The sequence below is a fragment of the Hydrotalea flava genome (genome assembly GCF_001623405.1).
Classification (GTDB): domain Bacteria; phylum Bacteroidota; class Bacteroidia; order Chitinophagales; family Chitinophagaceae; genus Hydrotalea; species Hydrotalea flava.
This window is the reverse complement of the sequence record NZ_LUHG01000078.1, coordinates 1-51,009: the sequence shown is the minus strand read 5'-3', so window position 1 is coordinate 51,009 and position 51,009 is coordinate 1. Positions and strand designations below refer to the sequence as shown.

The following is a 51,009-nucleotide window of genomic DNA, read 5'->3' as shown; positions in this document are numbered from 1 at the left end:
CACCACATACACCTTACTAACGCAAAGGGGGGATGCTGCGGCTTACGGAGCAGGCTTTCCGTTTACCAACCGCAGCCTCCTCCATCATCATACTGAGCCGTGTTGCATGATACCTTACAAACTATTTCAAATAAATTGTTGTTTGGGCAGATAGGGCGGGAAAGCAAATAAAAATACTATGCGCATATAACACTGCCCATCAGCAACATCCTCCGGCTGCCATCACAAAAATACCGGCCCAATGGCATTGCCTTCTCCCCCCCAAAAAAAATTTGGAATCACTTTTTCCATACCGTATATTCGTGTTGGCGGTATCGGGCCAAATTTCCCATTTTTTATTGTTGAACATCGGTGTTACGGTTGCAGGTTGCAACAGATGATGCCCATTTGTTCCAAATATTCATTAAAACCATCAGGTGAAGTGCTGCTTTGCCTATAAAACCCCTTATTTTTGCGCCCGTTAGCGGGCAGTAGGAAATTGCGGCAGATGGTACACATCATTCAAACTATTGAAGCATCCGGATATGAAAAAAGCATTGATTACCGGTATTACCGGACAGGATGGCGCCTATTTGGCGGAGTTATTACTGAAAAAAGGGTATGAAGTGCATGGTATTAAGCGGCGCAGCTCGCTGTTCAATACCGGGCGGATTGATCGGTTTTATGAAGACCCGCATGTACCACACCGGCATTTGATATTGCATTATGGTGATTTAACCGATAGCACCAATTTAATCCGCATTATTCAGGAAGTGCAGCCGGATGAGATATACAATCTGGCAGCCATGAGCCATGTGCATGTGAGTTTTGAAACGCCGGAATATACGGCCAATGCTGATGGACTGGGTACTTTGCGGATACTGGAAGCCGTTCGGTTATTGGGATTGATACAAAAAACAAAAATATACCAGGCTTCCACCTCTGAATTGTATGGATTAGTGCAGGCGGTTCCGCAAAGTGAAACCACCCCCTTCTATCCCCGTTCGCCTTATGCAGTGGCAAAATTGTATGCCTACTGGATAACGGTAAACTACCGGGAAGCCTACAATATGTTTGCCTGCAATGGAATATTATTCAACCATGAGTCGCCCTTGCGTGGTGAAACCTTTGTAACCCGGAAGATAACCCGTGCAGTGGCGAAGATTGCATTGGGCTTGCAGGATACCTTGTTTTTGGGTAACCTGGATGCGCAGCGCGACTGGGGCCATGCGAAGGATTATGTAGAAGGCATGTGGCGCATGTTGCAACAGGAAAAACCGGACGATTTTGTGCTGGCTACTGGCATAACAACCCCTATCCGCGATTTTGTGCAGATGGCATTTGCCGAACTGGGCATTCACATTGGCTTTAGAGGCACCGGAGTGACAGAGGAAGGGTATATTACTGAAAACCATGGCGGTTATGCAGTACCGGAAGGGAAGGTGGTGGTGAAAGTAGATGCCCGTTATTACCGGCCAACGGAGGTGGATTTGCTGATTGGAGATGCCACCAAAGCAAAAGAAAAATTAGGATGGACACCTACCTATACACTGGCAGAAATGGTAACTGAAATGGTAGCCGCAGATGTAGAATTGTTTAAACGCGAACAATTGTTAAAAGAACAGGGCTTTAGGGTGAATAATGAATTTGAATAGGGGGTTGGGTGTTGGTCTTTAGCAATCGTACTACTTGGTTGCGTGTCCTCACCAACCGGAATGGGGAATGGGGTGTTGGTCTTTGGCAGGTTGCAAGGCGTTCATGGCCTGTACGAATGATGGACTGATTTGTGGATGATGCTGAGATTTACCACCCACTCTGTGCCCTTTGCGTAACACTCAGCGCTCTTTGCGGTTATATTTTGGCAAGTTGGTCTTTGGCGTGTTGGGATTTGGCATATTAGATAGAGAATACAAAAAATAGCGGATGATATCCTGCTAAACAAATCACCGTAACGAAACATATTTATTCAAAACGAATGCAATTATAATATGCATAGTACATCAAAAATTTATGTGGCAGGTCATCGGGGAATGGTAGGTAGTGCCATTGTTCGGGCATTACAGGCGGGCGGGTACAACAACATCATTACCCGTACCTCAATGGAACTGGATTTGCGAAATCAGCAGGCGGTATTTAATTTTTTTGCGCAGGAAAAACCGGAATATGTTTTTCTGGCTGCAGCAAAAGTAGGCGGCATTGTAGCCAACAATACCTACCGCGCCCAATTTGTGTATGAGAATTTGATGATAGAAACCAATATTATTCATGCGGCTTATTTATATGGGGTAACCAAGTTGTTGTTTCTGGGTTCTTCCTGCATTTATCCCAAAATGGCACCACAGCCTTTGAAGGAGGAATATTTATTATCGGGGTATTTAGAGCCTACCAATCAGCCTTATGCCATTGCAAAAATTGCAGGAATAGAAATGTGCGATGCATACCGGGCGCAATATGGCTGCAACTTTATTTCAGCCATGCCCACCAATTTATACGGGCCGAATGATAATTATGATTTAAACACCTCGCATGTATTGCCGGCATTGCTACGCAAATTCATTACCGCTACCCGTCAAGGGCAGCATGAAGTGGTATTATGGGGAACCGGCACACCCAAAAGAGAATTTTTGCATGTAGATGATTTGGCCGATGCCTGTTTGTTTTTAATGCAGCATTACAATGAACCGGGATTGGTGAATGTGGGTTGGGGGAAAGACATCAGTATTGCCGAACTGGCGCATCATATTCAACATATTACGGGTTTTCATGGAGCCATTCGTTTTGATACATCTAAACCTGATGGCACACCACGCAAACTGATGGATGTATCTAAATTAAACCGATTAGGATGGCAGGCACATATTCCCTTAGAAGAAGGGTTAAAAATGGTATATGAACAGGTGAAAAATGAACCCTGGAATGACTAAGACAATGATTGTATAATTGAACAGCCAACAAAAGATAGACAGGTATGTATACGAAAAATATCATGATTACGGGTGGAGCTGGATTTATCGGCTCGCATGTGGTGCGCTTATTTGTAACCAAATATCCGCAGTACCGCATCATTAATGCCGATGCGTTGACGTATGCCGGTAATTTAGCCAATCTGAAAGATATTGAGCACTACGCCAATTATCAGTTTGAAAAAGTAGATATACTCAATGCAACTGCTTTAGAGGCATTGTTCGCACAATGGAATATTACCGATGTGATACATCTGGCGGCTGAATCGCATGTAGACCGCTCTATACTTTCACCCATGGATTTTGTGTATACCAATGTAGTGGGTACGGTTAATTTATTGAATACGGCCAAAAAGCACTGGGCGGCTCAATGGGATAATCATTTGTTTTACCATGTTTCAACCGATGAGGTATTTGGTGCGCTGGGCGAAACCGGGTTGTTCTCTGAAACTACACCTTATCATCCCAATTCGCCGTATTCGGCCAGTAAAGCCGCTTCCGATCATTTTGTAAGGGCCTATGCCGAAACCTATGGTTTAAATACCATTATTTCCAATTGCTCTAACAACTATGGGCCATATCATTTCCCAGAAAAACTGATTCCATTATTCATTCATAACATTATTCAACGCAAACCCCTTCCCGTTTATGGAGATGGACTGTATACCCGCGACTGGTTGTATGTAAAAGACCATGCACTCGCTATTGACTTGTTATTCCATAAAGGAAAAATCAATGATACCTATACCATTGGCGGATTTAATGAATGGAAGAATATTGATTTGGTAAAACTACTTTGTAGCCTGATGGATGAAAAGCTGCAACGTACTCCTGGTGAAAGTGAACAACTGATTACATATATCAAAGACCGTCCCGGGCACGATAGGCGGTATGCCATTGACGCTACTAAAATTAATAAGGAACTAGGCTGGAAGCCTACCGTAACTTTTGAGGAAGGACTGAATGAAACCATTGACTGGTACCTGAACAATGGCGAATGGTTACAACAGGTAACCAGTGGTGCTTATCAGCAGTATTATGAAACCATGTACACTAAACGACACCAATATTAATACATTGATGTATGAAAACAACGCCTACCCCTTTGCGGGATTGCTATTTGATAGAAGACACTGTGTTTAAAGATGAGCGAGGTTATTTTTTTGAAAGTTTTAATCAGCAAACTTTTTTTAAACAAACCGGTTTAAATATTTGCTTTGTGCAAGACAATCAGTCGGCCTCCTTAAAAGGTGTTTTGCGGGGCCTGCATTTCCAGAAAGGGCCGCAGGCACAGGCCAAATTGGTGCGGGTTTTGGAAGGTGCCGTATTGGATGTAGCGGTAGACCTGCGCAAAGATTCGCCCAGCTTCGGGCAGTATTTTGCCGTGGAGTTATCGGCCGCTAATCATTTGCAGTTGTTTGTGCCCCGTGGCTTTGCCCATGGATTTGTAGTATTGAGTGAACGGGCGGTATTTTTTTATAAATGTGATAATTATTACAACAAAGCGGCAGAAGGGGGTATTAGATACAATGATGCGCAATTGCAGATTAACTGGCAGATACCTGCTGACGCATTGATTATTTCAGAAAAAGACAGGATTTTGCCTATGTGGGAGGATGCGATAGCTACTTGTGGATTTTGAGCAAAGGAATAGTTGCAAACGCCGGATTGTTGTTTCGGTCGTTTAAACAGATGGCAGCAGCCGAAATGCAGTAACCATATTCTAAAACCGGAACCATTCTTTACAATAAAACTGTTACAATATGAAAGGTATTGTTTTGGCAGGCGGCAGCGGTACCCGTTTGTACCCCATTACCAAAGGCATTAGCAAACAACTGATGCCTGTGTATGATAAGCCCATGATTTATTATCCGCTTTCTGTTTTAATGCTGGCGGGTATTCGCGAAATTTTAATTATTACTACGCCGGAAGACAGTTCGCAGTTCCAGCGTTTACTCAGCGATGGTAAAGAAATTGGCTGTACTTTTTCGTATGCCGTGCAGGAAGTGCCCAACGGGTTGGCACAGGCTTTTGTAATTGGTGCCGATTTTATTGGGCAGGATAAAGTAGCACTGGTATTGGGCGATAACATTTTTTACGGATCGGGATTTAGCAAGCTGCTGCAATCGTTCAATGATGTTGAAGGTGCCGCAGTATTTGCTTATGAGGTGCAGGATCCGGAAAGGTATGGTGTAGTGGCCTTTGATGCGCAGCAAAAGGCCTTATCAATAGAGGAAAAGCCACAACATCCCAAGTCTAATTACGCCGTCCCCGGCTTATATTTTTATGATAATGAAGTAGTGCACATTGCCAAAAACATTGCTCCTTCGCCCCGTGGTGAATATGAAATTACCGATGTAAACCGGGTGTATTTGGAAAAAGGTAAATTACAGGTAGGCATTATGAACAGAGGTACTGCCTGGTTAGATACCGGCACTTTTGATTCGTATAGCGATGCCTGTGAGTTTGTTCGGGTAATTGAAAAAAGACAAAGTAAAAAAATTGGCTGTATAGAAGAAGTAGCCTTTCGGATGGGCTTTATTACAGAAGCGCAGTTGGTAGCCCTGGCAGCCCAATATGCTAAGAGCGGGTATGGAGCCTATTTATTGCAGGTTGCCCGTTCAGCCCGGTAAAAGAAAATCCCGGCCGGAATACTGTTTAATATTTATCTTTAAAAAAGTAAACAATTTTTTTTCGGTCTTGTTGTACATACTATGAATGCGTTTACTATAAAAGATTTAGAGAACCTGTCGGGTATTAAAGCGCATACTATCCGTATTTGGGAGCAGCGCTATAATTTTTTAAAGCCGCAGCGCACTGAAACCAATATACGATTGTACAGCAATGAGGAACTGCGCACCTTGCTCAACATTGCTTTGTTAAATAAGTACGGTTTTAAAATATCGCATATTGACCGTATGAAACCCGCTGAAATCAACGATAAAATATTGTCGCTGGCACATATTCAGGCACAGCAGGAACGGATAGTGAATGAACTCATTGGTCACATGATTTATCTGAATTTAGAAGAATTTGAGGTGGTATTAGACAATTACATCATGACCAAGGGTATTGAAAAATCCATTACCCAGATTATTTTTCCCTTTTTGGAACGGATTGGTATTCTTTGGTTAACCAATCATATTAATCCTGCTCAGGAGCATTTGGTTACTAATATTATTCGCCAAAAATTAATTGTGGGTATTGAAAGCACCCATAGCCACCTACCACTCAATAAAACAGCCTTATTGTTTTTGCCGGAAGGCGAGCACCATGAGTTGGGACTGTTGTTTATGTATTATTTAATGAAAAGTAGGGGTGTTAAAATTTATTATTTAGGTGCTAATGTGCCTATGAAAGACGTGGCTTATGTTGCAGAGGCAAAGCAGCCTGATATTATGTACACACATTTAACTTCGGTTACCCATCATTTTAATCTGGAGAAAATGCTGTATCAAATGCATGTGGCAATGCCCAAAATACCGGTAGTAATATCCGGTCAATTGGTGCAGCAGTATAAGAAGAAAGTACCTGACAATATATGTTTTAAAAAATCGTTAACGGAAGTAATGGAATACATTGCTACCATTGGAAAAACCGAGTAATCCTGTTTTCTATAGCACTGAAGGCCATTACCATCGTAGTGGCTTTTTTATTGCCTGCAACAGCCAAAACAATGCATCTATTATAATGCTGCTGCACTGGCAAACGGTATGGGTTCATTGGCTCTTATTGAAGCGCATACTCATCCAGACAGATATGCAGCACGTATCTATAATCGAAAACATTGAGTGTACTGTGCTTGCAGGGTAGCCGGCCATCCAAAAACCGGCATCATGTTGATTTAACAAAACCTTCAAATGGTGCAGCCGTGTTTAAAACGGGTGAACACAATGTATAACCCGCTCATTCTGTTACACTTAAAAAACTACTGGAATGGTACACAGTTTTGTTTTATCTTTTATAAAAAATATTAAACAAAAGATTTGGCAGTACGAAAAATATTTGTTTAACTTTACAATATCATAATTTAAACAATCAGGTTATGTCAATAGTAGAATTCAACCAAATGCTGGTGAACAATGCAGAGTTTTTAAAACCCTTTGCCATTACGTTAACCAAAGACAATGAGCAGGCCAAAGATCTGTTTCAGGAAACCCTGTATCGCGCTCTGGCCAATCAGGATAAGTACCATGTGGGTACCAATATCAAAGCCTGGTTGTATACCATTATGCGCAATATTTTCATCAATAATTACCGGAGAAAAGCCAAGCAGCAAACCATATTCGACAGCACACCCAATGAATTTTTATTGAACATCAATCAGGGTGCAGTGAGCAATGATGCACTTTCCAAAATCAATATGAAAGAAGTACAGGTCGCTATTCATCACTTGCCCGAAATCTTTCGCAATCCCTTTATGTTGTATTATGATGGATTTAAATACCACGAAATAGCTGATATATTGCATGAACCGCTGGGTACCATTAAAAGCAGAATACATTTTGCCCGAAAATTATTGAAAGAGCAAATTGAAAGGCATTAATTCGATGTTATCTTAGTATCCTCTCATGAAGAAAAAAGCAATTGTTATAGGAGCCGGCTTTGCAGGCATGTCGGCCGCCAGTTTTATGGCGCGTGCAGGATGGGAAGTAACCTTATTGGAAAAGCACAGTGGTCCGGGTGGCAGGGCGCGACAAATGCACTGCGAAGGTTTTGTGTTTGATATGGGCCCCAGTTGGTATTGGATGCCCGATGTGTTTGAGCGATATTTTGCTCAGTTTGGTAAAAAGGTAAGCGATTACTATCACTTAGAACGATTAGACCCCTCGTACAGGGTAGTTTGGAAAGATGGCCCGATGGATATTCCTGCCAGCTATCCGGCTTTTCAGGCATTGCTTGAAAGTTTAGAGCTCGGCAGTGCGGCACATTTGGAGGTTTTTTTAGAAGAAGCTGCTTATAAATACAAAGTGGGCATTCAAAAATTAGTACACAAACCGGGGCGCTCGGTGGGTGAGTTTTTAGATAAAGATTTGATAACAGGGCTGTTTAAATTAGATGTTTTTACCAATATGAAACAACATGTTGGCCGTTATTTTAAACATTCCAAAATACGGGAACTGATGGAATTTCCGGTATTGTTTCTGGGAGCACTTCCTGAAAATACTCCGGCCTTGTACAGTTTAATGAATTATGCCGATATAATAGGTGGCACTTGGTATCCGCAGCAGGGCGGTATGTTTCGCATTGTGCAGGCCATGTATCAGTTGGCCGAATCATTGGGTGTGCAGTTTCATTTTAACGCTGAAGTAAAAGAGATAGTCATTGAAAACGGCAATGCACGCCGCATTATTACAGATGCCGGAATTTATGAAGCCGATGTGGTGATAGCAGGTGCTGACTATCATCATGTAGAAACCCAATTATTACCCAAGCCCTATAGAACCTATACTCCCGAATATTGGGAGAAACGCATCATGGCGCCGAGTGCCCTATTGTATTATGTTGGCCTCAATAAAAAAATTAAAGGGATAACGCACCACACTTTGTTTTTCGACACCTCGTTTAAAGTGCATGGACGTGAAATATACACCATCAAAAAATGGCCGGAAGATCCGCTGTTTTATGTTTGTGCTCCTTCTGTTACCGATAGTACTGTTGCGCCGGAAGGATATGAAAATTTATTTATACTCATACCTGTTGCTACGGGTTTAGAAGGCGATACTTTAGCCCTGCGGGAAATGTATTTTAATAAGGTAATAGAACGAATGGAAAAACACTATTGCCAGTCTTTAAAAGATGCCATTTTGTTTAAAGAAACATTTGCACAATCGGATTTTGTTGAACAATACCATGCTTTTAAAGGAAATGCCTATGGTTTAGCGAACACTTTGTTACAAACAGCTGTTTTAAAACCATCGTGCCATAGCAAAAAAGTAGCGAATTTATTTTTCACCGGACAATTAACCGTGCCCGGACCCGGTGTGCCACCCAGTTTAATCAGTGGCGAAGTGGTGGCAAAAGAAGTGGTAAAAAAATTTGGTTAAATGTTGTTGTGATAAAACCTGAAATTATTATATTACAAAAAATGTTTGTTTATGATGCAACTGTTTCACTCGGTAAGTCAGGAATGCAGCCGCATTACTACACAGCAGTACAGCACTTCTTTCTCCAGTGCCATTAACCTGCTGCACAAAGATTTACGGGCACCCATTCATAATATATATGGATTTGTAAGATTTGCCGATGAAATTGTAGATACTTTTCATGACTTTGATAAAGCAACCCTGCTGGCAGAATTTAAACTGCAAACCTATGATGCATTGGAAAGAGGGATCAGTCTGAACCCGATATTACACAGTTTTCAGTTAACCGTTCATCAATACCATATTGAACGTGATTTAATTGATGCTTTTTTACACAGCATGGAAATGGATTTAACCCGGCAATGTTACGACCGTGCCGGTTATGAAAAATACATTTATGGAAGTGCCGAAGTAGTGGGTTTAATGTGTTTGCATGTATTTTGTGATGGAAACAAAACATTGTATGCGCAATTGAAACCGGCAGCCAGGAAATTAGGGGCTGCTTTTCAAAAGGTAAATTTTCTGCGCGATGTAAAGGCCGATTATGAAGGGTTAGACCGGATTTATTTTCCGGGCTGTGATTTTCGCAATTTTAGTGCAACACAGAAAGCAGCTATAGAGACTGATATTCAGGATGATTTTGATGAGGCCTATCAGGGTATTCTGCAACTGCCCATGAAAGCCCGTTTTGGGGTATATGTAGCATACAAATATTACCTCTCCCTGTTCAAAAAAATTAAGCAAACTGCACCACATAGAATTATGCAGGAACGCATTCGCATACCCGATTATGGCAAAATGGTTATTTTAGCAAAGGCCGGAATACGCGGTCAGTTGAACCTGTTATAATATTCGATATAACTGTATACAATTTGCGATGTTTTTGTATACAAATCGATATCATTCATGCTAAAAATGTAATAGTGCTCCTATGGAATCTGTAATATTGGTCAATACAAAAGATGAAGCCATTGGGATGATGGAAAAAATGGAAGCCCACCAAAAAGGTTTGCTGCACCGTGCGTTCAGTGTATTTATTTTTAATACAAAAGGAGAATTATTATTGCAGCAAAGAGCATTGCAGAAATACCATAGTGCGGGTTTGTGGACCAATACCTGTTGCAGCCATCCCCGACCCGGTGAAAGCATTATTGATGCAGCAGAAAGAAGGTTGCATGAAGAGATGGGATTTACCACGCCTTTACATAAAATATTTGATTTTGTATATCGTGCTCCTTTTGAAAATGGATTAACCGAACATGAATTTGATCATGTACTGGTGGGTTATTATGATGCAGCAATAGAACCCTGCAATACCGAAGTGCACCATTTTCGTTATGCTGCTATGGGTGCCATTCAGCATGCGTTAACCACCAATGCTCAGCTGTATACCACCTGGTTTAAGATTGCTTTTCCCAAAGTGTATGCGTGGTGGCAAATGCAACCGGCATTTTCCTTTTAAATTTGTTACATGCAGCAACAGTCTTCCGTAATTATTATCGGTGCCGGAGTAGCAGGTTTAGCGGCTGCCATTCGATTGGCTGTGGCCGGTTATCCGGTACAGGTATTTGAACAAAACAGTTATCCCGGTGGCAAGCTGAGTTATTTTGAACTGAATGGCTATCATTTTGATGCAGGCCCCAGTTTGTTTACCCAACCTGCCAATATTGAAGCTTTATTCGAATTGGCCGGTGAACCCATCCGTGACTATTTTCAATACCGTAGTATGCCGGTGGCCTGTCGTTATTTTTATGAAGATGGCACTAAAGTAGTGGCTTATACCAATATCAGCCGGTTTGCCGTAGAAGCAGAGCAAATGCTTGGTGAGCCTTCAGCCAATATTGTACATTATTTAAAGGATGCTTCCAACTTGTACAACAAGGTGGGTACGGTATTTTTAAATTATTCGTTACATCAACCGGCTGTTTTTTTTCAAAAAAAAATCATTACTGCTTTAGCAGCCATTCGTTTCAAACATCTTTTTAAAAGTTTACACCAACTGAACAAACAATATTTCCGGCAGGAGAAAACGGTACAGTTATTTAACCGATATGCTACCTATAATGGCAGTAACCCATACCGGGCACCGGGTATGCTAAGTGTAATACCACATTTAGAAATGAATGAAGGCACTTTTTATCCGGAAGGAGGGATGATTGCCATTACCCATGCATTGCATCGCCTTGCTTTGAAGAAAGGTGTGCAGTTTTATTTTAATGCCCCTGTAGAAAGCATTATCCACAAAAATGGACGGATAAAAGGTATTTACAGCAAGGGGGTACCGTATATGGCTAATCTGGTAGTGAGCAATGTTGATACTTATTTCACCTATCGCTATTTATTAAAAGATGAAAAAACAGCCGCCAAAATAAACCGGCAGGAGCGCAGCAGCAGTGCGCTGATATTTTATTGGGGGATAGCCAAAACCTTTCCTGAGCTGGATTTGCATAATATTTTTTTCAGCCATGATTATGCAGCAGAATTTTCAGCCATTTTTCAGGAAAAAAAATTGTATACCGATCCTACCGTGTACATCAACATTACTGCTAAGTGTGAGCCAGGCATTCAGGCACCTGCCGGTAAGGAAAACTGGTTTGTAATGGTGAATGTACCGGCAGCAACGGGTACCGACATGGTAGCCCTGCAGCAGCAGGCAAAAGCCGCTATTTTAAACAAGTTAAGCCGAATGTTGCAAACTGATATTGCCTCATTAATAGAAGCCGAAGCCATACTTGACCCGGTGCAAATTGAAACCAAAACCGGTTCCTATAAAGGCGCCTTGTATGGTACCAGCAGCAACAGTATATGGTCTGCTTTTTTACGGCATCCCAATTTCAGTAAAACCATCAAAGGATTATACTTTGTGGGGGGCAGTGTACACCCGGGTGGAGGTATACCCTTATGTTTGCAAAGTGCTAAAATTATGAGTGGATTAGCCATTCCTTATTTAAAAAAAATCAGCACCCGGGATGACAAATAAACAAATCGAAAACACTTCTGTTTTTATTGCACTATTGGTGCATATAAGCGGGGTGGTGGGTATATTGTTTACCGGTTACAAACATTGGTTTGTGGCATTCACCCCACTCAATTTGTTGTTGATGTTGTTTTTGTTAATCGCCAATCAGCGCAAACGCAATAAGGCTTTTTGGATGTACGCTACCCTGTGCTTTGCAATTGGAATGGTGACAGAAATGATTGGTGTACATACCGGCTGGTTATTTGGTGATTATGCGTATGGCAAAGTAATGGGCATTCAATTAGCCGGTGTGCCTTTGCTAATTGGGGTATATTGGTTTGTAGTAGTGTTTTGCAGTGGTGTTATCATGCGATTGTTGGTAGAACGCCTGTTCAGGCCTTTTGTGTATTTGCCTGGATTTTTTGAGCGCAAATCAGTACGCATTGTAATGATTATTGATGGGGCCATTTTAGCCACCTGCTTCGATTTAATCATGGAGCCTACAGCCATTAAATTAGGTTTTTGGCATTGGGATACAGTAAAGGTACCCTTGTATAATTATCTCTGCTGGTTTTTTGTCAGTGCCGGTTTATTAACCGTTTTTCAATACATGGATTTTTATAAGAAGAACCATTTCGCTGTACATTTGTTTATTATTCAGGTTTTGTTTTTTTTGGTTTTAAGCATTTACTTATGATGTTAGTTATATATATATTTGTTACTATTGCTACTTTCTGTGTGATGGAAGGCATTACCTGGTTAACCCATAAATATGTTATGCATGGTTTTTTATGGTACCTGCATGAAGACCACCACCAAAAAGGGAATGGTTTTTTTGAAAAGAATGATGCCTTCTTCCTCATATTTGCAGTACCCAGTTGGTTGTGTATTATGCTGGGTTTACAGCATTACAATTATTTTACCGCTGCCATTGGCTTTGGCATTGCTTTATATGGGATGGCTTATTTTCTGGTGCACGAAGTAATTATACACCAGCGGTTTAAATGGTTTACACGTAGCAACAACAAATACATTAAGGCCATACGTTGGGCACATAAAATGCACCACAAACATTTGGGTAAAGAAGAAGGAGAAAGTTTTGGCATGTTGATTGTTGCCAAAAAATATTGGAATAAAGTGCGGAAAGATGAACAACTGCAACAAGTGCAGCACAATACTATTATACCCTCACAACAACAATAGAAATATTTGCCATCGTCATTCGACTATATCATTACCGGCGCAGGATGTGCCGGCTTAAGTTTATTGATGCGCCTGTTGCAGGAACCTAACCTGCAACAAAAAAAAATACTGGTGATTGATAAAAATACCAAAAAAAGCAACGATCGTACCTGGTGTTTTTGGGAATCAGGTACGGGTTTATTTGAGCCCATTGTACACCACCGTTGGCAGCAACTGCGTTTTGTGGCACCCGAAACAGATAGAACTTTTTCAATAGCTCCATTTCAATACAAAATGATTAGGGGTATTGATTTTTATGATTATGTACATAGCCATAGCGCATCATACAACAATGTACATTTTTTACAGGCAACGGTAAAACATTGGCGTAATACGGCACAGGGTGTAGTGGTGGAGACTGATAAAGGGGTATTTAGCGCTACCTTTATGTTCAATAGCATTGTTCATGCAACCCAACTGCCGCCGCCGGGTTTTAAAGGTTATTTTTTGTGGCAGCATTTTAAGGGTAAAATTATTCAAACAACAACGCCTGTTTTTGATGCTGAAAAAGCCACTTTCATGGATTTTACGGTGAGTCAGCATAACGGCACCACATTTATGTATGTATTGCCATTTACTGCAAATACCGCATTGGTAGAATACACTTTATTTACCGAACAGCTTTTAGCGCCAGAAAGCTATGATGCTGCCATTGATGATTATATGCTGGAAAAATATGGGATTGATCCTACGTATGAGGTATTGCATGAAGAATTTGGAAAAATACCCATGACCAATTATCATTTTCAAGCCAGGGATGGGAATATAATACCCATAGGAATTGCAGGGGGACAAGCAAAAGGCAGCAGCGGTTATGCTTTTTATTTTATACAACAACAAACAGAAGCCATTGTAAACAGTTTGCTGGTGTTTGGGGAGCCTAAAAAACAGGGTATTACTTTACAGCAGCAAAAATTCAGATGGTTTGATAAAGTGTTATTACGTGTTTTGCAAGAACAACTATTACCCGGCCATGAAGTATTTGCTGCTATTTTTAAACAAAATACACCTGCCACCATACTTCGGTTTTTAAATAATGAAAGCAGTTTGCGGGAAGACCTCCAAATTATGCGCAGTGTACCTATGCGGGTATTTTTACCGGCTGCCCTGCATACCGCATTGTTTAGAAAATAAGCCCATGATGGCGCAATAAGGGTATTACAACTACAGATTTGCTACAGAATAGGTGCATAGGTTTATTAGATGGTTTTATTAGCGTGAAAGCTGTTTACCTACTACCGATTTACATACAATAAAAACATAACTAGATTATTATCATAAAAAATGTATACAATGAAATCAATAACCATTGCTGCTTGCCTGTTATTGGTAAGTATCATCACCACACAAATTAGCACAGCCCAGTCGGGTTATCATCTTAGCGGCGAGTATAAGATTGCCAGCCCGGGTTGGTGGGATTATATTGCCGTTGATCCAGCCTCTAATAAATTGTACGTATCGCATGGTACACAAGTCAATATTCTCGACAAAAACACCGGCGATTCATTGGGTGTTATACCCAATACCAAAGGCGTGCATGGTATTGCATTGGTACCCGCTTTAGGGAAAGGATACACCAGTAATGGAGGCAGTCATAATGTTAGTGTATTTAAAACCGCTACGAATCAGGTAATTGGCCAAATAGCTACCGGTGAAAATCCGGATGCCATTTTTTATGACACCTATTCCAAAAAAATTATTACCTGCAATGGCAGAAGTAAAGATTTGTCGGTGATAGACCCGGCCACTGATAAAGTGGTGGGTACCATAGCCGTTGGGGGCAAACCCGAAACTGCCGTGAGTAATGGCCAAGGTAAAATATATGTAAACATTGAAGATAAAAGTGAGATAGTAGTGATTGATATCAATAAGATGACGGTATTGGCACATTGGTCAATTGCCCCGGGTGAATCACCCACGGGTTTGGTGATAGATACCCATACCAACCGTTTATTTGCCGGATGTGAAAAAAAGTTAATGGTAGTAGATGCCAATAACGGTAAAATAGTAGCTGATTTACCCATTGAGGAAGGATGTGATGGGGTAGTGATAGACCCGGCTTTGCATTATATCTGCACATCGAATGGGGTAGGTACAATGACGGTGATAAAAGAAGTTTCGAAAGATAAATTTGAAGTGGTTGAAAATGTACCCACCAAGCGCGGGGCCAGAACCAGTTGTATAGATGAAAGCACACATACCATTTATATGCCTACGGCCAATTTTGAACCCATGCAGCCCGGTGAAAAAGGCAGGCCGAAAATGATACCCGGCTCTTTTCAGGTGTTAAAGATAGTACACGATTAAATAGCTGTTTTGTAAATGGATTAAGGAAACCGCAGCAGTACAGGTTACAGGAATTGCGGGATGTGGGGAAGTGTGGCCTCGCCAGGAATCGAACCTGGATCTGGAGCTTCGGAAACTCTTATACTATCCATTGTACTACGAGGCCGGTAGTTGTTCGGGCGCAAAAATAAATGTTTCGGCTATTGAAATGTCAATAATTCTGATAAACTGTTTCGGCGATACCCAAAGCCGCCTAATGAACCGAACGTACAAGTGTGCGACGCAACGGAAGCTGAATAGTGGTGCAGCAGCCGGTAACAAAATGATTATTTGCCAAATGCCCCAATATTGCTGCTGAATATTTTTACGGCAATGGCTAATAATATCACGCCAAAAAACTTTCGAACGGCCAGTAAGCCTGCTTTACCGAGGGCATGTTCTATCCATTTCAGTGACTTGAGTACAATGTAAACAATAACGAGATTAATGAGAATGCCTGCTAAAATATAACCCTGTTGGAAGTTGGCTTTGAGCGACATGATGGTAGTAAGTGTACCGCTGCCGGCAATAATGGGGAAGGCTATGGGAACCACGGTGCCTGAGGCCGCATCGGCATCGCCTTTAAATATTTCGTGCCCCAGTACCATTTCCAAACCTAATAAAAAGATAACGATAGAACCACCAACGGCGAAGGAGCGGATATCTAAACCAAGTATAGATAAAAATTGTTGCCCCACCAATAAAAACAAAATCATTAAGCCGCCGGAAACCAGCGTGGCTTTGGAGGAACGAATATCGCCCATTTTCTCTTTTAAAGAAATGAGCAGTGGGATGGAGCCTACAATATCAATCACCGCAAACAGGGTAAAGGTTACGGTAATAAGCTGGTCGAAATGAATTGTCATTCATTTAGGTTTTTGCTAAGGTACAATCAAAAAATGATTCATAAGGTTGTGGCCGGTTGTGGATTGTAACAATATTTCCAGTTGCATTGATTGTTTTGTAATGTAAGTTGAATGATGCAACCATAGGGTATGTTAAAAACTTCGAATGATTTTTGCAGGGGTGTTTGGGTAACATAGCATAAAATACTTCTGATAACCCCACCATGGGTAATGATGGCCAAAGGATGGTTTGGGTTGGATGTAATATTCAGAAAACATTTCGATATTCTTTCATGGAACTGTATATAACTTTCACCATTTGGGAAAGGACAATTTACAAAATCGAACATCCAGGTATTGAGTTCTTCCTTTGGGATATCATTCCACAGTTTCATTTCCCATTGGCCACAGTTTATTTCCATTAATTCAGATATGTATTGAACAGGAGCATTCGGAAACAGTTTTTTAGCTAATAATTTGCAGCGTTTTAAGGGGCTGCAGTATACCTGAAAAGCAAGTGGCGGAATACATTTTGCAAGGGTTGCAGCTTCTTTAGCAAAAGTATGCGCTACTTCAATATCACTTTGGCCGTAACAGGTTCCTTTTGGAATGGAAGGTGTAGTATGCCGAATTAAATAAAGGATCATTTTGTATATTTAATGCAGGTGATTGAGTATCAACAATAGGGTAATATAAAGAACAACTTCAGAAACCTGTTGTATGGCACCCAAACAATCGCCTGTATAACCGCCTATCCATTTTTTAAAATATTTGTCAGCCCGCCATGTTACCAATAACATGGGCACTAATGCAACAAGCCAAATGCCGGGAAGAAAACAAAATGGAATTAGGGATCCTGCAATAGCAATTGCTATTTCAATAACGGTTAATTTTCTATTAGCCAATGGTTTTGATTTACTGGTATCTGTATCCTGTACATAACTACTTGTTTGCATGATAACAATGGCCATAAACCTGCTGGCAGCATGTGCGCATGGAAAAAGCAGTAAAAAGTATTTGCTATGAATTTGTGGGTTGATTTCAACCAATAGCAGATACTTCAATGCCAATATTCCTGTTAAGCCGGTTACTCCAAAAGTACCCAGCCTGCTGTCTTTCATAATTTGTAAAATTTTTTCTTTTGTCCAGCCTCCGCCAAATGCATCACAGCAATCTGCAAAGCCGTCTTCATGAAAAGCACCTGTGGTTACAATACCTGTTAACATAGAAAAAGCAATGGCAAGATGTGCAGACAGCAGCAGGCTGAAAACATAATATGCAGTTGCCGTAATGCAACCAACCAAAAGTCCCACCCAGGTAAAATAGCGAGCTGACTGTTGCAGTAAATTTTGGTTGTGGTTAATATTTTTTGGAACCGGTAATCGGGTAAAAAACATTAAGGCAGTAAAAAAAAGTTGTATCTGTTTTTTCATGTAGACGAATAAAAAATTTAATTTAGTTGGAAGGCCCGTTGATTTGAAAGGAATCGGTATCATTCATTTCATTCAGCATAGCAATAGCCGATTGGATTAAGGGAAGGGCTAATGCTGCACCGGTTCCCTCTCCTAAACGTAAATCTAATTGCAACAAAGGTTGTAATTGCAGATAGGCTAACATTTGCTGATGACCTTTTTCGTTGCTAAGATGTGATGCAATGCAATAGTCTGTAACATTTGGCTGTAATTTTTTTGCTACAAGTAATGCTGCTGTTGTAATAAATCCATCAGCAATAGTCACCATTTTTTCTGCAGCCGCCTGCAAGTAAGCGCCTGTTAACATGGCAATTTCAAATCCGCCAATTAGTTGTAAAAGTTGTAAAGGGTCGATATTGTTATTATGGAGGTGGTATTGATGTGCCACTTTTTCCAATACCCTCAATTTTTTTTGATATTGATCATTATTTGTGCCAGTGCCTCTTCCCACACATGCTGCTAAAGGAATATTTAATAAGCCATGCATAATAAGTGCTGCCGATGAACTATTGCCAATACCCATTTCGCCAAGGGCAATTGTATTGCATTGCTGTTGTTTTAGTTGGAGAATATACTCCCTCCCTTTTTGTAAACAGGTTGCCAACTCGTCTTTGGTCATTGCAGGTATTTCCAAATAATTTTTAGTACCCATATTTATTTTGCTCACTGTAAAATTGGGATATGCTAAATCTTCATTTTTCCAAATGCAATTGATACCTGCATCAACAATGGTAAGTTTTAAGTTGTTTTGCCTGCAAAAAACATTAATGGCTGCACCACCTTGCAAAAAGTTGCGAACCATTTGTTGCGTAACTACCTGCGGATATGGATTTACCAGTCCGGTTGTAGCAATACCATGATCAGCTGCAAAAATAATCATGTTCGGATTTTTTATTTCCGGAGCAGTTGTTTCCAGTATACATCCAACTTTAACTGCAATGGTTTCTAACATACCCAATGCACCTACGGGTTTAGTTTTGCCATTTATTTTTTTGATGAGTGCTTCTTTGAGCAAAGTATTGTTTGTTCCGGCAATTTTACTGAATTGAAAGTTTGCAGAATTACTTGCAGTAGGATATAACTGTTTAATTTCTTTTACTTCCGAATTTTTTGATTTGGACTTCCAGCCATCTTTTTGCAGCATGGGTTGTTGTCCATAATCGGTTGCCGGTTTCCCAATACAAAAATATCCCAATGGGTATTCATGCGCCGGTATATTCAGTAAATTTTTAAATGCCGTAAAATTTAGAATAGATACCCAACCGAGTGAAAATCCATCTTCAGTTAATGATAACCATAGGTTTTGTAAAGCACAAACACTGCTCCATTGCAGGGTATCGGCAGTGCCTGAAATGCCAATGGTAAATTTTTCCAGTACACTGTAATCAGTTGTAATAATTAATCCAACGGGCGATTCTTTAATTGCTTCCAGTTTTAATTTTTTGTACTGTTGTAACAGAGCAGTGTTGTGTAAAAGTTCTGCTTCCACTTTTAGATTTTCGCTTTGAAATAGTTCGTGAATAGCATTCTTGATATGCTGCTCTAATAGCAAATAGTATTTGGTGGCTTCACTTAATCCGACAGATGGAGCCATGTGTGCTGCCCGCAGTGCTTTTTTTAATATCATATCCGGAACAACATCATTGGTAAAATGCCGGGTATCTCTTCTTTTATTGAATACATCAAATAGTTCCATAGTTAGCAGGAATTAAATCGCAGAACCAAAAGCCCATCTGGTTTTGTTGATGATTTTGTGATGAACAGGGGTTACTTGCATTGTTAGGTGCGTTGTATGTCCGCAATACTTTTTCGCCAATGGTAAACGGGATGGGTTGCCTAAAAATAGGGCCATTGAAAACGAAGCTGTGGAATTCACCGTTTTCGCCACATGGGTCAACATTTGCGGGAAGGTCTTTCAGAAAATCATGATCAATGATTCTGCCTGCAAAACTTTCATCTAACAGTTCTGCCTTTGTGCAAACGATAATAGATTGAAAGCCGAGATCAATAAACTCATGCACCAATTCAATAGTGTTGCGTTTCCATAAAGGGAAATGTGCCTGAAAGCCGGCTGCTGCTAATTTTTCTTCCCTGTAGTTGCGCAGATCTTCTAAAAATATATCGCCAAAAATGGAGTGGGTATACCCTTGTGCTTTAAATTGTTGCATGGTATTGGTGAGCAGTCTGTTATAGGTATCCATATCAGGTTGTTCAGGCAGTAATAATTTTACCAACGGTATGCCAATGGCGGCGGCCTGTTGTTCTAATAATATACTTCTAACACCGTGCATAGACACCCGATTATAGGTTTGATTTACAGAGGTAAGTAATGCGCCAACCTGCCATTCAGTATTTTGAAAAACTTTATAAAGTGCCAATGCACTGTCTTTGCCGCCACTCCAGTTAAAAACAGATAGATGTGCCATTATTGATTTGTTTCTTTTATGATTACAGGAATACCACTCACCATAAAAATCACTTTATCGGCCAGTGAGGCAACGAATTGGTTAGCCCAGCCTTGTAAATCTGTGAATTTTCTGCCAATGGTCGTTTCTGCGTGAACACCCATTCCAATTTCATTGCTTACAATGATAAAAGTACCCGGCATTTGATGGATGGCTATTATTTCTTTTTTAAATTCTATTAGTGCTGTATCAATATTGTTTTGGTTTTTGATAAAAAAATTGGTAAGCCATAGCGTAATGCAATCTATTACTGCAACTGTTTCCTGAATAGGCAGTTTGCTCACTTCAAATTCTTCTTCATAACTCATCCATTCTTTTCCTCTGTTATTTTTATGGTGTTGAATTCTTTCGGTGAAATCATCTCCCCAGTCCTTAGCCGTGGCAACATAAACCGGGTTGTTACTCATATTTAATGCCAGGTTTTGCGCATAATTACTTTTGCCACTCCTGGCTCCACCGGTTATTAAAATAATCATGGTAAAAAATATTTTTCTTTAAATAAAATATATTTGTTTTTTAGTGCCAATAAACATGCCTTACAAAGGCAATCGCTGTAACGGTTTTCAATGAAAGATCTTTCCGCATCTGTTAATGTGATTTCAGTGCAGTGGCAATGAGTTATATCGCCCACTTTACATTCAAAAGGTTGCTGGCAGCGGGCGCATAATTTTTCTTCATGGTGTGGCATAAGCAAAGGTTTGGGGATGTAGCTGAAGATATTTATGTTGCAATGATGCAGGAATCTGAAACAATTGGGGATGAAATAATGCTGCCAGCAAGGCAATACCGTTAACAAGTGTTCCAGCACTGGGTTGGGTAAACAAATCAAAATCGGCCAGATAAACTTGCCGGTTTTGTACTGCTTTTAAACCATTCCATTCCGGAAATTGAGTGAATAGATGCATTTCTTCTTTTGCACGATGAATGGAAAAGCCACAGGGTGCAATGATGATAATTTCCGGATTGTAACGTACAATTTTGCTCCAGGGGGTAACAATGGAATCGCCACCGGGATGGCTGAGCATGTCTATGCCACCGGCCATGGCTATCTGGTAAGGAATCCAATGTCCGCAATTATAAATGGGTTGTATCCATTCCAACAATGCCACGGTTTTAAGCGGCATTTGGTGCTGACGAAGTTTATCTAAAATATGGTTTGTGGTTTGTTGCAGTTGTGCCAGGTACTGATATGCTTTTTCTTCTTTACCTATGGCAGTAGCAATAGTGATGGCAGTTTGATACACATCCTGCAGTGTTTGCGGTGTTAAGGCAATTAACTGTGGTTGCTTCTTCAATCGGGCAATGGCAGCGGCAGTGCAGGCAGTATCAATCTGACATACTTCACAAACATCCTGTGTAAAAATAATATCGGGTTCTATTTGTTGCAGTAAATCTTCATCCACATAATACAAGCTTTTTCCCGATGCTTTCGCAGCAGAAAAAATAGTATCAATTTCAGTGCTGCTTAAATGGTTGTCTTCTAAAACACAGCGAACCACTTTGGGTTTTTGAGAAAGGGCAGGTTCAGGACATTCGAAGGTAATACCATAGAGCATATGGTCGAGGCCCATATCATATATCATTTGTGTGGCGGCCGGCAAAAAGGAAACAATTTTTAGCATAGTATGGGTTTAAGAAAAAACAGGGCTACTGCAGCAAGCCCTGTACGTTTATTATTTTGAAACCGCATGCACTGATAAGGCCGGATATTTTTTTTGCAGCCATTCAAAACTGCCGTAAAAAATGGCGCCGTATACAATGTTGGCTACCAGCATATTCCTTAAAAAGGGTAAAGCCTGAACATAACATTGAACAAACCCATCCCAATTGCGCTGTAAGCGTTGGCCGTTTCTGATATCTAATCCACCAAACCACCAAACGGGTAAGTCTGTAATAATCCAGTGTGTCAGTGCAGCCGCAAATGCCGCGGTGATTACCGTACTCATTTTTACATGCTTAATCAATGTGCCTATTAAAACAATTACTGCAAATGCAAGATAAGTGTATATCCATCCTTTGTACAGCAACCCGTTACCATAACCTGCATAAATGGTATGCATCATTACTACATCACTAAAAAATAGAACACCTAAAGGAAATGCATATTTTTTCCAGGGCTGATTAAAATAAGTACCACCAAATAGCCCCATGGCACCAATGGGCGTAAAATTGGCCAAAGGCGATAGGGTACTGCCTGCATTCCAAATACGCAAAGCAGCGGCTAATACAATAAACAACAATACAATTGCTGTTGCCGGATTGAATTTTTGAATAGACATAACGATTGTTTTAATTTAAAAGTTAAAATAAGCCCCTGTCATCATATTAAAGCGTTTGCTGTTATAGCCTACAATATCAAAATATTGTTGGTCGGTAATATTGTTGAGCGAAGTAAACAGGCGAATTTGTTTGTTAACCCGGTAGCTGATAAAACAGTCAACAGTATAATAAGCGGGCTGTAAATCAGGTCCAATATCATAAGGCCCTTTTAAACGAGTACCTACGTATTTAAAGGCCGGTGCAATGGTAAAGCCTTTTACGGGCGAAAGGGTAAGTACACTGTTCATCACAAAATTAGGACGTCGGAACAGGTTGTTTACACTAACACCATTTTGAATGCCATGCCCGTCAATATAGGTAAGATTATTACTCCAGGTGCCAATTGTACCAATTTGTGTATTGCTTTCTACTTCAAAGCCATAGTCGTGTTGTTGGTCGCGATTGATGTAGTAGCTGTTGTAATTGGCATCGGTATAAAAAATAATCAGGTTTTTGGTATCTCTTTTAAATGCAGCAAGGCGCAGGCTCATTTTTTTATCTGTGCTTTGGGTTTGGAGTCCAATTTCATAAGTAGTACTGCTTTCAGGTTTTAAATTTTTGTTGCCATAAGCGCTATACAATTGATACAACGAAGGAATATTATAGCCTGATGAAATGTTAATAAATAACTTGGTATTTTCATCAATTACAAATGAGGGATTAAGGGTATAAGTTGCATTGTTACCATAAATGGAATGGTGGTTAACGCGGCCACCGGCTTCAAAATTAAACCCATGAATATTCAGCAACAGCAAAGAGGCATACGCCGAAAGCTGGTTAACATGGGCGCTGTCTTGCCCCAGTTCAGAAGTGTAGGGCCCGTAAGGTCCGGTACTGAAATAGCTTTGGCTGGTATTTTGATGTTGGTACTGAATACCCGAAACCAGGCGAATATGTTTTTGAAAACGGATACTGCCAAAGGTTTCTAACGTAGTGGTATTGCCGTTATATTGCTGGTTAGAATAATTGTAATAAGGGCTCGAAACATAAGTGCTGTCGTTTACATAATGGCGGTTGGCCTGCTGGTAACTTCCCTGTAAAGTCCAGTTTACTTTTTTGTGTTGGAAATCTAAAGCCAGTCCGCCCAAATTATTTTTATTGTGCAGGGTATAATCTTTTTCATCGGTAAAAGCACCGGCGGGTAAATCGGTTTGGTAATGGCTAAAATTGCCAAATGCTTTTGCGGTGAATGAAGGCGAAAAATGGTAACGGGTTTCAGCCATTACGCTGCTTTGTTCAAAACCATCCTTTTTAAAGTTCTGCTTACCCGTACTATCATAAGCAGCAGGGAAACCGGCGCTTTTAATGTAGTTGTACTGCACCAAATAATCCCATTTTTTAAGCGAGCCGCTAATGCCGGCACCACTATTGAAAGTGTTATAAGTGCCATAAGATGCGTTGGCATTCAGGGCCATTTTCTTTTTGGCTTCTTTTTTTAGAAAAATTTGAATAACACCTGCAACGGCATTGCTGCCCCATAAAGTACTTTGTCCGCCTTTCAGAATTTCAATACGTTCTACCTGGTCTAAAGGAATATTATTCAGGTCGAATGAATTGTTGATTTGTGAGGGGTCGTACACCGGCACTCCGTCAATCACAATCAACATATTGCCTGCGGTAGCACCACGGAAGTACAAATCTAAATTAGTACCCAATGCATTGTTGCTGCCATTAATAAAAAATCCGGCCTGCGTATTCAGCAGTGCAGCTAAACTACTGCCGGCATGGTTTTGAATGGTTTTTTGATCAATTACGGTTACAATTTTACCCGTTTCTGATTCCTTAATAGGTGTTTTAGAAGCGGTTACTACCACCTCGTTTAACTGGCGGGTGGCCATAGAGTCTTGTTGTGCAAAAACTGCATAGCCCAAAGCTATGGATGTAAGAAGGAGCGTTAATTTTTTGCTCATTGTTGATTGTTTTTAAAATGAAACAATGAGCTTTCAGGAAAACAAAAAAACGGAGAAATATAATCGACTGCTGCAGACAGTCTTTTACATTCCATGCTTTTCACCCGAAAGCCGTGAATGACAAACTCATTTTTCAATGAGGCTGTATCTGGCAGGTCTTCTGGCTTGGGGCTTTAGCACCTTCCCATTCCGTTTTAGGAACAGTGGTTGTTATCGCTTTCTCTTTTTACAGAGGCCCTTACAGCTACGGGGATAGCACCGGAATTACACCGGTTTCCCTTTTAATCTTGCTATCACAATGCATACCGTTGAAAGGAATGGCTTGCAATGCAATAAAAAGAACCAAATACATGGCAAAAATAGTAATTGCTTTGAATTGTACATTTTTTATTTAATTTCATTTTTTATACCAAACTGTTTATGCAAAATGGGGGAAGGCCGTTTAGAAGCTTTTAGTGACGGCGTGATAGCCATCATTATAACCATCATGGTACTGGAATTAAAAGTACCACATGTTCCCTCTTTCAATGCTTTGAAAGATGTTTGGCCGGTATTATTCAGTTATATTTTACGGTTTAATTATTTTGGAATTTACTGGAGTAATCATCATCACCTGTTTCATGCAGTGGAGCATGTAAATGTAGGGGTATTATGGGACAATTTGTATTTGTTGTATTTGTTGTTTTGGTTGCAGTTGGTACCCTGTGTGTCGGGATGGATGGTGAAAATCATTTTGAAAGTTTACCGGTGGTATTGTATGGCTTTGTGTTATTCATGAATGCCATTGCTTATTACATATTGGTTCGCACCTTAATTGGATTGCATGGAAAAGAAGGGGCGTTAGCGGCTGCCATTGGAAAAGACATGAAAGGGAAAATTTCTGTATATATTTATATTGTTGCCATTGCAGTAGGGTTTTGGAATGCCTGGGTGGCTTTGTTTTTATATGGGGTAGTAGCTGTTATTTGGATTGTGCCGGACAAACGCATTGAAAAAAGATGAGTGCCCGGAGCAAAACAACAACCGGAATAATGGTACCTGTTCGTTTTTGGGTTATTAAAATTCTACTTGGCATACAATTCTTTACTATATTGAGTGCCATACTATAGCAACATGCAGGGAAAACAACAACTGAATTTGTTCAGCTTTACCATGATTGTAGTAGGGCTGGTAATTGGAATGGGTATTTTCAGAACCGCCGCTACTTCTGCCAAGGATGCCATTACGCCATCTGTTTATTTTACTGCATGGATATTGGGTGGATTGATAGCTTTTTGTGGTGCTTTAACATATGCGGAAATAGGTAGCCGTTACCCGGTTACCGGTGGGTATTATAAAATATTTTCAGTAGCCTATCATCCCAGTATTGCGTTTGCCATTAACTGTATCATTTTAATCAGCAATGCTGCATCACTAAGTGGCGTTGCATTAATTGGAAGTGGTTATATTACAAAATTGTTTCCCGGTCATCAGTGGACGAATATTGATAAAGCCATTATCAGTGCCGGGGCTATTTTAGTGTTTTATGGTATTAATTTAATGGGTTTGCGTATGAGTGCAAAGGCTCAAAATATTTTAATGCTAATTAAAATAGGAATGATAGTGGTACTCATTGCGGCCTTGTTTTTTCCATATCATCAGGCAGTAGCAACAGCAAGTGTTATGGCTGATAGCACCCCACATATGAGCTGGATTCAAAGTTTAGGGATTAGTCTCATAGCTGTATCGTTTACTTATGGAGGCTATCAGCAAACCATCAATTTTGGTAATGAAATTAGCAAGCCGGCACAAAATATGCCCCGTGGTATTTTTATGGGTATTACCATCATTATTGTATTGTACTTATTGGTAAACCTGAGTTATTATCGGGTTATCGGTTTTCATCAGATGAAAAATGAAACAGAAATTGCTTATGTGTTAATTCAAAATGTATTTGGCATCCGAGGTGCTGAAATTTTTTCATTCTTTTTGTTTGTGGGTGTTCTTTCTTATGTAAATGCCTTATTGCTTAGCAATCCAAGAGTCATGTATGCAATGAGTGATGAAGGTTCATTGCCTAAGGCATTTGCTGTTCAAAATAATAAAAATCAGGTGTTAACTGTTTCTTTAACGGTATTTGCCGCAATGTGTATTGTAATTTTATTCTTTGCCCAAACCTTTGAAAGAATTTTAAATTTCTCTATTTTTTTAGATTCGTTTGGTATGGTGGGTTCCAGTGCTACCATTTTTATTTTAAGAAGAAAAACAAAACACTTAGATGGAACCGGAATATATAAAATGAAATTATATCCATTGCTGCCGCTTATTTTTATTGCTGCCTATGTGTTTGTTTGTATCAGCATTATCATTCACAGTCCGGCTACAGCGCTGGTTGGTATTTTGGTATTGGCTGGATTTATTGCATTGTATTTTCTGTTTCATAAAAAACAACAAAACCGAAAAGAAACCATTATTTAAATATTTATTGAATTGCTATGCAAGATGCTTATTCTTTATCATACATTTTAAATGAGCTGGGTGAAGATAATGAGGCCTACTTCAGAGCGGTGGCTCCACCCATTGTGCAAACTTCTAATTTTTCCTTTAAAACGGTGGCGGATTTGCGTGAAGCTTTTGCGGATGAATACAATACCTGGCTCTATAGCCGTGGGTTAAATCCCACAGTTAAAATGCTTACACAAAAACTGGCTGCATTAGATGGTGCGGAAGATTGTTTGGTGTTTAACAGTGGTGCTGCAGCTATTTTTGCAGCAGTGCTGGCCAATGTAAAATCAGGTGATCATATTGTAAGTGTAGCAGGTGTGTATACCTGGGCAAGAAAAATGTTTGAAGAAATTTTACCCCGTTTTGGTGTTACGCATTCCTATATTGATGGAACAGCTATTGTAAATTGGGAAAATGCACTACAGCCCAATACCACATTGTTTTATTTAGAATCGCCCAATAGCTGGACGTATGAACTGCAGGATATTCGTGCTGTTGCAGCATTGGCAAAACGGCACAACATTGTTACCGTTATCGACAACAGTTATTGTACACCCCTTTATCAGCAACCCATTGCAATGGGTATTGATATTAGCCTGCAATCGGCTACTAAATACATTAGCGGACATAGTGATGTGGTAGCAGGTGTTTTAAGTAGTAACAGCGCAATGATTCAACGCATTTTTAATAGCGAATATATGAATATAGGCAGTGGTATACAGCCCTTTAATGCCTGGTTGTTAATTCGCGGCCTTAGAACATTGCCCATGCGGTTAGCGCATATTACACAAACCACGAAACAGGTTATTGGTTATTTAAAAAAGGAGCCCATGGTTGAATCGGTTATCTTTCCGTTCGACAGCAGTTTTCTGCAGTTTGAATTGGCGCAGCAACAAATGAAAGGCGCCTGTGGCTTGTGTACCCTTGTTTTAAAGCCAGTAGCGCTTGAAACAATAGAGTTATTTTGTAATGCCCTGCAACATATTAAAATGGCGGTTAGCTGGGGTGGTTATGAAAGTTTAATCATTCCCCGTTGCGCCGGTATGCCAAAAAATGAATACAACAAAATGAACCCCGATCACCGAATGCTTCGTTTGTATATTGGATTGGAAGAAGCCGATTATTTGGTGGCCGATTTACAACAGGCCTTTCTAAAAGCCGTTGCTCCTGCTCAATAAACCATTTATCTAAAATTTCGGAGTGCCTAAACTATTCTGTTATTTTTGTAATAAGATGTTTGATGGAAGATAGTTTTTGGTTAACGGGGGGTTAAACAATTTGAAGGAGGTATGGAATGCAGTTTTCCGAAACATCCCTGTAAAATAGAGAATCAGGCATCTAACTGGTATGGGAATGTTTTTTAATGAACACAAACGATAATGCATGAAATATTTTTTGGTGATTAGTTTTTCCTTGCTCTTCTTGTATAGCAATGCGCAAAACAAAGAAGACAAGTGGAGTTTGCAGCGATGCGTAGAATATGCCATGAAAAACAATATTTCTGTAAAACAGGCTGATGTGCAGGCCAGACTGGCTGCATTGCAGGTACAGCAGGCTAAATTATTTCAAATACCCACCGTTTCGTTAGGAACGGGTGTTGGGGTGCAATTTGGCCGGTCTATTGACAGAACCACCAATATTTACACCAATACACAGGCTTTGTATCAAAATATACAAGCCAATAGCAATGTAACTTTATACAATTGGAATCGATTGAAGAGCAATGTTTCTGCCGCTCAATTCAGTGCACAGGCGGCTTTGGCCGATGTAGAAAAAGCATCGAACGATGCGGCATTCAATGTGGCTACCTATTATTTACAGGTATTAAGTGCCAATGAGCAAATTAATATTAGTAAGGTACAAATTCAACAAACGCAAACACAGTTAGCTATTACTAAAAAGCAGGTAGATGCAGGTGCATTGCCTGAGTTGAACCAAATTGAACTAGAGGCACAATTAGCCAATGATAGTAGCAATTACATTGCTGCTAAAACCACTTTTTTACAAAGCGTTTTACAATTGAAAGCAGTGTTGAATTTGGACGCTGCTGCACCCTTTGAAGTAGATACACCGGATGTTTCTACGATACCATTAGAATCCTTTGCTGACTTACAACCCGAAGTAGTGTATGCTTTAGCTTTGAATAATCAGCCCTTACAAAAGGGTAATGCCTTTCGGTTAAAGGCTGCACAAAAAAATATTCAGGTAGCCAAAGCAGCTTTATATCCTACGCTTGGGTTTGGCATAAGTTTGGGTACCAACTTTTATAATTCTTTTAATCAGATTGATGGGTACACTTTCAATGGGTATTCACCAATAACCGGTGCAGAGCCTATTGTAAAAATTGGTACCAATACCTATTATGTGCAAAGTCCAAATATTTCTATTACTCAGTCTAAAAGAAACTTTGGACAGTTGTGGCAGGGATGGAGTAATCAGATTACCAACAACTTTGGTCAGGGGTTGGGTTTAAGTTTAAGTATTCCTGTTTTTAACAATGGGCAAAGCAAAATTGCATACCAGCAATCTAAGCTCAATTACAAAAACACACAGTTGCAAAATGAACAGGCAGATTTTACCTTAAAAAACAATATTTATACAGCATACAGCAACGCAGAGTCTGCTTTCGAAAAATTTACTGCCGGTAAAAAAAGCGTAATGAGTGCTCAGAAGGCTTATGATTTTGCATTAAAACGTTATGAAATAGGTATGTTGGGTACGGTTGATTTAATTACCAATCAAAATAATTTACTAAAAGCTAAATTGCAACAGATAGCCAATGAGTACGATTATATTTTCAAAATGAAATTATTAGAATTTTATAAAGGCATGGGTTTAAAATTATAAGCAACGAAATACGGCAACAATCCATCTATAATAAAAAAATACTATGAATAAAAAACTGCTTTGGACCATCATTATATTGGTTATACTACTCGGTGGTTTATGGGGATTAAAAGCTGCCGGCATTATTGGTAAAGATGAAGGCATTAAGGTTTCTGCCGAAAAGGCCGAGAACAGAACCATAATTGAAAGTGTAAATGCCAGTGGTAAAATTTATCCGGAGGTGGAAGTGAAAATTAGTCCGGATATTAGTGGGGAAGTAGTTGCACTCAATGTAAATGAAGGTGACACCGTAAAAAAAGGTCAGGAATTGGCAAAAATTTATGCCGACATATATGTTACACAGCGCGATCAGGTGGCTGCGGTAGTAGCACAGGCACAGGCACAGGTGGCCAATTCACAGGCAAACCTGGCAGGCTTAAAAGCAACCGTTGAACAAACTGAGGCCAATTTTAATCGTCAAAAAAAATTGTTAGATGACAAAGTAATCAGCCGCCAGGAATTTGAAACAGCCCAGCAAGCGTATCGTGCTGCTGAAGCCAATTACAATGCAGCACTTCAAAATATTATTGCCAATAAAGCCAATATTAAAAATGCACAGGCACAGTTGGCAAAAGCCAATGAAGATTTATCGCGTACCATTATTACCGCTCCCATGAGTGGTGTTATCAGTTTAATGAGTATTAAAAAGGGCGAACGTGTGGCCGGTAACAGTTTTAATGTAGGTACTGAAATGATGCGGATTGCTGATTTAAGCAGTATTGTTGCACAAGTAGATGTAGGTGAAAATGATATCCCCAAAATTAAAATTGGTGATACTGCTTTAGTGGAGGTAGATGCTTACAACGACAGGAAATTTAAAGGGATTGTTTATAAAATAGCAAACCCCGTTACCAATGCATCTTCAACTACTACTTCAACCGATGTTACCAATTACAAAGTACACATTCGTTTGTTGCAGGATAGTTATAAAGATTTAATTGTAAAAGGCCGTTTCCCCTTCCGGCCCGGTATGAGTGCCAGTGCCGATATACAAACCAAAACTGCAAATAATGTGTTAAGTGTGCCATTGAATGCAGTGACTACCCGCGATATGAATACTGATTCCACATCTAATAAAAAAACGGCAACTTCTAATAATAATAGTGATGCTACTGTTAATAATACCCCAAATGATAATACCCGGGAAGTAGTTTTTGTAATACAGAAAGATGGTACCGTTAAAATGGTATCCGTTAAAACCGGCATTCAGGATTTAAACTATATTCAAATAACTGATGGTTTAAAATTAGGCGATGAAGTGGTAACAGGGCCCTATGCAACCGTGAGTAAATTATTGAAAGACAAAGACAAGGTATTGGTTACCCCTAAAGATAAATTGTATGAAGTGAAAGCAAATTGAGTTTTGCTGTATCAATTTTTTTAGCTGGTTGCAGTTCTGTAGCCGGTTTTTTATATTGTAATTGCAGGAATCAACTCTTTGTATTGTATGTTTGTTCCACTGATAAAAATACAAGTATGCAAATAGGTATTGTAGGCAGTGGAAGTTGGGCAACAGCTTTGGCAAAAATTTTAACTGACCATCAAATGAAAATTAAATGGTGGATCAGAAATGAGAAAACCATTGCGGTAATGCAGCAACGCAAACACAATCCGCATTATTTAAGCAATGCCTATTTTAATACCGATTTGCTGCAAATGTCAGCTTCCATATACGAAGTGGTAAAAGCAAGTGGAATAATAGTAGTGGCCATTCCATCTGCATTTGTTGCTGCTGCTTTTGCCAGTTTACCTGCAGATGCATTGCAGGGTAAAAAAATAATTTCTGCTATTAAAGGTATCTTGCCGGAAGGCAATTATTTGTTTCATGAGTTTCTGTCAGAAAAATTTCAATTCCCCATTACGGATTATTATACCCTTTTAGGTCCCTGCCATGCTGAAGAAGTAGCGGCAGAAAAACTTTCTTATCTTACCATTTCCGGTATAGATATCGCAATGGCTCAGCAATTGACCCATTATTTTAAAACAGAATACATAAATATCGGGGTAAATAGTGATATTATAGGTGTGCAATATGCAGCAGTATTAAAAAATATTTATGCGTTGGGTGCCGGTATTGCGCATGGATTAGAATATGGCGATAATTTTTTAAGCGTATATATTGCCAACTGTTCTCATGAAATGAGTCATTTTTTATCGGTAGTTACTGCCAACTATCTACCCTATAAAAAAAATCATACTACTAACTATGCTGCATCCGTTTATTTGGGCGATTTATTGGTAACCTGTTATTCACTGTTCAGCCGCAACCGTACTTTTGGAAATATGATTGGCAAGGGTTATAGTGTAAAGTCGGCTCAGTTGGAATTGAATATGGTTGCTGAAGGCTATAATGCTGCAAAGTGTATGGTTACCATCAACCGGCAATTCAAAACATCTATTCCCATTGTTTCAGTTATCTATGCCATTTTATGGGAAAATTTATCACCGGAAGAAGGGTTTAAAAAAATTGAAAGCTATTTAATTTAATGCTGTAATTAAGCATTTACTTCAAATAAATCAGCAGCAATACCATCGGCAAACAACATTCCTTTTTTTGTTAAACGAATTTGTTCTTTTTGTGGCTGCCATTCCATGAAGCCCTGGTATAGCCATTTTTGAGCAGCTCGTATTAATCGTAATTTGTTTGTTTCAGTCCAGTTATCATCAAGTATTGACAAAGTGAGGCCTTCTCTGGTACGTAAGGCAATCATAATTTGTTCATTTCTTTTTTGAACGGGTGTAAGCACTTCTGTTTCTGCAGGAACATTTCCTTTTTGAATGCTTTGTATATATAATGTGTTGTTTGCAATATTCCATTGCCGCAATGTGCCATTATACGAATGTGCTGATGGGCCCAATCCAACATAAGGTATACCTTTCCAATAGCTACTGTTGTGTTTACTTTCATAGGCCGGTTTGGAAAAATTAGAAACTTCATATTGTTCAAAACCTGCTTCCGGTAACCATTGCATTAACAATTCAAATTGTTTGGCCTGAACAGCAGCATCAATATTTTCTTTTGATTTGTTTTCAATGGAATGATGCAGGGCTGTTTTGGGTTCAATGGTTAATGCATAACAGGAAAGATGCTGAATAGGTAGTGTTATGGCTTTATTTATGTTTTCTTTCCAGGCTTCTTCTGTTAAGCCGGGTATACCATATATTAAATCAATACTAATATTATAAAACCCGGCAGTATAGGCTTGTTGAATGGCTTGTACGGCAGCTGTTGCATTGTGCGAACGGTTCATCCATACTAAATCAGCATCTCGAAAAGATTGAACACCCATGCTTAATCGGTTGATGCCTGCACTGCGCCATTGCACCAAAGCTTCCGGAGTGCAATCATCTGGATTCACTTCTAAGGTAATTTCTGCATCAGCGGCAAGGGTATACTGTTGTTGTATGGTTTCCAACAAAAACAAAAGCTGTTCAATGGTTAGCAATGAAGGGGTTCCTCCTCCAAAATAGAGTGTATCAACTATCTGTTGCTTTAAAAACTGATTTTGTAATTCCGCTTCTTGTGCAATAGCATGTACCATTTCGGGTATCTGTTTTTTTGCAACTGAAAAATGAAAATTGCAATAATTGCAAGCCTGTTTACAAAATGGTATATGCACATAAATGCCTGCCATGGGTAATATTGTATCAATTAAAATGTAAAGTTACAGGTATGAACTGCTATAATAGATAACATTGCCCGCTAAAATAACTACTCAAAAATTCATAAATCTGATTAACAGGTAAGGCTTATCACTATTTTTGCGCATCATGAAGTGGATTGCCATTGCTTTGTTGGGTTTCTTTTTTGCACTAATGCCAGGGTTTTCTGCGGCACAGACTGATTCTGGCCATCAGTTGCCGGTTCAGCAAGCTGAAAAAAGCACATTGCCACAGTTGCAAAAAAAAATTACCACCACCAAGCCTGCATTAGAAAGTACAATGGTACAACCGTTGATAAAAAAAATAAGGCCCATGGTTAGGAAAGACAGCGTTGTGCTTAAAACCGACAGTATTAAAAATGTAACTGATTCGGCTTTAAATATCGTTGTGCCAGTACCTGTAGTTGTAAAAAGCAATTTGGATACCAGCACTTACGCCCAATGGCTTCCTGTTTCAACCCTGCCATTTCTGAAAGCACCTGTTTATCAAATAACCAGGTTCAAAGAGTCGGGTGGCAAAGATGAATTGTTTTATGTTTTGTGTGGCGTGTTATTCTATTTAGGGTTATTGCGTCAATTGTTTCCTAAATATTTTGATAATTTATTTGCTTATTTTTTTCAAACCACCTACCGGCAAAAACAAATGCGGGAACAATTAATTCAAGGGCAATTGTCATCATTGCTTTATAACATTCTGTTTTTTTTGAATGGCGGATTATATATTGCGCTGATTGCACAATGTTTTTCCATTCATATTTTTTCATTCTGGTTGTTGGTGCTGTACAGCAGTGTTCTGCTGGCTATTATATATGGGGGTAAATTTTTAATTCTTTCGGCTGCCGGATGGATTTTTAACGTAAAACAGGCTGCATCGGGTTACAATTTTATTGTTTTTTTAATCAATAAAGTGGCAGCCATTGTCTTAATTCCGGTTATTTGGATGATTGCATTTTCGGCTAAACCCTATGCTTCATTTGCGTTACAGTTTAGTTTTTTCCTACTGGCATTTTTATGGTTATATCGTTTTATCATTAGTTTATCTACCCTTCGGCGTGAGCTTAAAATAAGCAGCTTACATTTTTTCCTGTACATTTGCGCCGTAGAAATAATACCTGTATTGTGCATGTACAGGCTGATGTTCCAATATTTAGACAAATAGTTTTTAATTTTGTATTCACTTAGTACAACAGCATGGTAAAAAAAGCAACTAAAAATTCGAACGTTGTTAGCAGTAAACCGGTAAAAAAAATTTTAATTGCCCAGCCAAGACCGGAAAGTGAGAAATCGCCCTATTTCGACATCGAGAGAAAATATAATGTGCAATTTGTTTTTGAGCCGTTTATATGTTTAGAAGGAATTACTGCCAAAGAATTTCGAAAACAAAAAATTGATATTGCTGCTTACACTGCCATTATTTTTACCAGCCGCCATGCCATTGATCATTTTTTTCGTATATGCGAGGAAATGAAGGTTTCTATTAGTCAGGATACCAAGTATTTCTGCATTACCGAGGCAGTAGCACTCTATCTTCAAAAATTTATTTTATACAGAAAACGGAAGGTTTTTTATGGTGCTGATGGTACCAATAAGAGCTTATTTTCTGTGATTAACAAGCATAAAGAAAATGAAAATTTCTTATATGTTTGCAGTGAAAATCAGCAGGATAATGAGATTGTAAACTGGTTAAAAACCAATAAGTGTGAATACCAGTTAGGCTTTATGTATCGCAGTATCAGTAACAACATCAAACCCCTTTTTACAAACAATGATATTGATATGGTTTGTTTGTTTACGCCCAGTGCGGTGCGATCAATTTTCGATAATTTTCCCGATTTCCATCAAAATGGTACACTCATTGGTGCTTTTGGTGGCAATACGGCCAAAGCGGTGGAAGAAACCGGCCTTACATTAAATATTAAAGCACCCGATATACATATTCCCAGTATGACTGCTGCCATTGAACATTTTTTAGCATCCAATCAACCGGTAAAATAGCATTGAAGCGTTGTTGATTCATTTAAAAATTTTCCCTAAATCATATATCAAAAGCCCTTTTGTTCGCAGAAGGATTTTTTCTTTTTCTGTAATTTGCCGGTAATATTCAAATATGCAACATGCCAATCGGTTAATACACGAAACCAGTCCGTATTTATTGCAACATGCGCATAATCCGGTAAACTGGTATCCTTGGGGCGAAGCGGCCCTTGCTGCAGCAAAACAAAACAATAAACCTATATTGGTGAGCATTGGTTATGCTGCCTGCCACTGGTGTCATGTAATGGAAAAAGAAAGTTTTGAAAATGAAGATACGGCTGCTTTAATGAACGAATATTTTATTAATATAAAAATAGACCGTGAAGAACGTCCGGATTTAGACCATGTATATATGGATGCAGTACAAACCTTAACAGGCAGCGGCGGCTGGCCATTGAATGTTTTTTTAACACCGGATGCAAAGCCATTTTTTGGCGGAACCTATTTCCCGGCGGAACGGGCATATAATAGGATGAGTTGGAATGAAGCTTTAATAGCCGTGTATAAAGCATTTACTGAAAAAAGGGAAGAAATAGAACAACAGGCAGCACAATTACTACAACATATTCAAGCCTCTAATCAGTTTGGCATTACACCGCAGCATGGTTTGCAACCTGAAATGGCAGCAATTATTACGCAAAACATTTTGCGGTTAGCCGATACCAAATGGGGTGGTTTTGGCAAAGCGCCTAAATTTCCACAAACCATGGTGATACGGAATTTATTACGTGATTATCATCACAACAGCAATGAACAGGCACTGCAACAGGCATTATTGAGTATTGATAAAATGCTGCAAGGTGGCATCTATGATCAGATTGGTGGTGGTTTTGCACGATATAGTACCGATGCAGAATGGCTGGTGCCCCATTTTGAAAAAATGTTGTACGATAATGCACTTTTGGTTGAGGTATTGTCAGAAGCTTTCCAAATCACCCTAAAAAACAACTATCAGGTAGCCATAGCTGAAACCATTGAATGGCTGCAAAGAGATTTAATGCATGAAAACGGCGGCTTTTACAGTGCATTGGATGCAGATAGTGAAGGGATAGAAGGCAAATATTATGTATGGCAAAAAGCTGAAATAGAACAAATTTTGGGTGATGATGCACCGCTCTTCGGTGCATATTATGGAATTTCAGATGCAGGTAATTGGGAGCACAGCAATATTTTATGGATACAGGAGCCCGCAGAAGTTTTTGCAGAAAAACAAGGTATTCAGCCCGATGCTTTCAACCTCATACTTGAAAATTGCAAGGTTGTATTACGAAAAGAGCGGTCAAAAAGAATTGCGCCCGGGTTAGATGATAAAATTTTACTCGGTTGGAATGCATTGATGAATAACGCATTAGGAAAAGCATATGCCGCCACGGGCATTGAAAGTTATCGGGATTTGGCAATTCAGAACATGCAATTTCTTGAAACAAATTTCAATATAAATGGTATTTGGTATCATAGCTGGAAGTCGAATCAGGCTAGAATACCCGCATTTTTAGATGATAAGGCTTTTTTAATTCAAGCCTACATTACTTTGCAGGAAATTACTGGTAATGCTGATTATTTGGAAAAAGCAAAAACACTTTGTAATCATGTAATAGCCGATTACTCTGACGAAGAACAACTCTATTTTTATTTTACAACACTGTATCAAAAAGATATTATTGTAAGAAAAAAAGAACTATATGATGGTGCTACACCCAGTGCCAATGCAGTAATGGCTTTCAATTTGTGGTATCTGTCAATTGTTTATCATCAGCCGGAATGGGCATTGCGAAGCAGGCAAATGATTTTAGGCCTTCAAAAAGTTATAATTGAGTATCCAACGTCATTTGGTTACTGGGCATTGGTGGTACAACACTTAATTTATCCCAATAAAGAAGTGGTTTTTACCGGAAATGAGGCAACAAACTATATTGCTCCTTTTTTAAAAAAGTACTATCCCAATAAAATTTTTCTGATTTCTAATAATTTTAAGGAAGGCCTTCCTTTATTGGAGGGTAAAGAATTTAACTGTAAATCAATGTTTTATGATTGTGAAAATGAAGCCTGTCATTATCCGGAGTCAAATTTTGAAATTTTTTTTCTGAATTTCAATTAAACCATTAATTTGCACTCTCCCTGTTTATCCCTCCCGGAAAATAAAGTTAGTAAAAAGAACGTTAAGTAAATGCATCGTTGAACTTTACTCGAACTAAAATTTAAATTAAAGCTAATTTTACAAAGTAGCATGTGTGCTATTTATTGCTATATATTTGTCAATATTCTATCAAGAAATTATGAAGAAGTACCATTATAGTATTTTGCTGGTGTCGTTGGTATCGGTGGGGTTTACTGCCTGTTTCAAAGGGAAAAGTAAAAGTCCGCTGGATGATGGCCAGTTACATGGAGTAGCGCCGGGCGCCGGAAAAAGTATGGGAAAACCGAGAGGAATGGTTTACATTCCACCAGGAACCTTTCACATGGGCCCCAGTGATGAAGATATTAATTTTAATTATACCGCCCGTAACAGACAGGTATCTATTCCAGGCTTTTGGATGGATGCTACAGAGATAACCAATAATGATTATCGGCAGTTTGTATATTGGGTGCGTGACTCACTTGCCGCAAAAGAGTTGGGTTACTATAAATCATCTGCCGGTGCTACCGGTGGGGATTCTGCCATAGCCATTGACTGGAACAAAGCGCGTACCATTAAATATGATGCCTCAAATCTGGAAAAATTAGGCAACAAGCTCATTCTTGCGCCGGATAACAGATTATATGGCAAGCCGGATATTGACCCCAACAAATTGTTGTATCAGGTAGAAACTTTTAATTTATTTGAAGCCGCCAAAAGAGAAAATGCCGGGCAGCCACGCAGTAAATTTATTGTGCGTTATCAGGTTCCCATTTATCCGGACACCCTGGTATGGATGCGTGATTTTTCCTATTCCTACAATGAACCGATGACTAAAAGATATTTTGCACATCCTGCTTTTGGTAACTACCCTGTAGTAGGTGTTAACTGGAAACAGGCCGTTGCATTTTGCCACTGGCGCACCCATATACAAAATGCTGCTTTGGAAAGAAAAAAGATGGCTGTTGAAAGCGATTACCGATTACCAAGCGAAGCAGAATGGGAATATGCAGCCCGCGGTGGCAGAACCAATTCAATGTACCCTTGGGGGAACTATTATATCCGCAACAAAAAAGGATGTCTGTTGGCCAACTTTAAACCTGGCCGTGGTAATTATGCTGAAGATGGTGGTTTCTATACAGTTCGGGTAGATGCATACTGGCCCAATGATTACGGTTTATACAATATGGCAGGAAATGTGGCTGAATGGACCAATTCCTATTTCAACGAAAGTGCCTATAATTTTATGTCTGATATGAGTCCGGATGTACGCTATGAAGCTAAAGATTCTGATCCTCCATTAATGCGCAGAAAAGTAGTAAGAGGTGGAAGTTGGAAAGATGTAGGTTATTTCCTGCAAACCAGTACCCGCACATTCGAATACCAGGATAGTGCAAAATCTTATATAGGATTCAGGTGTGTAATTGACTTAGCCCCAAGAATGAAAAAATAGAACCCTAAAATCAGCACATTTTATTGATTAAAACTTTAATAAACTTTACGGATACAACAGGCGATGCAATCGCAGGTAGTATTCTATTACCCCAAATCCAGTAAAAATTTAAATTTTCCTTATTATGGCAGCAAAAATTCCTCCTCAGGTAAGTAAATGGTTCGATGTTGGTGTTTCTGTTGGTGCAGCAGTAGTTATCTTCGGTGCATTGCAGAAAATTTTACACACTCCAATTGCAGATGCAATGTTGAAAGTAGGTTTAACTACAGAGGCATTAATCTTTTTAGGATATGGTATACTTTATGTAATATTTCCTTATATGGATGATCATGAGGTGCATATTCCCGGAGCAAAAGTTCCTGCCGGAAACCCGGCTTTACAAACCATGGAAAAAATGTTATTGGAAGCTGATATCACACCCGCTAACCTGAGTAAATTGAGTGCAGGTTTTCAGAAATTGGGATCTACTGTTGAAAAAATGGGCGAAATTGGCGATGTAGTAAAATCTACCGGCGATTTTAGCGCAAAAGCAAAAGAAGCTGCAGGTGCTTTGGGTACTATTACCGGTGCCGTTAATCAAACCACTGCTTCATTATCTTCTTTCAATGCAGCGGCAGAAAATACCAAACAATTTCATACTCAGGTGCAGTTGCTGACCAAAAACCTTACTTCTTTAAATACAATATATGAGTTGGAATTGCAGGAAAGCAATAACCATCTAAAAGTGTTGAATCAGTTCTATGGTAAATTAGCGCAAACTTCTGAAGCCATGAACAATTCTGCCGGTGATGCAATGAAGGCAAAAGAGCAAATTGCCATACTGGCCAATAACTTAGGTAAGTTAAATCAGGTATATGGTAATATGTTAACTGCCATGCAGGGCAGACCATAATTCATACAATGCTTATTGATTTCAACCCTATTCATATAAAAATTATATAAACTGCAGATAAATTATGGCATTACCTAAGGAGCCACGGCAGAAAATGATTAACCTGATGTATTTGGTATTAACGGCACTGTTAGCACTGAATGTATCTTCTGAAATATTGAATGCATTTAAGACGGTGAACAATAGTTTGGGTACTTCCAATGAAGTAATTGAACAGAAAAATCAAACCCTTTTTAAATCATTTCAGGAAAAATTAAATCAGGCCGATACAAAAGAAAAAGCAGCCATTTGGTGGCCAAAAGCTGAAAAAGCAAAACAATTATCCGAAAACATGTATGCTTACATTGAATCATTAAAAGATTCTTTAAAAAGAGCTTCCGGATATAACCCACCAAAAGATACTACTTTTAAAGAAGACGATTTAGAAGCCTCTTCACGATTAATGGTTGAAGAAAAGAAGGGAAATGAATTACAGCAAAAGCTAATTCAGTTTAAAAAAGATCTGTTGGCTATTGATACCGGATTTGCTATGCAATATGCGGCTACTTTGCCCTTAGATGTTTCTATTCCTAAAACAGCAATTTCTGATGCTGCAAAAAAAGATTGGGCATATGCTTATTTTAATATGACACCTACTATTGCAGGTATTACTATTTTAAGTAAATTCCAAAATGATGTGAAGAACTCTGAAGCCCGTGCAGTGGAATATTTCCACAATAAAATCGGGGAGGTGAAAATGGTGTTTGACACGTATGTGCCTTTAATAGGCCAAAGTGCACAATATTTAATGCCCGGACAGGAGTTGGATGTTACTGCCGGTATTGGGGCATTTAATAAAGAATCAAGACCCTCCATATCCATTGACGGTGCCAGTGTTCCGTTACAGCCCGATGGTACTGGATTGTATAAAACAACAGTAGGTGGCCCGGGTTCTTATGTAAAAAAATTACATATCAGCTATTTTAACCAGGCTACCGGTAAACAGGAAACAAAAGATGTAGATATCAAATATACCGTAGGTTCACCAACAGGTGCCAATGTAAGTGCTGATGCTACCCGGGTATTGTATATTGGTGTAGCTAACCCAGTAACCGTTATTGGTGGTGCAGGTGTAGGCGATGAAAAAGTAAGTGTTTCTATTAGTCAGGGTTCTTTAACCAAGACCGGCCCCGGTCATTATGAAGCACAGGTAACTACACCCGGCGAAGCAACTATTACTGTTAATGATGGTAAAAATGTTACACCCTTTAAATTTAGAGTTAAAACAATTCCTGATCCGGTAGCCAAAGTGGGTAATAGTAAAGGAGGTAGAATGGCTTTGAATGAATTTAAAGCAATGGCCGGTGTGCGGGCTGATTTGGAAAATTTTATTTTTGAAAATTTAAAATATAATGTACTCAGCTATACCTTCATTGCAACAGGTAAAGCTTTTTCAGAAAGGCCAGGTATTTCAGTAAACAACGGTGCTGTATTTAATAATGAAACCCGTGCTTTGATTGAGAAATTAGGACCAAATTCAACCGTTTTAATAGATATGATTAAAGTAGAAGGACCCAATGGTACTACTACTTTACCGCCCATTTCATTCTATTTATATTAAATTTATGATTATGAAAAAAAACAGCATTCAAATTTTTGTGTGGATTGTTGCAGTTACTCTGCTGATGTTTGAAAGCAATGCTGCTGTGGCGCAGGCTAAAAAGCGAACTGTTCAAAAAAACACTACGGCACCTGCACAGCAACCGGCTAATAATGCTGCCAATCCGTATTTACAAAATAATAACACAAATACGAATAGCAATAACCCTTATTTATCGTCAGGTAATAATGCAAATACTCCGGTTGCAAACAGTAATGCCAATACTAATGCAACCAAGCCACAAACAGGTATTGGTTGCCGCGAGTATGTGAATATGCCCAGTGCAGAAGGCGGGTTATTTGATACCGTAAAGGTTTCCCTTCGTCCGGATGATCCTACCCGTAATTATGAAATGGTGCGTGACAAAACCCCTTTGGCTTATGATTTTATTCGGGAAGATGATGCCGTTTTTAAAGAAAGGGTATGGAGCGAAATTGATATCAGAGAGAAGATGAACCAGGTATTTGGATATGCCTCTAATGAAGACAATGGCAACCAGCGTTTAATTTCAATTATTGTACAGGCCGTAATGAATGGGGATGTTACTGCTTTTGATGCCAGCGATGATCGTTTTACTACGCCGCTGAATAAAGCCGATTTCATGAAAACCTTTGGTGGCGGCATTGATACCGTACAAAGAAAAGATATTGATGGCCAGCCTACTGGCATTTGCGAAATCAGACCTAGGCAGATAGTTGCCGATTCTATTTACAAATTCAGAATTAAGGAAGATTATATTTTTGATAAAGAAGCTTCCAGATTGGTGCGTCGTATTATTGGTATTGCACCCATGATGAAAAGATATTTATCGGATGGTACCACAGTTGGTGATGATTTGTATCCTTTGTTCTGGGTTTATTACCCTGATATTCGTGCAACTTTTGCTAAAGTGCAGGTGTACAATCCTAAAAATAATGGTGCCAGAATGAGTTGGGATGATTTGTTTGAAAGCCACATGTACAGCAGTTATATTGTGAAAACAACTATGGATAACTTCAAAAATCAATATTTTAAAGATTATATTAAAGACCCCCTATTCCGTTTACTGGCCGGCGAAAAAATTAAGGAAAAGATATTTAATTATGAACAGGATTTGTGGGCTTATTAAGCATTGCTGGGGCTTGTTTTAACTTGGTATTAAATTTGTTTTATAATTTCAGTAGAAAATTTTTTTTTAAAAATTATTGTTATTTAAAAACTAATCTGTACTTTTATCTTGGTTTTTCATAGGATATTGGATTTTAAAGACGGGGCTGGATTTTTATCCTGGCCCTTTTTTTATGCCACAACTGCACCCAATTTGCTTACATTACTTAACCTTGCTATTGAAAAATTGTACCACTAATTCGGCTTTTGCAGGCCCTACAACTGCAGCAATAGCAGATTTATCTTTCGTTTGCAGGTTTTTGATCGATTTAAAATGCTTTAAGAGGGTATCTGCCATGGTTTTACCAATGCCGGGAATCTGCTCTAATTCATTTTTAAAAGCACCCGCCGAACGTTTATTCCGGTGAAAAGTAATACCAAAGCGATGCACTTCATCTCTAATTCTCCGAATCAGTAGCAAGCTGTCACTATCCCAGGGTAATTTTAAGGAACGGTTATCGCCCGGAAAAAATATTTCTTCCTCATTTTTGGCTAAACCCACCACATTCATGCTGCCCAAAAGGCCCAATTCATCCAACGCTTCTAAAGCAGCATTTAATTGGCCTTTACCACCATCAATAATGACCAATTGTGGCAGTGATTGGTTTTCTTCTTTCAAACGTTTATACCTCCTGTAAACTACCTCTTTCATGGTTGCAAAATCATTGATGCCCTGAACGGTTTTTACATTAAAGTGCCGGTAATCTTTCTTACTGGGTAATCCGTTTTTAAAACAAACCATTGCAGAAACCGGATAACTACCCTGAAAATTCGAGTTATCAAAACATTCTATATGTATCGGTGTTTCCTGTAAATGCAAATAATTTTTTACTTCTTCTAAAACCTGCATCAAATCTGCGTCTGATTTAGTAGTAATATGCAGTGTTTTTTTCTTCCTGAGTTCTTCTTTAAAATAACTTACATTTTTTATGGATAATTCTAATAATTTTTTCTTGTCGCCCGCTTTGGGAACTGTAACGGTGATATCCGGCTCGGGGTAATCCATTTCAAAAGGCACCACAATTTCTTCAGCAGTACTGTTAAATTTTTTTCTTATATCTAAAATTACCATCGGCAGTAGCTCAGCTTCGGTTTCTTCTAATTGTATTTCAATTTTTCTGGTGTGCGTTTGTACAATGGTGCCATGGTTTACCATCAGGTAATTAACAAATGCAGTCTCGCCTTCTTTTACAATGGAAAATACATCTATATTGTTTAAATGCTTGCTTACTATAACAGATTTTGCCTGATAATTTTCCAGATAATCCATTTTGTTTTTTACTGCGGCTGCTTTTTCAAATGCTAAATTGGCTGCATGTGTTTGCATTTCATATTTTAAACGTTGCATTACCGGACTTAAATTGCCCTTTAAAATTTCTCTAATTTGTTGAATACCGCTGTCGTAATCCATCTCAGTTTGTAGTCCTTCACAAGGTCCTTTGCAATTACCCAAATGATACTCTAAACAAACTTTAAATTTATGCTTTTGTATATTATTTTCTGTTAATGCCAGTTTACAGGTTCGAAGTGGAATGTATTGCTTAATGAAATGCAACAATTCTCGAACACGCCCAACTGAACTGAATGGACCAAGATATTCTGAGCCGTCATTTAATTTTTGACGGGTTAAAAATACCCTTGGGAAGGGTTCTTTTTTAATAACGATATAGGGGTATGTTTTATCATCTTTTAAATTGATGTTATATTTAGGTTGGTACTGTTTTATCAATGCATTTTCCAATAAAAATGCATCCTGTTCCGAATCAACAATGGTAAACTCAATACTTTCAATTCGCTTTACTAATTCAAATGTTTTATATCCGGTAAATGTTTTAGAAAAATATGAACTTACTCTTTTACGCAAATCTTTTGCTTTTCCTACATACAAAAGCTGATGCGATGCATCGTAATATTTATATATGCCCGGTTTATGCGGTATGGTATGTGCAATGAGTTGAAAAGCAGCAGCAGTCATATCAATGTTTCCAGTTTACAAATATTTTGTTTCTGTTAATTACGGAATCTTTCAATAAGTATTCTTTATTGATTGTAAAATAATTGGCAGGTTTCCAGTGTAAAGCCTCATCTATGGTAGTATCTGCGCGATGCAGTATTTTGTGTATAAAAATATTTTTCAATTTGTTGTTTGCGTCATTTAATAAAATAATGACTGATTTAATGGGGAGTGTATCATTTTGTGCTGCCGGTGCATAGGTAAAACTATAACTGTTGGTGGATAAATCATGAAATACAGATTCATTCAATAAAGCTTTTAATGCAGGGCTATTGATATCAGCATCCAAAAAAGGTTGGGCTAAATGTTCAAATTCTTTAGCATAAATAACTGAAGAGTCTTTTTTTCCTGCATTTTTCGTTTCTATTTTGTACATAAAATACGGGGTGCTCTTTACATCGTTTATTTCTTCGGTTAATATTTCTTTTATTGGAAAATAAGTGCCGGTATCTTTTATCGGTTGTATGGTTGTTGCTGTCTTTTGTTGGTTACTATGGCAGCCTGAACAACAAATGGTTACAGCAATGGTTACGAATATAAAAATCAAATACTTCATGCAGCAAAAGTATTTGAAACACTTGTAACAGTATTGCAGAAACTTATAAGCTGATGATGGTTATAGAAAAAAATTAACGAATGGGCTGGGTAAAACCAATTTTTAAACCATAATCCCATCTAAATTCTTTAATGGGATATAAGTCATTGTATGTTGGGAAATGCTGGTACCGCACCTGAGGCCCAATAAACCAGGTTCTATTGGCAGTTTTATAGGTAATATTCAACTCAATTCCTGTATTGGCATTCCATTTTCTGAAAAAGGGAGCTCCATTGGTATAGTATTTATAATCGGTTGAAAGCAAATACACGTTTTTGTTAAGCGTAAGGGTAGGTTGAAAACTGATACCTGCATCTACACCAATTTTTTTATCGGGAAAGAAACTCCATTGAACACCAATGGGGATAGATATTTGGTATAGTTTATTATCTAATTTGGCCGATTGAAAGCCGCCTGCATTGCTATAACTGGAAAGCATATTTACAGAATCTAACTGATGGTTACGTACATATGCAATGGTTGCAATATTATAGGGCGACCAATATGCATCAATATAATACTGCCGAACATTAAATTGTAAGCCGGTTTTTATTTGCAGGTTTTTATTTAAACGGTATAAAATAGCACCACCCGCTTCCATGCCAATGGCAGGTTTGTGGTGTACTGCTGCATTAATGTTGCTATTTACCAAATTGTTGGTATTGTTAACCGGACTGTTTAATGCGAAGGTGCTCAATGTTGCATAATTTAATCTTTCCTGATTATCAACTAAATTTCGGTAGCTGATGGAAGGCGTAATATATAATTGGTAAGAAAATCTTGGAATTTTAGCAGTAGTTTTTAATAAATTTTTTGAAGTATTATAAGCTGATTTGTTCAGCACATTATTGAAACCACTGATTTTGTTTTTCTGATCTAACCATGCAAAATTAGGATACAATATCAGGCTGTTGTTGCCGGAATAATAAGTAGTGTTACCTGAAGGATAGGTATTGTTTTTAATGCTTTCTGTATTCATCAATTCAACCGGTTCACTATTGCCGTTAATATGTTTGCTGATGATGGAAATATTTTGAATACCTTTATTGAAGTGGCGGCTACTCACAATAATCTCGTTACCGGAAGTAATGTTATTGGATGTATTTACAACTGCATAGTACGTATTGTGCTGCGGTTTATTGATGTGGTGAAGTTTATTGATGGTTTTATTGGTAATAGCAGTAGGATTAATGGTTTGCTCTAATAAACTATTTTTATTGGCATCAGCGTGTATATTGCTATTGTCGGGTGTATTGGCATCAATCATCTGAACGTTACCAATGGGTGCAAGGGGCTTTATCAAAATATTTTTAGGCGGGTAATTGTAAATGGTAGTAGCCGTTAATGCAACAATAATAAAAATAGCAATAAATGTTAATGCTTTCCAGGAACCCGTACCATGCAATTCTGTACGAATATTTTCCCATACATGCTCAGATGGGTACATGCGGTGTTGTTTCACCTCATCTTGCAGGAATTGTTCAAATTCATCATGTATATGAAAATTGTTTTCCATCGTTCCTGCACTTATTTACTAAATGCTGCCAGCCAGTTGTACTCTTCCTTCGGGCTGTCAACAATTTTCTTCTTAATTAAAATAGTTTCTAACATCGTTTTGGCTCTTGTGTACTGACTTCTGCTGGTACTTTCTTCTATATCCAGCATTTCGGCTATTTCCTTATGGCTAAAGCCTTCTAAGGCATATAAGTTTAATACGGTTCTGTATCCCACAGGTAAAAGTCTGATACATTCTATAATTTGTTTTCCCTGCAATATGGAAGGGATGGTTTCATCTTTGGTATGCAAATGTGTTGCCTGCGACAATTCTACACTTTCATTAAATTTTTTATTCTTTTTTAAAAAATTAATGCAGGTGTGTACCATAATTCTTCTAATCCAGCCTTCAAATGCACCACGGTTTTGAAAAGTATTCATTTGTGTAAACACTTTTATAAAACCTTCTTGTAACATATCTTCCGCATCCTGTCTGTTATGTGCAAACCGATAACACACCGATAGCATTTTAGGGCTATATCTGTTATACAACTCACGCTGTGCAATGGGGTCATTGTACATACATCCAGTTATTATTGCCTGTTCAGTCATTACGGGATAAATAGTTACCCTTAAATATAGGACATTTTGAAATTTTAAATGCTGCTCTTGTGCAATTTTTTTCTTTTGAGCGGCACATCGTATTTAACCGTTTATCATTTTTTTTCAAAATTCAAGCTGCTATAGCTTGTAATTTCTGAGTAGAAAGTTACATTTGCAACACTGTAACAAAAATTATTTGAAAAATAGGGAAAACATACAATCCTTTACCGCAGCTTTTCTTTTGTTGGTGATGTTGTTGGCTATAATGCCCAAACAATGGCTGCATTATTGGTTGGCACAACATACCGATATACCTGCCAGTGTTGCAATACCTAAAAATGGGCCTGTTATTCATGCAGTTGGTTATAATTGCGATGTAAATAATATGGTGGTGGTATTGCCTTTTATGGGCGAACAAATAAATGTAATAATTACCCTGCCGGTTAGTTTTATCAATGCAACTACCATTTTATCTAAAAATACATTTTCATCAGGCCATCACACTTTTGCAACACGCGGGCCTCCTTCTGCCGTCAATAACTTCATCTGGTTGTAATTTAATTATTTAACTAATGTAATTTTATGTTGAAAAAGTTATTACTGGCTTTGCCATTATATAGTATTTTACTTATTTTATTACCACAATTTGCAATTGCATGGGATGGGAATGAAGATTTGGAGCAGGTGGTTTTACATGGAAAAGTATTAGACGCACAAACGCAAAAACCATTAGTTGGCGCCACAGTAAGTATTCCTGATTTAAAATTGGGTGTTATTACAGATGATAAAGGTGAATATCAAATAAAGGGCTTGCCAGTTGGTAATTTTTTGATAGAAGTAAAATATGTAGGTTATGCAACTGCTACAAAAAATGTTGCATTGAAAGGAACTGTAACGGCTAATTTCAGTTTGCTGGAAAGTGCTACTGAAATTGGCGAAGTAGTAGTAACGGGTACTTCAAAAGCAACACAAATTAAAAGAAGCCCGGTACCTATTGTAACCATTAATCATAGTTACCTGCTCAGTAATAGTGCCACCAATGCTATTGATGCAATAGCAAAAATACCTGGTGTAAGAACTGTTACTACCGGACCCAATGTTTCAAAACCTATTATCAGAGGATTGGGGTACAATAGAATTTTAACCTTATATGATGGAGTGCGGCAAGAAGGCCAGCAATGGGGCGATGAACATGGTATTGAAATAGATCAGTTTAGTGTTGACAGGGTTGAAGTAATAAAAGGTCCTGCCAGTTTATCATATGGTTCAGATGCGCTTGCCGGCGTGGTCAATCTTATTCCTACACAACCTGCACCCGAAGGAAAAATGATTGGAGAGGTTTTGTTGAATTACCAAACCAACAATAAGTTTTTTGGTGGTTCAGCCATGTTAGGGGCCACTAAGAATGGTTTTGAATGGATGGCTCGTGTTTCGCACAAACAAGCGGTGGATTACCAAAACAAAGTAGATGGCAGAGTGTTTGGAACGGCTTTTCGCGAAACTGATGCAAATGCTTCATTGGGTCTGCATCGTAAATGGGGTTACTCACATTTGAATTTAGTTTTGTTTGATGACTTGCAGGAAATACCCGATGGAAGCCGCGATAGTGCCACTTGGAAGTTTACCAGACAAATTACTGAAATTGATACGGTACGGCCAATTGTTTCTAACCATGATTTAAATAGTTATGCCATTGAAAAATTACACCAACATGTGCAACATGCCCGTATATATTGGAGCAATAATTTTATTTTGGGCGAAAGCAGGTTAGATTTAAACATCGGTTTTCAAAACAGCAGGCGCAGGGAATATAGCCATCCTGAATTATTTACAGTACCAGGACTGGATTTGCAATTGCAGACCTACACTTACGATGTAAAATATCATTTTCCTTCTTTAGACAATTGGGATATCACCGCAGGTATAAATGGAATGTACCAGAACAATACCGTTACTAACGGTACCGAATTTGTGATACCCAATTACCATCAATTCGATATCGGAGGTTTTATTCTGGGTAAGAAAACATTTGGTAGGTTAGATATTGCCGGAGGTGCAAGAATAGATGGCAGAACATTTGATAATCAAAAATTGTTCACTAATGCAAATCCTGTTACAGGTTTTGATATGCCGGTATATGGTGCAGATACAATTGGTGCACAAAAAATATTTTCAAATTATAAACATAATTTTTCCGGATTTTCCGGAAGCATAGGCGCAACCTATAATTTTTCTGAAAAGTTTTCGGTGAAAGTAAATCTTGCCAGAGGCTACCGGGCGCCCAATATAGCCGAACTATCAGCCAATGGCGTGCACCCCGGCACAAACATTTATCAAATTGGCAGCGATCAGTTAAAGCCCGAGTTTAGTTTACAGCAGGATATTGGTTGGGTGTATTCTTCAAAATACGCCGTTATTCAGTTAAGTGTATTCAATAATACCATCAATAACTATATCTATAATCAGAAATTATTGGGCACCAATGGCCAGGACTCCGTTTTGGTTCAGGGTAATCAGACATTTAAATTTGTTGCATCCAAAGCAAATTTGTGGGGCGGAGAGTTTAGTGTAGATCTGCATCCCATTAAACCTTTGCATTTTGAAAACAGTGTATCTGTTGTAAATGCCATTAATAAAGGTACAGATGGAAAGGTTGTTGCTGATTCAGAAAAATATCTTCCATTTATTCCGCCTGTGCACGGAACTTCTGAATTGCGATATAATTTTAATTTGGCAAAATCGGGTATTAAGAATGCTTTTGTAAAAGTGCAGTTGGAATATTATGCCAGCCAAAATAATGTTTTCAGTGCTTACGGAACCGAAACACCAACTCCGGGTTACAGTTTGTTTAATGCAGGTTTTGGAGGAAGTATTACCAATAAAAAAGGAGATGTACTGTTTAATGTATATGTAATGGGTAATAATCTGTTTAATCTGGCTTATTGGGATCATTTAAGCCGATTGAAATATTTTTATGGTGATTATAAAAATCCCGGCCCAAATGATAACCCCAGAGAACATGGTATTTACAATATGGGAAGAAATGTATCCTTGAAAATAGATTTCCCGCTGAGTTATAATTTAAAGAAAAGCAGTTAAGTTGGTTAGGTTTTGGTAGAAATAAGGCCCACTCTATTACGGAGGGGCCTTTATGTTTTCAATTAGAAATAAGTGAAAAAAAAATTTAAACAGCAAATGCGGTATTTAGTTTGCGTTCGCCAATTTGCTGGCGCCACATGGCATAATATAATCCTTTCATAGCCACTAAACTGTGGTGATTGCCGGTTTCTACAATTTGCCCTCCTGTTTTCCTCGCCATTAAATAGATATTTTTCTAAGTTATTGATTATCAATTATTTGTTTATTTTATTTTTGGTGTCTTGGGTGTCCCAGCGTAATTTTTTATCTTTCAGAAGTGTTTATAAG

47 protein-coding genes, 1 tRNA gene, 1 pseudogene and 1 riboswitch are annotated in these 51,009 nt (G+C 38.7%); of the genes and pseudogenes, 31 read left to right on the top strand and 18 right to left on the bottom strand.

All coding sequences use genetic code 11. The annotated features are described in order from the left end of the window. Nucleotides 1–524 precede the first annotated feature (524 nt). Complete coding sequence (gene gmd, locus A0F92_RS08800; RefSeq protein ID WP_068244451.1) at nt 525–1,634, top strand: GDP-mannose 4,6-dehydratase; 1,110 nt, start codon at nt 525–527, stop codon at nt 1,632–1,634. A gap of 48 nt (nt 1,635–1,682) precedes the next feature. Here gmd and A0F92_RS15930 read toward each other — a convergent pair whose 3' ends face one another. Beyond that, on the bottom strand, nt 1,683–1,814 hold the full coding sequence (locus tag A0F92_RS15930; RefSeq protein ID WP_262490035.1) for a hypothetical protein: 132 nt from the start codon (nt 1,812–1,814) through the stop codon (nt 1,683–1,685). A 153-nt stretch (nt 1,815–1,967) separates the two neighbouring features. On the opposite strand from A0F92_RS15930, the gene A0F92_RS08795 reads away from it, so the two are divergent. The 14 genes from A0F92_RS08795 to A0F92_RS08730 all read left to right on the top strand — a co-directional run bounded on the left by A0F92_RS08795 (nt 1,968) and on the right by A0F92_RS08730 (nt 15,536). Beyond that, entirely contained in the window at nt 1,968–2,903 is a 936-nt protein-coding gene (locus A0F92_RS08795) for a GDP-L-fucose synthase family protein (protein WP_068244438.1), read from the top strand. A 44-nt stretch (nt 2,904–2,947) separates the two neighbouring features. After that, a complete protein-coding gene (rfbB, locus tag A0F92_RS08790; protein WP_068244434.1) occupies nt 2,948–4,015 on the top strand; it encodes a dTDP-glucose 4,6-dehydratase in 1,068 nt (355 codons plus the stop codon). Between the two features lie 11 nt (nt 4,016–4,026). After that, entirely contained in the window at nt 4,027–4,584 is a 558-nt protein-coding gene (gene rfbC / locus A0F92_RS08785; protein WP_068244432.1) for a dTDP-4-dehydrorhamnose 3,5-epimerase, read from the top strand. Nucleotides 4,585–4,705: 121 nt separating this feature from the next. Next, nucleotides 4,706–5,575 (top strand): glucose-1-phosphate thymidylyltransferase RfbA, encoded by an 870-nt coding sequence (gene rfbA / locus A0F92_RS08780; RefSeq protein WP_068244430.1) that lies wholly within the window; start codon nt 4,706–4,708, stop codon nt 5,573–5,575. A gap of 81 nt (nt 5,576–5,656) precedes the next feature. Beyond that, nucleotides 5,657–6,547: a MerR family transcriptional regulator gene (locus A0F92_RS08775; protein ID WP_068244427.1), complete on the top strand. Its 891-nt coding sequence runs from the start codon at nt 5,657–5,659 to the stop codon at nt 6,545–6,547. 440 nt (nt 6,548–6,987) lie between these two features. Further along, entirely contained in the window at nt 6,988–7,488 is a 501-nt protein-coding gene (locus A0F92_RS08770) for an RNA polymerase sigma factor (RefSeq protein WP_068244424.1), read from the top strand. A gap of 25 nt (nt 7,489–7,513) precedes the next feature. Then, nucleotides 7,514–8,989 (top strand): phytoene desaturase family protein, encoded by a 1,476-nt coding sequence (locus A0F92_RS08765; protein ID WP_068244421.1) that lies wholly within the window; start codon nt 7,514–7,516, stop codon nt 8,987–8,989. Nucleotides 8,990–9,040: 51 nt separating this feature from the next. Continuing rightward, nucleotides 9,041–9,877 (top strand): phytoene/squalene synthase family protein, encoded by an 837-nt coding sequence (locus A0F92_RS08760; protein WP_068244418.1) that lies wholly within the window; start codon nt 9,041–9,043, stop codon nt 9,875–9,877. Nucleotides 9,878–9,959: 82 nt separating this feature from the next. Further along, a complete protein-coding gene (gene idi / locus A0F92_RS08755) occupies nt 9,960–10,490 on the top strand; it encodes an isopentenyl-diphosphate Delta-isomerase (protein WP_068244416.1) in 531 nt (176 codons plus the stop codon). Nucleotides 10,491–10,499: 9 nt separating this feature from the next. Continuing rightward, complete coding sequence (gene crtD / locus A0F92_RS08750; RefSeq protein WP_068244413.1) at nt 10,500–12,008, top strand: 1-hydroxycarotenoid 3,4-desaturase CrtD; 1,509 nt, start codon at nt 10,500–10,502, stop codon at nt 12,006–12,008. Beyond that, entirely contained in the window at nt 11,998–12,684 is a 687-nt protein-coding gene (locus tag A0F92_RS08745) for a carotenoid biosynthesis protein (protein ID WP_068244410.1), read from the top strand. The genes crtD and A0F92_RS08745 overlap by 11 nt, the downstream gene beginning before the upstream one ends. Further along, the gene (locus A0F92_RS08740) at nt 12,681–13,190 is read left to right on the top strand and encodes a sterol desaturase family protein (protein WP_068244407.1); all 510 of its coding nucleotides are present in this window, start codon (nt 12,681–12,683) and stop codon (nt 13,188–13,190) included. The genes A0F92_RS08745 and A0F92_RS08740 overlap by 4 nt, the downstream gene beginning before the upstream one ends. A gap of 6 nt (nt 13,191–13,196) precedes the next feature. Then, nucleotides 13,197–14,363 (top strand): lycopene cyclase family protein, encoded by a 1,167-nt coding sequence (locus tag A0F92_RS08735; protein WP_167516952.1) that lies wholly within the window; start codon nt 13,197–13,199, stop codon nt 14,361–14,363. A gap of 159 nt (nt 14,364–14,522) precedes the next feature. Next, the gene (locus A0F92_RS08730; protein WP_068244401.1) at nt 14,523–15,536 is read left to right on the top strand and encodes a YncE family protein; all 1,014 of its coding nucleotides are present in this window, start codon (nt 14,523–14,525) and stop codon (nt 15,534–15,536) included. 73 nt (nt 15,537–15,609) lie between these two features. On the opposite strand, the gene A0F92_RS08725 is transcribed toward A0F92_RS08730, so the two are convergent. From A0F92_RS08725 to A0F92_RS08675, 11 genes are all read right to left on the bottom strand, one after another. After that, a tRNA-Arg gene (locus A0F92_RS08725) sits at nt 15,610–15,681 on the bottom strand. 160 nt (nt 15,682–15,841) lie between these two features. Beyond that, nucleotides 15,842–16,420 carry a MarC family protein gene (locus A0F92_RS08720; RefSeq protein WP_068244397.1) on the bottom strand — a complete coding sequence of 193 codons (579 nt, stop codon included), beginning with the start codon at nt 16,418–16,420 and terminating at the stop codon, nt 15,842–15,844. A 38-nt stretch (nt 16,421–16,458) separates the two neighbouring features. Next, nucleotides 16,459–17,046 carry an alpha-ribazole phosphatase gene (gene cobC, locus A0F92_RS08715; protein WP_068244394.1) on the bottom strand — a complete coding sequence of 196 codons (588 nt, stop codon included), beginning with the start codon at nt 17,044–17,046 and terminating at the stop codon, nt 16,459–16,461. Between the two features lie 9 nt (nt 17,047–17,055). Continuing rightward, nucleotides 17,056–17,832: an adenosylcobinamide-GDP ribazoletransferase gene (locus A0F92_RS08710; protein ID WP_068244391.1), complete on the bottom strand. Its 777-nt coding sequence runs from the start codon at nt 17,830–17,832 to the stop codon at nt 17,056–17,058. A gap of 22 nt (nt 17,833–17,854) precedes the next feature. Further along, on the bottom strand, nt 17,855–19,567 hold the full coding sequence (cobT, locus tag A0F92_RS08705; protein ID WP_253810310.1) for a nicotinate-nucleotide--dimethylbenzimidazole phosphoribosyltransferase: 1,713 nt from the start codon (nt 19,565–19,567) through the stop codon (nt 17,855–17,857). Further along, nucleotides 19,554–20,297 carry a Dph6-related ATP pyrophosphatase gene (locus A0F92_RS08700; protein ID WP_068244388.1) on the bottom strand — a complete coding sequence of 248 codons (744 nt, stop codon included), beginning with the start codon at nt 20,295–20,297 and terminating at the stop codon, nt 19,554–19,556. The genes cobT and A0F92_RS08700 overlap by 14 nt, the downstream gene beginning before the upstream one ends. Next, complete coding sequence (gene cobU, locus A0F92_RS08695; RefSeq protein ID WP_068244385.1) at nt 20,297–20,812, bottom strand: bifunctional adenosylcobinamide kinase/adenosylcobinamide-phosphate guanylyltransferase; 516 nt, start codon at nt 20,810–20,812, stop codon at nt 20,297–20,299. Before cobU ends, A0F92_RS08700 begins: the two co-directional genes overlap by 1 nt. Then, complete coding sequence (locus A0F92_RS08690; protein WP_068244382.1) at nt 20,809–21,024, bottom strand: cysteine-rich CWC family protein; 216 nt, start codon at nt 21,022–21,024, stop codon at nt 20,809–20,811. Before A0F92_RS08690 ends, cobU begins: the two co-directional genes overlap by 4 nt. Beyond that, nucleotides 21,011–21,958 carry an ABC transporter substrate-binding protein gene (locus tag A0F92_RS08685; protein WP_068244379.1) on the bottom strand — a complete coding sequence of 316 codons (948 nt, stop codon included), beginning with the start codon at nt 21,956–21,958 and terminating at the stop codon, nt 21,011–21,013. Before A0F92_RS08685 ends, A0F92_RS08690 begins: the two co-directional genes overlap by 14 nt. A gap of 51 nt (nt 21,959–22,009) precedes the next feature. Continuing rightward, complete coding sequence (locus A0F92_RS08680) at nt 22,010–22,615, bottom strand: DUF6580 family putative transport protein (protein WP_068244376.1); 606 nt, start codon at nt 22,613–22,615, stop codon at nt 22,010–22,012. Between the two features lie 15 nt (nt 22,616–22,630). Then, nucleotides 22,631–24,565 carry a TonB-dependent receptor plug domain-containing protein gene (locus tag A0F92_RS08675; RefSeq protein ID WP_068244373.1) on the bottom strand — a complete coding sequence of 645 codons (1,935 nt, stop codon included), beginning with the start codon at nt 24,563–24,565 and terminating at the stop codon, nt 22,631–22,633. Between the two features lie 133 nt (nt 24,566–24,698). Next, a riboswitch (cobalamin riboswitch) is annotated at nt 24,699–24,890 on the bottom strand. Here A0F92_RS08675 and A0F92_RS15965 point away from each other — a divergent pair. The 7 genes and pseudogenes from A0F92_RS15965 to A0F92_RS08645 form a co-directional block, all read left to right on the top strand. Then, nucleotides 24,864–25,190 (top strand): annotated as a pseudogene (locus A0F92_RS15965) (TMEM175 family protein); the annotation flags it as partial. (Overlaps the previous riboswitch by 27 nt.) Before the next feature lie 26 nt (nt 25,191–25,216). Then, complete coding sequence (locus A0F92_RS15805) at nt 25,217–25,567, top strand: hypothetical protein (RefSeq protein WP_253810311.1); 351 nt, start codon at nt 25,217–25,219, stop codon at nt 25,565–25,567. Nucleotides 25,568–25,678: 111 nt separating this feature from the next. After that, entirely contained in the window at nt 25,679–27,022 is a 1,344-nt protein-coding gene (locus A0F92_RS08665; RefSeq protein ID WP_068244369.1) for an APC family permease, read from the top strand. A gap of 17 nt (nt 27,023–27,039) precedes the next feature. Then, complete coding sequence (locus A0F92_RS08660; RefSeq protein ID WP_068244366.1) at nt 27,040–28,227, top strand: trans-sulfuration enzyme family protein; 1,188 nt, start codon at nt 27,040–27,042, stop codon at nt 28,225–28,227. Between the two features lie 205 nt (nt 28,228–28,432). Next, the gene (locus tag A0F92_RS08655) at nt 28,433–29,896 is read left to right on the top strand and encodes a TolC family protein (RefSeq protein WP_167516950.1); all 1,464 of its coding nucleotides are present in this window, start codon (nt 28,433–28,435) and stop codon (nt 29,894–29,896) included. 43 nt (nt 29,897–29,939) lie between these two features. Then, entirely contained in the window at nt 29,940–31,295 is a 1,356-nt protein-coding gene (locus tag A0F92_RS08650; protein WP_068244363.1) for an efflux RND transporter periplasmic adaptor subunit, read from the top strand. A 116-nt stretch (nt 31,296–31,411) separates the two neighbouring features. Next, entirely contained in the window at nt 31,412–32,422 is a 1,011-nt protein-coding gene (locus tag A0F92_RS08645) for an NAD(P)H-dependent glycerol-3-phosphate dehydrogenase (protein WP_068244441.1), read from the top strand. Nucleotides 32,423–32,430: 8 nt separating this feature from the next. On the opposite strand, the gene hemW is transcribed toward A0F92_RS08645, so the two are convergent. Then, nucleotides 32,431–33,570 carry a radical SAM family heme chaperone HemW gene (gene hemW / locus A0F92_RS08640; RefSeq protein ID WP_068244360.1) on the bottom strand — a complete coding sequence of 380 codons (1,140 nt, stop codon included), beginning with the start codon at nt 33,568–33,570 and terminating at the stop codon, nt 32,431–32,433. 136 nt (nt 33,571–33,706) lie between these two features. Between hemW and A0F92_RS08635 the strand changes: the two genes are divergently transcribed. The 7 genes from A0F92_RS08635 to porN all read left to right on the top strand — a co-directional run bounded on the left by A0F92_RS08635 (nt 33,707) and on the right by porN (nt 42,839). Then, on the top strand, nt 33,707–34,756 hold the full coding sequence (locus A0F92_RS08635) for a DUF4271 domain-containing protein (protein WP_068244357.1): 1,050 nt from the start codon (nt 33,707–33,709) through the stop codon (nt 34,754–34,756). 32 nt (nt 34,757–34,788) lie between these two features. Further along, complete coding sequence (locus A0F92_RS08630) at nt 34,789–35,592, top strand: uroporphyrinogen-III synthase (RefSeq protein WP_068244354.1); 804 nt, start codon at nt 34,789–34,791, stop codon at nt 35,590–35,592. A 112-nt stretch (nt 35,593–35,704) separates the two neighbouring features. Continuing rightward, nucleotides 35,705–37,729, top strand: a complete 2,025-nt coding sequence (locus tag A0F92_RS08625) for a thioredoxin domain-containing protein (RefSeq protein ID WP_068244351.1) — start codon at nt 35,705–35,707, stop codon at nt 37,727–37,729. Between the two features lie 178 nt (nt 37,730–37,907). After that, nucleotides 37,908–39,200, top strand: a complete 1,293-nt coding sequence (gene porK, locus A0F92_RS08620) for a T9SS ring complex lipoprotein PorK/GldK (protein ID WP_068244348.1) — start codon at nt 37,908–37,910, stop codon at nt 39,198–39,200. A gap of 124 nt (nt 39,201–39,324) precedes the next feature. Then, entirely contained in the window at nt 39,325–40,092 is a 768-nt protein-coding gene (porL, locus tag A0F92_RS08615) for a type IX secretion system motor protein PorL/GldL (RefSeq protein ID WP_068244345.1), read from the top strand. Between the two features lie 64 nt (nt 40,093–40,156). Continuing rightward, on the top strand, nt 40,157–41,692 hold the full coding sequence (porM, locus tag A0F92_RS08610; protein ID WP_068244342.1) for a type IX secretion system motor protein PorM/GldM: 1,536 nt from the start codon (nt 40,157–40,159) through the stop codon (nt 41,690–41,692). A gap of 10 nt (nt 41,693–41,702) precedes the next feature. Next, nucleotides 41,703–42,839, top strand: coding sequence for a type IX secretion system ring subunit PorN/GldN (porN, locus tag A0F92_RS08605; RefSeq protein WP_167516949.1), 1,137 nt, complete (start codon nt 41,703–41,705; stop codon nt 42,837–42,839). A gap of 201 nt (nt 42,840–43,040) precedes the next feature. On the opposite strand, the gene uvrC is transcribed toward porN, so the two are convergent. From uvrC to A0F92_RS08585, 4 genes are all read right to left on the bottom strand, one after another. Beyond that, nucleotides 43,041–44,852, bottom strand: coding sequence for an excinuclease ABC subunit UvrC (gene uvrC / locus A0F92_RS08600; RefSeq protein ID WP_068244336.1), 1,812 nt, complete (start codon nt 44,850–44,852; stop codon nt 43,041–43,043). A gap of 1 nt (nt 44,853) precedes the next feature. Beyond that, nucleotides 44,854–45,447 (bottom strand): hypothetical protein, encoded by a 594-nt coding sequence (locus tag A0F92_RS08595; RefSeq protein ID WP_068244333.1) that lies wholly within the window; start codon nt 45,445–45,447, stop codon nt 44,854–44,856. 73 nt (nt 45,448–45,520) lie between these two features. Next, nucleotides 45,521–47,002, bottom strand: coding sequence for an outer membrane beta-barrel protein (locus A0F92_RS08590; protein WP_068244330.1), 1,482 nt, complete (start codon nt 47,000–47,002; stop codon nt 45,521–45,523). A gap of 11 nt (nt 47,003–47,013) precedes the next feature. After that, a complete protein-coding gene (locus tag A0F92_RS08585) occupies nt 47,014–47,562 on the bottom strand; it encodes an RNA polymerase sigma factor (RefSeq protein WP_253810308.1) in 549 nt (182 codons plus the stop codon). 217 nt (nt 47,563–47,779) lie between these two features. On the opposite strand from A0F92_RS08585, the gene A0F92_RS08580 reads away from it, so the two are divergent. Together A0F92_RS08580 and A0F92_RS08575 are read left to right on the top strand one after the other, a co-directional pair. Then, nucleotides 47,780–48,139 carry a hypothetical protein gene (locus A0F92_RS08580; RefSeq protein ID WP_068244324.1) on the top strand — a complete coding sequence of 120 codons (360 nt, stop codon included), beginning with the start codon at nt 47,780–47,782 and terminating at the stop codon, nt 48,137–48,139. 26 nt (nt 48,140–48,165) lie between these two features. Further along, on the top strand, nt 48,166–50,682 hold the full coding sequence (locus tag A0F92_RS08575; protein ID WP_068244321.1) for a TonB-dependent receptor: 2,517 nt from the start codon (nt 48,166–48,168) through the stop codon (nt 50,680–50,682). Nucleotides 50,683–50,767: 85 nt separating this feature from the next. Here the strand turns inward: A0F92_RS08575 and A0F92_RS15925 are convergent, their stop codons facing one another. Continuing rightward, the gene (locus A0F92_RS15925; RefSeq protein ID WP_262490034.1) at nt 50,768–50,902 is read right to left on the bottom strand and encodes a hypothetical protein; all 135 of its coding nucleotides are present in this window, start codon (nt 50,900–50,902) and stop codon (nt 50,768–50,770) included. Nucleotides 50,903–51,009 lie beyond the last annotated feature (107 nt).

Bases quoted from the DNA above. Each gene is read 5' to 3' on its own strand.
- gmd (WP_068244451.1), top strand. From the start codon at position 525: ATGAAAAAAGCATTGATTACCGGTATTACCGGACAGGATGGCGCCTAT.
- A0F92_RS08795 (WP_068244438.1), top strand. From the start codon at position 1,968: ATGCATAGTACATCAAAAATTTATGTGGCAGGTCATCGGGGAATGGTA.
- rfbB (WP_068244434.1), top strand. From the start codon at position 2,948: ATGTATACGAAAAATATCATGATTACGGGTGGAGCTGGATTTATCGGC.
- rfbC (WP_068244432.1), top strand. From the start codon at position 4,027: ATGAAAACAACGCCTACCCCTTTGCGGGATTGCTATTTGATAGAAGAC.
- rfbA (WP_068244430.1), top strand. From the start codon at position 4,706: ATGAAAGGTATTGTTTTGGCAGGCGGCAGCGGTACCCGTTTGTACCCC.
- A0F92_RS08775 (WP_068244427.1), top strand. From the start codon at position 5,657: ATGAATGCGTTTACTATAAAAGATTTAGAGAACCTGTCGGGTATTAAA.
- A0F92_RS08770 (WP_068244424.1), top strand. From the start codon at position 6,988: ATGTCAATAGTAGAATTCAACCAAATGCTGGTGAACAATGCAGAGTTT.
- A0F92_RS08765 (WP_068244421.1), top strand. From the start codon at position 7,514: ATGAAGAAAAAAGCAATTGTTATAGGAGCCGGCTTTGCAGGCATGTCG.
- A0F92_RS08760 (WP_068244418.1), top strand. From the start codon at position 9,041: ATGATGCAACTGTTTCACTCGGTAAGTCAGGAATGCAGCCGCATTACT.
- idi (WP_068244416.1), top strand. From the start codon at position 9,960: ATGGAATCTGTAATATTGGTCAATACAAAAGATGAAGCCATTGGGATG.
- crtD (WP_068244413.1), top strand. From the start codon at position 10,500: ATGCAGCAACAGTCTTCCGTAATTATTATCGGTGCCGGAGTAGCAGGT.
- A0F92_RS08745 (WP_068244410.1), top strand. From the start codon at position 11,998: ATGACAAATAAACAAATCGAAAACACTTCTGTTTTTATTGCACTATTG.
- A0F92_RS08740 (WP_068244407.1), top strand. From the start codon at position 12,681: ATGATGTTAGTTATATATATATTTGTTACTATTGCTACTTTCTGTGTG.
- A0F92_RS08730 (WP_068244401.1), top strand. From the start codon at position 14,523: ATGAAATCAATAACCATTGCTGCTTGCCTGTTATTGGTAAGTATCATC.
- A0F92_RS08720 (WP_068244397.1), bottom strand. From the start codon at position 16,420: ATGACAATTCATTTCGACCAGCTTATTACCGTAACCTTTACCCTGTTT.
- cobC (WP_068244394.1), bottom strand. From the start codon at position 17,046: ATGATCCTTTATTTAATTCGGCATACTACACCTTCCATTCCAAAAGGA.
- A0F92_RS08710 (WP_068244391.1), bottom strand. From the start codon at position 17,832: ATGAAAAAACAGATACAACTTTTTTTTACTGCCTTAATGTTTTTTACC.
- cobT (WP_253810310.1), bottom strand. From the start codon at position 19,567: ATGGAACTATTTGATGTATTCAATAAAAGAAGAGATACCCGGCATTTT.
- A0F92_RS08700 (WP_068244388.1), bottom strand. From the start codon at position 20,297: ATGGCACATCTATCTGTTTTTAACTGGAGTGGCGGCAAAGACAGTGCA.
- cobU (WP_068244385.1), bottom strand. From the start codon at position 20,812: ATGATTATTTTAATAACCGGTGGAGCCAGGAGTGGCAAAAGTAATTAT.
- A0F92_RS08690 (WP_068244382.1), bottom strand. From the start codon at position 21,024: ATGCCACACCATGAAGAAAAATTATGCGCCCGCTGCCAGCAACCTTTT.
- A0F92_RS08685 (WP_068244379.1), bottom strand. From the start codon at position 21,958: ATGCTAAAAATTGTTTCCTTTTTGCCGGCCGCCACACAAATGATATAT.
- A0F92_RS08680 (WP_068244376.1), bottom strand. From the start codon at position 22,615: ATGTCTATTCAAAAATTCAATCCGGCAACAGCAATTGTATTGTTGTTT.
- A0F92_RS08675 (WP_068244373.1), bottom strand. From the start codon at position 24,565: ATGAGCAAAAAATTAACGCTCCTTCTTACATCCATAGCTTTGGGCTAT.
- A0F92_RS15805 (WP_253810311.1), top strand. From the start codon at position 25,217: ATGGGACAATTTGTATTTGTTGTATTTGTTGTTTTGGTTGCAGTTGGT.
- A0F92_RS08665 (WP_068244369.1), top strand. From the start codon at position 25,679: ATGCAGGGAAAACAACAACTGAATTTGTTCAGCTTTACCATGATTGTA.
- A0F92_RS08660 (WP_068244366.1), top strand. From the start codon at position 27,040: ATGCAAGATGCTTATTCTTTATCATACATTTTAAATGAGCTGGGTGAA.
- A0F92_RS08655 (WP_167516950.1), top strand. From the start codon at position 28,433: ATGAAATATTTTTTGGTGATTAGTTTTTCCTTGCTCTTCTTGTATAGC.
- A0F92_RS08650 (WP_068244363.1), top strand. From the start codon at position 29,940: ATGAATAAAAAACTGCTTTGGACCATCATTATATTGGTTATACTACTC.
- A0F92_RS08645 (WP_068244441.1), top strand. From the start codon at position 31,412: ATGCAAATAGGTATTGTAGGCAGTGGAAGTTGGGCAACAGCTTTGGCA.
- hemW (WP_068244360.1), bottom strand. From the start codon at position 33,570: ATGGCAGGCATTTATGTGCATATACCATTTTGTAAACAGGCTTGCAAT.
- A0F92_RS08635 (WP_068244357.1), top strand. From the start codon at position 33,707: ATGAAGTGGATTGCCATTGCTTTGTTGGGTTTCTTTTTTGCACTAATG.
- A0F92_RS08630 (WP_068244354.1), top strand. From the start codon at position 34,789: ATGGTAAAAAAAGCAACTAAAAATTCGAACGTTGTTAGCAGTAAACCG.
- A0F92_RS08625 (WP_068244351.1), top strand. From the start codon at position 35,705: ATGCAACATGCCAATCGGTTAATACACGAAACCAGTCCGTATTTATTG.
- porK (WP_068244348.1), top strand. From the start codon at position 37,908: ATGAAGAAGTACCATTATAGTATTTTGCTGGTGTCGTTGGTATCGGTG.
- porL (WP_068244345.1), top strand. From the start codon at position 39,325: ATGGCAGCAAAAATTCCTCCTCAGGTAAGTAAATGGTTCGATGTTGGT.
- porM (WP_068244342.1), top strand. From the start codon at position 40,157: ATGGCATTACCTAAGGAGCCACGGCAGAAAATGATTAACCTGATGTAT.
- porN (WP_167516949.1), top strand. From the start codon at position 41,703: ATGAAAAAAAACAGCATTCAAATTTTTGTGTGGATTGTTGCAGTTACT.
- uvrC (WP_068244336.1), bottom strand. From the start codon at position 44,852: ATGACTGCTGCTGCTTTTCAACTCATTGCACATACCATACCGCATAAA.
- A0F92_RS08595 (WP_068244333.1), bottom strand. From the start codon at position 45,447: ATGAAGTATTTGATTTTTATATTCGTAACCATTGCTGTAACCATTTGT.
- A0F92_RS08590 (WP_068244330.1), bottom strand. From the start codon at position 47,002: ATGGAAAACAATTTTCATATACATGATGAATTTGAACAATTCCTGCAA.
- A0F92_RS08585 (WP_253810308.1), bottom strand. From the start codon at position 47,562: ATGTACAATGACCCCATTGCACAGCGTGAGTTGTATAACAGATATAGC.
- A0F92_RS08575 (WP_068244321.1), top strand. From the start codon at position 48,166: ATGTTGAAAAAGTTATTACTGGCTTTGCCATTATATAGTATTTTACTT.
- A0F92_RS15925 (WP_262490034.1), bottom strand. From the start codon at position 50,902: ATGGCGAGGAAAACAGGAGGGCAAATTGTAGAAACCGGCAATCACCAC.